We start from the raw sequence: 56700 nt of genomic DNA, 5'->3' as shown, positions 1-56700 counted from the left end.
CGTGGTGGCCGACAGCTGCAGTCGCTCGCCCGCGACCATGAAGGGCTCGGCAAAGACGCCACTGACAGTCGCGGGGCAGACTTTGTCATGCTCACCCAGCACGCCGAAGGTGTCGGCGCCGACGCGGGCCATCGCCGTGTTCAGGCCCAGCATCGCGCTCATGCGGTGCACGACGGCCTGCAGCACCTGGTCGCCGAAGTGGTGGCCGAAGGCGTCGTTGATGTCGGAGAAGTCGTCGATGTCGATCAGCGCCAGCGTGACACCGGCCGGGTCCTTCAAATTCTTGTCGAGCAGCTCGACGAAGCGGTTGCGATTGGGCAGGCGCAGCAACGGGTCGTTGTAGGCCTGGTCCAGCAGCTGGCTGTAGAGCACGACGTTCTCGAAGCCGACGGCGATGTTGGAGCAGAAGGCGCGCAGCAGTTGCTGGTCGAGCTCGTCGAGCTCGCGGCCAACGTCGACCAGCGCAGCCATCGCGCGGCCCTGGCCCATGCCAAAGTACAGCACCGTGCCATCGTCGTAGAGGTTGCGTTCTTCCCGAAGGCAGCGTTCCAGGCGCTCGCGCACGTTGGCGATCTTGACCTGGGCCAGCGGCCGGTCGATGAGGCCGCTGTACTGGCCCGCGGCCGCAACGATGCGCACCTCGTCGCCGGTCTCGCCGCTGACCTGGGCGCAGACCAGGCCCTCGGGCAGGATGCCAAGCAGGGCGCACAGCTGGGTGACCACGCCCTCGGCAAAGCGCGACAGCCCGCGCATGCGCGATAGCGAGGTGCTGCTCTCGACGATCATCTCCAGGCCGCGGCGGTTGGCCTCCAGCGCGCAGATCTGGCAGTAGGAACGCACGGCTGCGGTGAGCACGGTGTACAGGCGCGTGCGTGTCAGCTCGGACTTGGTCTTGTAGTCGTTGATGTCATAGGCCTGCACCGTCTCGATCTCGGGGGCATAGCCGGGCTGGCCGGTGCGCAGCACGATGCGCAAGGCGTTCAGCCGCAGCTCGTCACGGATATGGCGCACCAGCTGCAGGCCTGCGTCTTCACTCTCCATGACGACGTCGAGCAATACGACGGCGAGGTCTTCCTCGCTGGCCAGCAACTGACGGGCTTGTGCGGCCGAACTGGCGTGCAGGAAGACCAGGGGCTGGCCTTCGACGGTCAGGCCTTGCATGGCCAGCTCGGTGGCCTTGTGGACGTCGCCGTCGTCGTCGACGATCAGGATGCGCCAGGGGCGATCCTGCGGGCGGTGCTCGCCATCAGCGTGCTCAGGCTCGTCGAGCAATTCGAGCAGATCGTCGTCTGCGGCAGGCGTTTCTTGCATGGGGGCGAGGACTCCGGGCACGGGCGCCAGCCAGAGCAGCAGCAGCCTCGTCGGTCAAGAGCCGCAAGCGTAGTGCATACGCACAGGGGCCGCCACGAAAAGCGCGGGCAAATGTCCCGCAGTTCGCGTCAACGTCTACCGGGTTTGCCCGGACGTCCGGCGGGCACGCGCTGGCCTCCCGTGACACGCGGCGGCAGGCCGGTATGGGCCGTCAAGAGCTGACCCTTGCGCGGCGCCGATGCGGGCGCGGCGGCCGGCTTGACGACGGTGGAATTCTTGCGGCGCGCGCTGTCGTAACTGCCATCGGTCAGCGGCTGGTAGCTCGGGATCAGGTGGTGCTTGCCGTTGCCGATCAGGTCGGCGCGGCCCATGCTCTTGAGCGCCTCGCGCAGCAACGGCCAGTTGTTGGCATCGTGGTAGCGCAGGAAGGCCTTGTGCAGCCGGCGGCGACGCTCGCCGCGCACGATGTCGACGCTCTCGCCGCGCGTTTCATCGCGGCTGATGCCCTTCAGCGGGTTCTTGCCCGAGTGGTACATCGCCGTGGCCGTGGCCATCGGGCTGGGGTAGAAGGTCTGCACCTGGTCGGCGCGGAAACCGTTCTTCTTCAGCCAGACGGCGAGGTTCATCATGTCCTCGTCGCTGGTGCCGGGGTGGGCGGCGATGAAGTACGGGATCAGGTATTGCTTCTTGCCGGCCGCCGCGCTGGCCGCTTCGAACATCTGCTTGAAGCGGTCGTAGCTGCCGATGCCCGGCTTCATCATCTTGGACAGCGGGCCGCCCTCGGTGTGCTCGGGCGCGATCTTCAGGTAGCCGCCGACGTGGTGCGTCACCAGCTCCTTGACGTACTCGGGCGACTGCACGGCCAGGTCGTAGCGCAGGCCGGAGCCGATCAGGATCTTCTTGACGCCCGGCAACGCGCGGGCGCGGCGATACATCTTGATGAGCGGATCGTGGCTGGTGTTCAGGTTCGGGCAGATGCCGGGGTAGACGCAGCTGGGCTTGCGGCAGGCCGCCTCGATCTCGGGGCTCTTGCAGCCGATGCGGTACATGTTGGCCGTCGGGCCGCCCAGGTCCGAGACGATGCCGGTGAAGCCTTTGACCTTGTCGCGCATCTCCTCGATCTCGCGGATCACGGAGTCTTCCGAGCGGCTCTGGATGATGCGGCCCTCGTGCTCGGTGATCGAGCAGAAGGTGCAGCCGCCGAAGCAGCCGCGCATGATGTTGACGCTGAAGCGGATCATTTCCCAGGCCGGGATCTTGGTCGCGCCGTCATGACCGCCAGCCTCGTCCGCGTAGCTCGGGTGCGGAGCGCGCGCATAGGGCAGGTCGAACACATGGTCCATCTCGGCGGTCGTCAGCGGGATGGGCGGCGGGTTGATCCACAAGTCCCGTTCACCGTGGCGCTGCACCAGCGCGCGGGCGTTGCCGGGGTTGGTTTCCAGGTGCAGCACGCGGTTGGCGTGGGCGTAGAGCACCGGGTCGCTCTTCACCTGCTCATACGCCGGCAGGCGCACGACGGTGTGCTCGCGCGGCGGCATCTTGATGCGGCCGATCTTGTGGATGGTGATGGGCTTGGGCGCGTCAGGCTCTTCCGTCTTGCAGGTCTTGTCGTCGACGATCTGGTAGGGGCTGATGAGGTCGTCGATGCGGCCCGGACGGTCGACCTCGGTCGAGTCCAGCTCGAACCAGCCCTCGGCCGTCGGGTCGTCGGTGCGGCGCATGAAGGCCGTGCCGCGCACGTCCGTCAGGCTCTCGATCGGCTCGCGGCGCGCCAGGCGGTGGGCGATCTCGATGATGGCGCGCTCGGCATTGCCGTAGACCAGCAGGTCGGCCTTGGCGTCCACCAGCACGGAGCGACGCACCTTGTCCTGCCAGTAGTCGTAGTGGGCGATGCGGCGCAACGAGGCCTCGATGCCGCCGATGACGATGGGCACGTCCTTGAAGGCCTCCTGGCAGCGCTGCGTGTAGACCAGCGTGGCGCGGTCGGGGCGCTTGCCGCCCTGGCCGCCCGGCGTGTAGGCGTCGTCGCTGCGGATCTTTCGATCAGCCGTGTAGCGGTTGATCATCGAATCCATGTTGCCGGCCGCGACGCCGAAGAACAGGTTGGGCTTGCCCAGCGCCTTGAAGGGCCCGGCGCTCTGCCAGTCCGGCTGGGCAATGATGCCGACGCGAAAGCCCTGCGCCTCCAGCGTGCGGCCGATGACGGCCATGCCGAAACTGGGATGGTCGACGTAGGCGTCGCCCGTGACGATGATGATGTCGCAGGAATCCCAGCCGAGCTGCTCCATCTCCGCCCGGGTCATGGGCAGAAAGGGCGCGGGGCCGAAACGCTTGGCCCAGAACGGGCGGTAAGCGGTCAGCGCCTTGGGCGGTTGGGGTAAGGCAGACATGGCAGCGATTGTCGTTGGGCGGGCCCAGAAAGCACAAAGCCCGCGCAAGGCGCGGGCTTGACTCAACGGCCGAAGCCGTGAGGATTACAGCGAACGGATGTTCGCGGCTTGCAGGCCCTTGGGGCCCTGCTTCACTTCGAATTCGACCTGGGCGCCTTCGGCCAGGGTGCGGAAGCCGCCGTTGTTCTTGATTTCGCTGTGGTGGGCGAACAAGTCCTTGCTGCCGTCGGCCGGCGTGATGAAGCCGAAGCCCTTGCCGTCGTCAAACCATTTGACAGTGCCGGTTTGGAGGGTGCTCATGGAATTTCCTTACTGTTGTCGTGCTGCGTGGCCCGCCCCGGAGCGGCCGCGGAATTCACAACGACGTTCAGGAAACAAGACCAACAAAAAGGCGCCGGATGTCGGCGCCTGGGTGCATTCTAGTTCAGGCTGACAGCAACGGCTGGATCGTTACAGCCATACCGCGATTTCGCGATCCGCCGCCTTTGACGCGGCTCTCCTCGAAGACCGCGCAGGCGCAGTCGCGGCAGGCACCGCAAGCCGTCGCCACAAGCAGGTCGTCCTGCAGGGCCTCGAAATTCGGACAACCGCTGGACGCGGCAATCGCGATGTCTCGGTCGGAGACGCGGTGGCAGACGCAAACAATCATGGATGCGGAGTCTAATGCGAATCTGTCTCATTTGCAAAAAGAGCGGTTTCGCTGAAGGGCATCCGCTGGGGATACTGCCAACCAATTTCACGTTTCGGAGCCCGTCATGCAAGGCGACCCTCAAGTCATCGTCCACCTGAACCAGCAACTCAAGCTGGAGCTGACCGCCATCAACCAGTACTTCCTGCATGCCCGCATGCTGAAGAACTGGGGGCTGCTGAAGATGGCCAAGCACGAATACGAAGAGTCCATCGAGGAGATGAAGCACGCCGACAAGCTCATCGAGCGCGTGTTGACCCTGGACGGCCTGCCCAACCTGCAGGACCTGGGCAAGCTCTACATCGGCGAGAACGCCGTCGAGACGATGCGTTGCGACCTCATCATTGAGAAAGCCTCGCACGTGCATCTGAAGGAGGCCGTGGCCTACTGCGAGAGCGTGCGCGACTACGTGTCGCGCGAGCTCTTCGTGCAGATCCTGGACGACACCGAAGAGCACATCGACCACCTCGAAACCCAGCTGGAGCTGGTCAACGCCGTTGGCGAGCAGAACTACCTGCAGTCGCAGATGGCGTCCTGAAGCCCCTCGCCCAGTCCCGCGCCGGCTGAACGCCGGCAGTCCTGGTCGCCCCCCAGGGGACGGCGCTGCTTGCGGCGTTGAGCCGCGGCTCGGAGCGACCCAGCGCTCGGCCCGCAATACCCGGCTCAGCGCCAGCCGCTCCTCAAAGAAAGCGTTCCAGCAGCTTCTTGGACTGCTTGTCCAGCGCCCAGCGGTCAGGCACCTGCATCTGCACGCCATGGCTGGAAGTGATCAGCAGCCGGCCCTCGTCCAGGCGGCGGATGTCTTCCTCGCTCTTCAGCACGAAGTCGACCTCGCCGCGGTCCGTCTCGACGCGCCAGGTGCTTGGCGTGGCAAAGGTGTTCACGGAGATCAGGCGCTTGAGCGTCGGGTGGAACTCGCGTGCGGCCAGCTCGGCTTCGAGCAACCGGCGCGGGCCGTCCGGCAGCGCCGACAGGCGCCTCACCCAGGCCAGCTCATGGCCGTGCACGCCGACCAGGCTCAAGCCCTCGTCGGGCGCGGAAATCGGGTGGGCGCGCACGGGCGTCACGCCCACATGGGCGACGCCGTCAAGATCGATCAGCACCAGCTTGCCGAAGGCGTCCAGCACCAGGTCGCGGAAAGGCAGGTCGGTCATGCGTTCTCCGTGTGCGCGCTGGGGTTGGGGGCCAGCTCGTGTTCTTCCAGGTCTTCCTGGTCGACGCGGCGGGCCTGCGCTTCCCACAGCCGCCAGTAGTGGCCCTGCATGGCGATCAGCTCGTCATGCGGCCCCAGCTCGACGATCTCGCCGCGATCCATGACGACCAGGCGGTCGGCCTTGCGCAGCGTCGACAGCCGGTGGGCGATGGCAATCGTCGTGCGGCCCTTCACCAGGTTGTCCAGCGCCTTCTGGATCTCCTTCTCGGTCTCGGTGTCGACGGCGCTCGTCGCCTCGTCGAGGATGAGGACGGCCGGGTTGATCAGCAGCGCGCGGGCGATGGAAATGCGCTGACGCTCGCCCCCCGACAGCCCCTGGCCGCGCTCGCCGACCAAGCTGTCATAGCCATGCGGCAGGCGCAGGATGAACTCGTGCGCATGGGCGGCGCGGGCCGCCGCGACGATCTCCTCGCGCGTCGCCTCGGGCTTGCCGTAGGCGATGTTCTCGGCGATGCTGCCGAAGAACAGAAAGGGCTCCTGCAGCACCAGCCCGATGTGGCGGCGGTAATCAGTCACCTTGATGCGTCGCAGGTCCACGCCGTCAACCTTGATGCTGCCTTCGGTCACGTCGTAGAAGCGGCAGATCAGGTTGACCAGCGTGCTCTTGCCCGAGCCGCTGTGGCCCACCAGGCCGACCATCTCGCCCGGCCGGATGTCCAGGTTCAGCGACCGGATCACCGAGCGCGAGCCATAGCGGAAGTTCACGCCCTGCAGGGAGATGGCACCGGTCACGTTCTCGAAGCGCTGCGGGTTGACCGGGTCGGGCACGTTGGAGACATGGTCGAGGATGTCGAAGATGCGCTTGGCCCCGGCCGCCGCCTTCTGCGTGACCGAGACGATGCGGCTCATCGAATCCAGCCGGCCGTAGAAGCGCCCGATATAGGCCAGGAAAGCCGTCAAGGTGCCGACGGTGATGCTCTGGTGCGAGATCAGCCAGATGCCCACGCCCCAGACCACCAACAGGCCCATCTCCGTCAGCAGTGCCACGCTGGGCGTGAACAGGCTCCAGGTCTTGTTGAGCCTGTCGTTGACCTGCAGGTTCTTCTGGTTGGCGTCGCGGAAACGCGCCGCCTCACGCCGCTCCTGTGCGAACGCCTTGACCACGCGGATGCCGGGGATGGTATCGGCCAGGATGTTGGTGACCTCGCCCCAGACCCGGTCGATCTTCTCGAAGCCCGTGCGCAGCCGGTCGCGCACCAGGTGGATCAGCCAGGCGATGAAGGGCAGCGGCACCAGCGTGGCCAGAGCCAGGCCGGGGTGGATGCTGAACAGGATGATGGAGGTCATCGCGAGCATCAGCACGTCGGTGATGAAGTCCAGCGCATGCAGGCTCAGAAAGACCGAGATGCGGTCCGTCTCGGAGCCGATGCGCGCCATCAGGTCGCCCGTGCGCTTGTTGCCGAAGTACTCCAGCGACAGCCCCAGCAAATGCTCGAAGGTGGCCGTGCGCAGGTCGGCCGCGATGCGCTCGGACACCAGCGACAGCAGATAGGTCTTGGCCCAGCCCAGGCCCCAGGACAGCAGCGCGGCGCCGAACAGGCCACTCAGCAGCAGGCCGACCAGGCCGGGGTCGATCTGCTGGCCGTTCTGGAAGGGGATCAGCACCCGATCCATCAGCGGCATCGTCAGATAGGGTGACACCAGCGTCGCACCGGTGGCGCCCAGCATCAGCGCAAAGCCCAGCAAGAGCTGGCCCTGGTAGGGCCGGGCAAAGCGCCACAGGCGCAGCAGCACCCAGGTGCTGGACGGCTTGCTGGCCTCGCCGAAATCGAAGGACGAGTCCTCGCCCTCGGCGTCGTCCACCGGAACGGCATGGCCGGCCAGCCGCTGCACCTCGCGCTCGAAGGCGTCAACCAGGCGCACCGCCGCCGGGTTGCAGGCAAGGGTGAAGCGCCAGCGGGCCAGCCGTCCCCCGGCGTCGAACAGCTCCATGAAAGCCAGGCCGCCGTGGTCGCTGAGCTTGAGGCTCTGGCCCGGGGCCAGCGGGTGCTCGGCCCAGTTCCCGGCGGCCGGATCAAAGGCCAGCAGGCGTGAATTCGTCAGTGCAACCAGACCCTGGCCGAAGCGGCCTTGCGTGTCCAGGTCAACCTCCAGCGTCGCCACCACGTTCTCGCCAGCCACGAGCCGCCCTTGAAGGGCGGCTGTTTGCGGATGGGGCGTTGCGATGGGAAGGTCTTGCATGTTCTTGTTGGCTCCAGCAGGCGGCAGCAATTCTCCGCCATGACTTCAGCGCACAATTCCCAGCGCCCGCGGCGCCTACCCTTGATCTCATGAGCAAAAAACAAGACATCCGCGAAGACATCAAGCTCTTGCGCATCAACTACCTGCGCGGCCCCAACATGTGGACCTACCGGCCCGTGCTGGAGGTCTGGCTGGACCTGGGCGAGCTGGAGGACCACCCCAGCCACCTGCTGCCCGGCTTCAACGACCGGTTGACGGCCGCCCTGCCCAACCTGATCGAGCACCATTGCGGCGTCGGCGAGCGCGGCGGCTTCATCGAGCGCCTGCGCGGCGGCACCTGGATGGGCCATGTGCTGGAGCACATCGTCATCGAGCTGCTCAACCTTTCCGGCATGCCCACCGGCTTTGGCCAGACGCGCTCGACCTCCCAGCGCGGCGTCTACCGCATGGTCTTCCGCGCCCGCGACGAGCAGGTGGCGCGTGCGGCACTGGCCGAGGGCCACGCCCTCATCATGGCCATGATCAACGACCAGCCCTTCGACGTACCGGCCGCCGTGACGCGCGTGCGCGAGAAGCTGGACGACTGCTACCTGGGGCCCTCCACGGCGGCCATCGTCGCGGCGGCCACCGACCGGCGAATTCCTCACATCCGCCTGAACGACGGCAACCTCGTGCAGCTCGGCCACGGCGCGCGCCAGCGCCGCATCTGGACGGCCGAGACCGACATGACCAGCGCCATCGCCGAAGGCATCGCTGGCGACAAGGACCTGACCAAGACCTTGCTCAAGGCTGTCGGCGTGCCGGTGCCGGCCGGCGAGGAAGTCAAGAGCGCCGCCGAAGCCTGGCGCGCCGCTCAGGACCTGGGCCTGCCTGTCGTCATCAAGCCCAGCGACGGCAACCACGGCCGCGGCGTCACGCTGGACATCGCCAACGAAGCCGACTGCGAGGCCGCCTTCAAGCTGGCCGACGCCGAAGGCTCGTCCGTGCTGGTGGAGCGCTACATCCGCGGCAACGAGCACCGCGTGCTGGTCGTCGGCGGCCAGGTGGTGGCTGCGGCGCGCGGCGAGGCGGCGTGGGTGCATGGCGACGGCGTGCACACGGTCGCCGAACTCATCGACCTGCAGATCAACACCGACCCGCGCCGCGGCCTGACCGAGGACTTCCCGCTCAACCGCATTACCCTCGGCGAAGATCCCGTCGTGCTGCTGGACCTGAAGCGCCAGGGCGTTGCGGCCGAGACCGTACCGCGGGCCGGCAAGTCGGTGCTGATCCAGCGCAACGGCAATGTCGCCATCGACTGCACGCCCGAGGTCCACCCAGAGGTCGCGCATGCGGTGTCGCTGGCGGCGCGCACCATCGGCCTGGACATCGCCGGTGTCGACCTCGTCACCGAGGACATCTCCAAGCCGCTCGCCGAGACCGGCGGCGCCGTCGTCGAGGTGAATGCCGGCCCGGGCCTGCTGATGCACCTCAAGCCCGCCGGCGGCTCGCCCCAGCCGGTGGGCCAGGCCATCATCGACCACCTCTTCGCCGAGGACGAGAGCGGCCGCATCCCCATCGTCGGCGTGGCCGGCTCGCGCGGCGGCGCGCAGATCTCGCGCCTGGTCGCCTGGCTGCTGCACCTCAACGGCCGCCATGTCGGCCTGGCCTGCCGCGACGGCCTCTTCCTCGGCACGCGCCGCGTCGAGAAGAAGGACAGCGCCCGCTGGGACGCCGCCCACCGCCTGCTGATGAACCGCGGCGTCAATGCCGTGGTCATCGAGAACGACCCCGCCTCGGTGCTGCGCGACGGCCTCGCCTACGACCGTTGCCAGGTCGGCGTGGTCACCGACATGGACGGCATCGCCGCGCTGGCCGAGTTCGACGTGCAGGACGAGAACCAGCTCTACAAGGTGCTGCGCACCCAGATCGACGTGGTGCTCAGCGAAGGCGCCAGCGTGCTGCATGCCGCGCATCCGCGCCTGGTCGACATGGCCGAGCTGAGTGATGGCGAGGTCGTCTTCTATGCCGAGGACGGCCGGCTGGACGCCATCCAGCATCACCGTGACCGGGGCGGCCGCGCCGTCTTCCTGCGCGGCGGCGCCGCCGTGCTGGCCCAGGGCCCGGCGGAGACGCCCGGGGCCAACATCGAGGCCCTGCTGCGCCGCTTCGGCGCCCAGGCCGCCGACGCGCCCACCCTGCTTGCCGCCGTTGCGGCTGCCTGGGCGCTGGGCATCTCGCCCGAACTGATCGCCGCCGGCCTCGACACCTTCGTGCCCGAACTCCACCTCGCCTAACTCCAAAAACCCATGGACGTTTCACGCACCCGCGCGCTGCGCGGCCCCAATATGTGGAGCCGCCACACCGCCATCGAGGCCGTCGTGCATTGCACCGAGTCCGAGCGTTCGCTCGAACGCCTGCCCGGCTTCGAGTCGCGCCTGCGCCAGCTCTTCCCGACCATCGGCGAGCTGCGCACCGACGCCTCGCTGGCCCAGGTGCTGGAGCAGGCCACGCTGGCGCTGCAGGCCCAGGCCGGCTGCCCGGTCACCTTCAGCCAGACGCACGTCACGCCGGAGGCCGGCACCTACCAGATCGTCGTCGAGTACAGCGAGGAAGACGTCGGCCGCCTGGCCTTCGAGCATGCGATCAAGCTGGTCAACGCGGCGCTGGACGGCAGCGAATTCGATGCCGACGCCGTGCTGGCGCAATTGCGCGAGCTCGACGAGGACATCCGCCTGGGCCCATCGACCGGCTCCATCGTCGACGCAGCGCTGGCGCGCGGCATCCCCTACCGCCGTCTGACGCAGGGCAGCCTGGTGCAGTTCGGCTGGGGCGCCAAGCAGCGTCGCATCTGGGCCGCCGAGGTCGACGCGACCAGCGCCGTCAGCGAATCCATCGCCCAGGACAAGGACCTCTGCAAGCGCCTGCTGCAGGCCGCCGGCGTGCCGGTGCCCATCGGCCGCCCGGTCGAGTCGGCGGACGACGCCTGGGAAGTGGCTCAGGAGATCGGTCTGCCCGTCGTCGTCAAGCCGCAGGACGGCAACCAGGGCAAGGGCGTGACCGTCAACGTGACGACGCGCGAAGGCATCGCGGCGGCCTACAAGGCGGCCGACGAGATCGGCACCGTCATGGTCGAGAAGTTCTTGCCCGGTTCGGACTACCGCCTGCTCGTCATCGGCGACAAGCTCATCGCCGCCGCGCGCCGCGACCCTCCGCATGTCATCGGTGACGGCATTCACACCGTCAAGCAGCTGGTCGACAAGGTCAATGCCGACCCCAAGCGCGGTGACGGCCATGCCACGTCGCTGACCAAGATCCGCTTCGACGACATCGCCGTTGCACGCCTGACTCAGCAAGACCTGACCCCCGAGTCCGTCCCCGAGAAGGGCCAACGCGTCATCCTGCGCAACAACGCCAACCTGTCCACCGGCGGCACCGCCACCGACGTGACGGACGACGTGCATCCGGAAGTCGCCGCCCGCGCCATCGCGGCTGCCCAGGTTGTGGGACTGCATGTCTGCGGCGTCGATGTCGTTGCCGAGACAGTGCTGCGCCCGCTGGAGGAGATCAGCGGCGGCATCGTCGAAGTGAACGCTGCGCCGGGCCTGCGCATGCACCTGAGCCCGAGCTACGGCAAGGGCCGCAACGTCGGCGAGGCCATCGTCGGCCACTTGTTCGGCATGGGGCATAAATCCGGCGGCATGGCCGAGGACGGCCGCATCCCGGTCGTCGCCGTCACGGGCACCAATGGCAAGACGACGGTCACGCGGCTGATCGCCCACATGTTCGCCAGCTGCGGCCTCAAGGTCGGCATGACCAACACCGACGGCGTCTATGTCGATGGCCGCCAGATCGACAGCGGCGACTGCTCCGGCCCCAAGAGCGCGCGCAACGTGTTGATGCACCCGGACGTCGAAGCCGCCGTGCTGGAGACCGCGCGGGGCGGCATCCTGCGCGAGGGCCTGGGCTTCGACCGCTGCCAGGTCGCCGTCGTCACCAATGTCGGGGCGGGCGACCACCTGGGCATGAACTTCCTGAACACGGCCGAAGACCTCATCCTGGTCAAGCGCGTCATCGTGCAGAACGTCGCGCCCGGCGGCTATGCCGTGCTGAACGCCGCGGACCCGCTGACGGCAGGCATGTCCGCCGTCTGCCCCGGCCAGGTCATCTACTTCGCGGCCGACCGTCACCACCCGGTGATGGCCACGCACCGCGCCCAGGGCAAGCGCTGTGTCTATGTCGACGGCGACCAGCTCGTCGCCGCGCAGGGCGTGTGGCGGGAGAGCATCCCGCTGCGCGACATCCCGATCACGCGCGGCGGCCTGATCGGCTTCCAGGTCGAGAACGCGATGGCCTCGGTCGCTGCCGCCTGGGCCGTGGGGCTGGACTGGGACACCATCCGCCGCGGCGTCGGCAGCTTCTCCAACGATGCCGATAACGCGCCTGGCCGATTCAATGTCATGGACTACCGCGGCGCCACCGTCATCGCCGACTACGGCCACAACGGTGATGCGATGAAGGCCCTGGTCGGCGCCGTGGCGGCGCTGCCGGCCAAGACGCGCAGCGTCGTCATCAGCGGCGCGGGCGACCGGCGCGACGAGGACATCCGCGTGCAGACCGAGATCCTTGGCGCCGCCTTCGACGAGGTCATCCTCTACGAAGACGCCTGCCAGCGCGGCCGCGCCGCCGGCGAGGTCGTCGCGCTGCTGCGCGCCGGACTGCAAGGCGCATCACGCACCCGGCATGTCGAGGAAATCATCGGCGAGTTCACGGCCATCGATCGGGCGCTCTCGCGCCTGCAGCCCGGTGACCTGTGCCTGGTGCTGGTGGACCAGGTGGAAGAAGCGCTGGCCCATCTGGCCAAGCGCATCGCGCAAGGCTGAGGCCTAACAGCCCAGGTCTGTGCGCCAGGCCAGTGCCTGCGGCGGCAGTGACCGCAACGGCGCGGCGCGTGCCCAGGCCGCGCAGGCAGCGCGCCTGTCGGCCAGCATGAAGGCGGCTTCGGCGGCGGCCAGCGCGTTGTCGACGCTGCGGATCTCGGCGTCCGACAGCGCCTGCAGCGCGACAGCCGCGGCCTTCATCGCTTTCGCATCGCCACGCAGGCCGGCCAGCCTCAGCTCGCTCAAGGCCAGCGATCGTCGGTTGCGCGCAGTGCCGGCCTTGGCCGTCTCGGCCGCCCAGTAGGCGCGCGTCCGCTCCAGCCAGGGTGTCGCTTCGGCGGCGGCGCCGGTCAACGCCAGCGCGGTGCCCAGCGTCAAGGCACGCGCATCCCGGTCGCCGGGCCATCGCGGGTTGTCGGCGTCCTTTTCCAGCAGGCGCAGCGTCCAGTCCATGCTCTCGCGCATCGCGGCCAGCGCCTCGGCCGGACGGTCCAGCTGCAGCGCCAGGCCCGCCTGCAGGAACAGCGTGGACGCCAGGCTGGCCCAGAACTGCTGCTGCTCGGGGTGCATGGGCTGCACGCGCCGCAGGTGCTCGAGGTTCTCGCGGCGCGCCTCGGCCGAGCCGGCGTAGTCACCCCGACGCTGCAGGGACGACGCCATGGCGCCGGCGATGACGGCCTGCGTCTGCCCCAGCTCGGCCTCCAGCCGCGTCTCCTCCGGCCGCAAGCCTGCGTTGACGGCAGCGATCTCCGCCGTCATGCCCAGTTGCGCCAGCGCGCCCGCCTTCGCCGCTCCGTAGGCCGCCATGGCCTCGGCCGGCCGGTCCAGGCCCTGGCCGTTGTCGTCCAGCAGCAGGCCGAGGTTGAACTGCGACGCGGTGATGGCGCCAAGCAAGCGCAGCCGGTCCACGCCGGGCGGTGCCAGCGCAAAACCCTCCTCGGCCAGCTTCAGGCCCTGCCGCGTGAGCTTGACGGCTTCCTCCAGCCGGCCCGCCTCCTGCTCGGCCGAAGCCATCACGTTGTAGGCGCGCGAGGCATAGGTCGCGAACAGCGCGTTGCCCTTCTGCGTCGGCCAGGCCCGTGTGGCGAGGCTCATCGCGGCCTCGGCGTGGTGGCGCGCGTCATTCGGTTTTTCCAGCGAGCCCGGGTAGCCGGGCATCAGGGCCTCCGCCATGCGCACCTGGACCTGCGCCATGTCGGCCACGACCGCCGTGTCGCCGCCCAGCGTGGGCAGCAGGCGTTCCAGCGCGGCGTGCGTGTCGCGCAGCAAGTCGAGCTTGATCTTCTGGCCACCCGGCAGGTATTCCACGCTGTCGCCAAAGCCAAAGACGAGGTCGTGCGTGACACGCCTGACCTCGGCCAGACGCTGCTCCGCCAGCGCCTGCGCGCGGCGCGCCTCGCGCGCCTGCCAGGTCGTCGCGGCCATGCCGCCCACCAGGGCCAGCACACTGACCAGCGCCAGCCCGCTGGCGAGCCGGTTGCGCGACAGCAGCTTGGCGGTGCGGTAGCACCAGGTCGGCGCGCGCGCGCTGACGGGATAGCCGCCGAGGTAGGCGCGCAGGTCGGCGGCCAGCGCGTCAACGCTGGCGTAGCGGCGCTCGGGCTGCTTCTCCAGCGCCTTCAGCACGATGTTGTCGAGGTCGCCCTGCAGCGTGCGCGCCTGCGCCAGCCACTGCGGGTCGCCGACGTCGTCGGGGCTCAGGCGGCTAGGGCGGGTCGGCTCGTCCTCCAACACGCTGCGCGCGGCCTCCTGCGGCGTGGTCGCATCCCGGCCGGTCGGGCGCACGCCGGTCAGCAGCAGGTAGAGCAGCACGCCCAGGCTGTAGATGTCGGTGGCGGTGCCCACCGTTTCGCCGCGCACCTGCTCGGGGCTGGCGTAGTTGGGCGTCATCGCGCTGGCCTGCGTAGCGTCCAGCCCGGCGCCGTCGGGGGCGATGGCCTTGGCGATGCCGAAGTCCAGCAGCTTGACGCGGCGATGCGCGTCAACCAACACGTTGCCGGGCTTGAGGTCGCGGTGCACGAGCAGCTGGCGGTGTGCGAAGGCTACGGCGTCGCACAGCTGCAGCATCAGCGCGATGCGGTCCGCCACCGGCAGGCCGCGCGCGGCCTCGTCCAGCGGCCGGCCGTCGACGAACTCCATGACGAAGTAGGGCTGGCCCTCGGGCGTCATGCCGGCGTCCATCAGCTGGGCGATGTGCGGGTGGTTGACGCGCGCCAGCAGCCGGCGCTCCTGCTCGAAGCGCGCCAGCCAGCCGGCGCCGCGGCCACCTTGCAGCAGCTTGATGGCCGCGCGGCCTTCGTAGCTGCCATCGGCCCGCTCCGCCTCGTAGACCTCGCCCATGCCGCCCGCGCCCACCTGCCGCACCAGCAGCCAGGGACCCAGGCGGCGGCCGGTCCAGCCGTCGCCCTGCATGGCCGCGGCCTCGGCGAGGAAGCCGACGGTGGCGTCGTCATGGTGCTGCAGCAGGCTGCGCAGCTCGGCCAGCAGTTCGGGCGGCAGGGCGGCCTCGGCGATGACCGCGTCGCGCTCGGCCGGCGGCAGCTCGGTCACCGCATCGAACACCGCCTTCACGCGGCACCAGGACTCTTCGGGCTTGCTCATGCCCCAGTGTCCCGGCCTCAATGCTCGCTAACCATGCGGGCAATCAGCATCGCGTGCGTTTGCGCCAGGTTGGCGGCGATGCGCTCGCGGTAGCGCTGCGGCTCGGCGACGACCTCGTACTTCTCGCTGGAGCTGCTGTCCTTGGAGCCGATGGCCATGCGCAGCAGGCCCACGGCCACCGCGCCGGCGATCTCGCCGGTGGTCGCGGCCTCCTTGCGCACCTCGGTGAAGGCGGCCGGGTCCAGCAGCAGCGGCGCCTTGGTGCTGAGCGTCGAGCCCTCCGACCCCGACATGACGGTCATGCGCGCATGCGTCAGGATGGGGTGCAGTCTGGCGCTGACGGCAGCCGTGTTGCTGAGCCCGCTGAGGAAGCCGCGGTTCTCGTTCTTCAGCTGCGCGAAGTGCAGCTTCATCGACACCTCCACCAGAGCGGCGCCGTCCAGCTCCTTTTGCAGGGTGACGTTCTCGACCGACTCCGAGATGCCAGTGACGGCCGCACCGAAGCCCGCCAGCGCGGCCAGCGTGCCCTTCTTGCTGGTGTTGGCCAGCATGCGATGGGTGCCGTACAGGGCCATGCCGGGCGGTGCGACGGTGATCGAGCTTTCGCCGCGCAGCGGCACCTGCACGCCGCCGGCCGTCAGCCTGGCCCAGGTGGGCGACGCGGCCAGTTGCTGCGGCGTCAGCACCTCCAGGCCCTGCGCCTGCAGTGCCTGCACGAAGCTGGCGTAGAGCTGCTCGGTCAGCGCCTGGAATTCCGGCTCGGCCACGCCGGTCAGCCGGTAATGGCCGCTGACGCTGGCGCGGCCGGCAGCGGCGAAGCCCGAAGTCTCGGAGCTGACGCTGTCCTGCGTGACGAACTCGATGCTGAACTGCGGCACCGCGACGCGCCGGCTGCCCTTGAGGTCCTTGAGCGCCTTCACGCCCGACACCTCGACCAGGCTGGCCGCCGCCGAGGCGGCGTCGAAAGGGCCGGGCAGCGGCAGCGCCGCCGGGTTCTTGGCGAGGGCGGGCTGCAGCAGGCTGCCGCACAGCACGGCGACAACGGCGAGGGAACGGGGCGACATGGAAGCTCCTGGTGTGGGCGAGCCCGGCACATGCCGGGCCTCATTCCCTACACGCAGCGGACCGCAGCCAAAAGGACCACCCCGGACCCATGCATGCAAGAATTTCCGCATGCCCCAACCCGCTGCCCCGTCCGACGCGCTGAACCAGAGCCTGTATGACGAGCTGCACCGCTGCGCCGCCGCGCAGATGCGCAAGGAGCACGCCGGCCACACGCTCAGCGCGACGGCGCTCACGCACGAGGCCTGGCTCAGGATGGCTGAACAGACGCGCACCGCGTGGCAGAGCCGCAGCCATTTCCTGGGTGTGGCGGCGCTGATGATGCGGCGCATCCTCGTCAACCACGCACTGGCCAAGCAGGCCGCCAAGCGCGAAGCCATGCTGGTGCCGCTGACGCTGACCGAGGCCCGGCAGGTGGCCGGCGGCGTGGATGCCGACGTGCTGCGCGTGCACGAGGCGCTGCTGGCCTTCGAGCAGCAGGACGCGCGCGCGGCCAAGGTCGTCGAGCTGAAGTTTTTTGGCGGGCTGGAGCTGGGGGAGATCGCCGAGGCGCTCGACCTGAGCCGCACGACCGTCAAGCGCGACTGGGCGCTGGCTCGCGCCTGGCTTCACCGCGAGCTGACCGGCTAGCGGCAGCTAGCGGTAACGCGCCATCAGCCGCGCCAGCTCACCCTCGTTGACCAGGCCCTGGATGGCGGTGTTCAAGGCCGCCAGCCCGACCGAGCTGCTCAGCGACAACGCGCATTGCGCCAGCACTTCGGAGACCACCAGCGGCGGGTGCAGCGCCAGCTTGAAGTGGCCCACGCGCTGCTGGTACTCCAGCACGCGCCGGCCCGTCAGCGCATGGCTCACGCGGCCGCGCGCCAGCTTCTCAAGGTTGGTCACCGTGTCGGGCGCATCGTCACGCAGGAAGCCGGCACGCAGCATGTCGGCCATTTCGGGGTAGACGTAGCCACGCACCGTGCCCACCGGCTGGCCACTCACCGCCACCAGCCCTTTCGGTGCAGGCACCGCGGCGGCGCTGATGAGCAAGGCCTGGTCGGCAATGAAAGGACGGCTCCACGCGAAGGCGCCCGGCAGCCAGTCGCTCTGGTAGTCACACAGCAGGTCGCCCTCGCCACGCTGCAGGGCCTCGGCCAGGCGCTTGCGCGGCACCGGCTTGGCCACCAGCTCGCGCCCCAGGCGCCGGCTCAGCGCCAGGCCGATGTCCAGGTTCAGACCCTCCACCACCTGGTCGCCGTCGACGCGGGCATGGGGCATCAGGGCGCTGCTCTCAACCAGCAGCACCAGCGGCGGCCGGCCCGGATCGGCACTGGCGGGCGCGCACAGCCACAGGACGGCCACGCCCACCCATGCCTGCCCTGTCCAGCGACGCGCTGCCCTTTTCATGGCGGCATCATGCCGCGCAGAAATGGCCTGTGGATGCCCAGGGCTGATCGCCAACGTGCGCAGCGCACGGAAACCGGCGCCGGGCGCCGGGCCGGCCTCAGGCTGCCGCGCGGATCTCCGCCCGCGCCTGCCGCAACACGTCGCGCGATGAATGCAGGGCCAGGCTGGCCATGACGACGGCCACCACCAGGTCCGGCCAGGCCTGACCGGTCAGCGCAACGGCACCGGCCGCAGCCACCACGGCCACGTTGCCGAGCGCATCGTTGCGGCTGCACAGCCAGACAGCGCGCATGTTGGCGTCGCCCTCGCGCCAGGCGTAAAGCATCACCGCCACGCCCACATTGGCCAGCAGGGCCAGCGTGCCGACGATGCCCATCGTCGCGGCCTGCGGCGGCTCGCCGTGCAGCGCCGCCCAGGCCGCTCGCGCCAGCACGCCGACGCCGAAAATCGCCATCGCCGAGCCCTTGAGCCAGGCCAGCCGGGCCCGCCACAGCAGGCCGGCGGACAGCACGGCCAGCGAGGCGCCGTAGTTGGCCGCGTCACCGACGAAGTCCAGCGCGTCGGCCCACAGCGCCAGCGAGCCGGCGCGCCAGCCGGCGCTGATCTCTATGACGGCCATCGCAGCATTGATGACGAGCGCCGCCCACAGCACGCGGCGGTAGGCCGGCGTGTTGCCGGGGCTGGGTTGGTGATGGTGGTGATGACAGGCGTGGCTCACGAGAAGTCCTTGGACGACACAGGCCCGCATTGCAAACCCTGGAGCCACTCCAGAGTCAAGCTCACAATCGGTGCATGCGTATTGGAGAGCTCAGCCGCCTGACCGGCACGCCGGTCGACACCATCCGCCACTACGAGCGCGAGGGCCTGCTGGCGCCGCCACCGCGCACGCAAGCGGGCTACCGCGTCTACGGCCCGCCCGACGCCGAGCGCCTGCACTTCATCCGCCGCTGCCGGTCACTGGATATGAACCTGGCCGAGGTGAGCGCCCTGCTCGCCCTGAAGGGCGGAGGTCATGATGGCGAGGCCCACGCCCTGCTGGACGCGCACATCGGCCATGTCAGCGCGCGCATCAAGGCCTTGCAGGAACTGGAAAAGGAGCTGCGGGCACTGCGCGCCCGCTGCCAGGGCGACGAACCGGCCTGTGCCATCCTCGAAGGCCTGGCCGAGCCGGGGGCGGAGCTGCCCTTGAAGAGCCATGTCGGCCACAGTCATTGAGGCGCCGCTTTGCGGCAGGTGCCTCGGGGGTGGTCAACCGACTCTGCAGACCTTCAACATGTTGGTGCCGCCGGGATAGCCCATCGGCTCGCCGCAGGTGATGGCATAGGTGTCGCCCGGCATGAGCACGCCGCGCTCGACGAGGATCTTTTCCGCCGCGGCCAGGGCCGTGTCGCGGTCCTCGAACTTGGGCATCAGCAACGGCAGCACATTGCGGTACAGCGCCATCTTGCGCTGGCTGATCGGCTGGGTCGTCAGGCCGAAGATGGGCACCTGGATGCGATGGCGGCTCATCCACAGCGCCGTGGAGCCGGACTCCGTCAGCGCCAGGATGGCCTTGCAGCCGAGGTGATAGGCCGTGAACAGCGCGCCCATGGCGATGGACTGGTCGATGCGGCCGAACTGGCGACCAGCGAAATCGGTGTCCAGGCTGACGAACTCGGCGCGCTCGGCCTCCAGCGCGATATTGGCCATCTGCTCGACCGTCTCGATGGGGTATTTGCCGGCGGCAGTCTCGGCGGACAGCATGACGGCGTCGGTCCCGTCCAACACGGCGTTGGCCACATCCGACACCTCGGCACGCGTGGGCACCGGGTTGACGATCATGGACTCCATCATCTGCGTGGCCGTGATGGAGACCTTGTCCAGCTCGCGGGCCATCTTGATCATGCGCTTCTGCAACGCCGGCACGGCCGCGTTGCCGACTTCAACGGCCAGGTCACCGCGCGCCACCATGATGCCGTCGCTGGCCTTGAGGATGGCTTCGAGGTGGGGGATGGCCTCGTAGCGCTCGATCTTGGCGATCATGGCCGGCTTGTGCCGGTAGGGCTCGCCGGCCACGTTGGCCAGCTGGCGCGCCATCTCCATGTCGGTGGCGTTCTTGGGGAAGCTCACGGCCAGGTATTCGCACTGGAAGGACATCGCGGTCTTGATGTCCTCCATGTCCTTGCCGGTCAGCGCCGGCGCCGTCAGGCCGCCGCCCTGCTTGTTGATGCCCTTGTTGTTGGACAGCTCGCCGCCGAGCTTGACGACGGTGTGCACCTGGGCGCCGCGCACGGCCTCGACGGTCAGCACCAGCAGGCCGTCGTTGAGCAGCAGTGTGTCGCCGGGCTTCACGTCGCGCGGCAGCTCCTTGTAGTCCAGGCTGGCGATGTCCTGGTTGCCGAGCTCGGTGCGGTCGGCGTCGAGGATGAAGGGCGCGCCGGGAACCAGCTCGATCTTGCCGCCCTCGAACTTGCCGACGCGGATCTTGGGGCCCTGCAGGTCGGCCATGATGGCCACCGACTTGCCGACCCGCTCGGCGGCCGCGCGGACCATGGTGGCGCGGTCGATGTGGTCCTGCGCCTTGCCGTGGGAGAAGTTCAGCCGCACGACGTCGACACCGGCGCGCAGCATCTTTTCCAAGACCTCCGGCGTGTTGGAAGCGGGGCCGAGGGTGGCGACGATCTTGGTGGCGCGGGTCATGGCTGTCTCGATTCTTGGAAGGCGCGGAATTATGGTCCGCCGCGCCCCGCGCGAGTTTCTTCGTGTTTCACATCTGCGCGGGCGTCAGCACCTTTTCGAAGAAGGCACTGAGCGGGTCGCGCGCGTAGTCGCCGAAGGGCCCGCGTTCGCTGTAGCCCAGCCGCCGGTACAGCGCCAGCGCTTCGGGCTGGTGGATGCCGGTCTCCAGCCGCGCCAGCCTCACGCCGCGCGCGGTCAGCTCGGCCTCCAGCCGTGCCATCAACTGCCTGGCGACGCCGCGGCCGCGGGCGCTGTCGAGCACGAACAGGCGCTTGATCTCGCCGTAGGCAGGCTCGCCCGCGGGGGCGCGGTGCCTGACGCCGCCGCAGCCGACCAGTCGGGCGTCCACCCACGCGCCCCAGAAGGCGCCCAGCGGCGGCCGCAGGTTGGCGGCCGGCTCGAAATGATTGCTTTCGCTGGGGTAGAGCGCCGTCATCAGCGCTTCGGATTGGGTGATCAGCGCCTGGGCATCGGGGCTGGTCGGGTCGAGTGGCGCAAGCTGCATGGCGGTTACAGGCTGGGAACGGTCATCGCGAGCAGGTAGCGCGCGGGCTCGATGCCGGGGTTGGCGAAGACGGAACGGCCGGTGACACGGAAGCTGATCGAGTCGCCTGCGGTCAAGGTGTAGACCTGACCCTGCAGCGTCAGGCTGACGCCGCCTTGCAGCAGACAAAGGTGGTGCTCCAGCCGCGCCACGGTCGGTTCCTCGTAAGCCAGCTCAGCGCCGGGCGCGAGTCGCGCCTCGATCACCTCGGTGGCAAAGCCGGCCAGCGGCGGGCAGCGCATCAGCCGCTCGAAGCCGCTCCGCTGGTCGTGCCAGCGCGGCTGGTCGGCAGCGCGCAGCAGCCGCACCGGCAGGGCCTCGGCGTCCGCCAGCAGCCGGCTCAGGGGCAAGCCGTGCGCGCGGGCCAGGCGCGACAGCAGCGTGGCGGTCGGGCTGGTCTCGGCGCGCTCAAGCCGGGAGAGCGTCGCCCGGCTGACCCCGCTGCGCGTGGCCAGTTCGTCCAGCGACCAGCCGGCGGCCAGGCGCAGCGTCGCGAGGCGCTCGGCAAGCTGCAGTTCGAAATGCCCCTCGTCGCTCGATTCAGAGAAATTTTCTCTCATACGGGAATATGCTAGCCGATATGAGAGATCGCCACACCGCCCCGCTGATCGCCGCGCTGGCGGTCGTGCTGACCTGGGGCGTCAATTTCCCGCTGTCCAAAGCCCTGTTCACGCAGCTCGGCCCGGAGGGCTTCCTGGGTCTGCGCTATCTGCTCGTGCCGTTGTGCGCAGTGGCGCTGCTGTGCTGGCGTTTCGGCACCGCCTGGCCGCGGCTGGACCGCAGCGAGGTGGGCCCGCTGGTGCGCCTGACCTTGATCGGCCAGGGGCTGCACCTGCTGCTGGCGGCTTACGGCATGCAGGGCTCCACGGCCTTCAGCGCCAGCGTGCTGCTGGCCTGCGGGCCCGTCTTCACGCTGCTGATCCTGCGTGCCAGCGGCGTGGAGCGACTGTCGCGCGGCCAGGTCGCCGGCGTGGCGATGGCGGCCAGCGGGGCGCTGCTGTTCACGTCCGACAAGCTGCTGGCGGCCGACTGGCATGCCGGCATCGGCGACCTGACCCTGCTGGCCGCCGCTGCCCTGTTCAGCTACTACACGGTCGCCAGCAAGCCGCTGATCCTGCATCACGGCGGCGTGACGGTGCTGGGCTACGGCAGCCTGGTCTGCACCCTGCCGATGCTGCTGTGGTGCGCGCCCGAGCTGGCGGCGCTCGACTGGCAGGCCCAGCCCGGCTGGGTGTGGAGCGGCACCGTCTGGCAGGTCGCCGGCGGCGGCTTCATCGGCTGGCTGGCCTGGGGCTGGGCCAACGAGAAGCGCGGCGTGGCCCGCACCGCACCCTTGATCTACCTGATGCCGCTCGTGGCCGGCCTGATCGCATGGCTGTGGGGCGGCGAGCAGTTCAGCGTGCCCAAGCTGCTGGGCGCCGGCGTCATCCTTGCCGGCGTGGCGCTGGCGCAGTTCAGTCCTTCACGGCCTGGGCTTCCCGCACGTCCGCCACCGCCAGAGCCGTCATGTTGATGATGCGGCGCACCGTCGCCGACGGCGTCAGGATGTGCACCGGTGCCGCCGCACCCAGCAAGATGGGCCCGACCGTCACGCCGTGACTGGCGCTGATCTTCAGCACATTGAAGAGGATGTTGGCCGCGTCCAGCGTCGGCAGCACCAGCAGGTTGGCGGCGCCCTTGAGCTTGCTGTCGGGCAGGAAGGCCAGGCGCACGCTTTCGGACAACGCCGCGTCGCCATGCATCTCGCCATCACACTCGACCTCGGGATGCGCCGCCGCGAACAGCTCGTGGGCGCGGCGCATCTTCACGGCCGACGGGCGCGTCGATGAGCCGAACATGGAGTGGCTGACGAAGGCCAGCTTGGGCGGCAGGCCGAAGCGTCTCACCTCTTCGGCGGCCATGGCCGCGATATCGGCCAACTCTTCGGCAGTCGGGTCGTCGTTGACAAAGGTGTCGGTGATGAACAGCGTCATCTGCTCCAGGATCAGTGCGTTCATTGCTGCGAACTGGCGGGCGCCCTGGCGCAGGCCGACCAGCTCGCGCACCTGCTCCAGATGACGGTCGAAACGGCCGACCAGCCCGCAGATCATCGCGTCGGCGTCACCCAGCTCGATGGCCAGCGCGCCGATGACCGTGTTGGAGCGGCGTACGGCCGACTTGGCCATCTCGGGCGTGACGCCATTGCGCTTCATGCGGGCGTGGTAGGCCTCCCAGTAGAGGCGAAAGCGCGGGTCGTCCTCCGGGTCGATGACGGCGACGTCCTCGCCCAGCTTCAGGCGCAGGCCGGCGCGCTGGATGCGCGCGGCCAACACGCCGGGGCGGCCGATCAGCGTCGGCTTGCACAGGCCTTCGTCCAGCGCCACCTGGACCGCGCGCAGCACGCGCTCGTCCTCGCCTTCGGCGTAGATCACGCGCGCGGGCGCGGCCTTGGCGGCCGAGAAGACCGGGCGCATGAACATGCCGGTCTGGTAGACGAAGCGCTCCAGCGACTGGCGGTAGGCGACCAGGTCGGCGATGGGCCGCGTGGCCACGCCGTCGGCGGCCGCCGCCGCCGCCACGGCCGGCGCGATGCGCAGGATCAGGCGGGCATCAAACGGCTTGGGGATGAGGTACTCCGGCCCGAACGCCAGCTCCTGGCCGGCGTAGGCCGCCGCCACTTCATCCGACGTCTCCGCCTTGGCCAGCGCCGCGATCTCGCGCACGCAGGCCAGCTTCATGCCCTCGGTGATCTTGCTCGCGCCGCAGTCCAGCGCGCCGCGGAAGATGTAGGGGAAGCAGAGCACGTTGTTGACCTGGTTCGGGTAGTCGCTGCGTCCGGTGGCCATGATGCAGTCCGGCCGCACGGCCTTGGCCAGCTCGGGGCGGATCTCGGGCTCCGGGTTCGCCAGCGCCAGGATGATGGGCTGCGTGCCCATGGTCTTGACCATGTCCGCCGTCAGCACGCCGGCCGCCGAGCAGCCGAGGAAGACATCGGCGCCGTCGACGACATCGGCCAGCGTGCGCGCCGTCGTGATCTGGCAATAGCGCTGCTTGGATTCATCGAGCTTGCCGGCCTTGGTGTCCTCACGCTCGCTCTGGATGACGCCGCGCGAGTCGCAGACGAACACGTTCTCGCGCCGCACGCCCAGGCCCACCATCACATCCAGGCAGGCAATGGCCGCTGCACCGGCGCCGGACACGGCCACCTTGACCTTGCCGATGTCCTTGCCCACCAGTTCCAGCCCGTTGAGCAGCGCGGCCGACGAGATGATGGCCGTGCCGTGCTGGTCGTCATGGAACACCGGGATGTTCATGCGCTTGGACAGCTCGCGCTCGATGTAGAAGCACTCGGGCGCCTTGATGTCCTCCAGGTTGATGCCGCCCAGCGTCGGCTCCATCGCCGCAATGATGTCGATGAGCTTGTCCGGGTCGCGCTCGGCCAGTTCGATGTCGAACACGTCGATGCCGGCGAACTTCTTGAACAGGCAGCCCTTGCCTTCCATCACCGGCTTGGCCGCCAGCGGGCCGATGTCGCCCAGGCCGAGCACGGCGGTGCCGTTGGTGATGACGCCCACCAGATTGCCGCGCGACGTGTACTCGGCTGCCAGCGACGGGTCGCGCTCGATGTCCAGGCAGGGATAGGCGACGCCGGGCGAGTAGGCCAGCGACAGGTCGCGCTGGTTGGAAAGCGCCTTGGTCGGCGTGACGGAAACCTTTCCGCGTGTCGGCGCACGGTGATAGTCGAGGGCGGCGTCGCGCAGCGCGGCCTCGGCCGGCGACAGGGGGGCGTTGTTCTTTTCCATGAGGGCGTGTCTCCAGGAGGAATCCTGAAGATTACGTCGCGATTGAGCGCCTGCCGATGCCGGTTCTTTGGCGATCTATGCCGAAGCCGATATCACCCGGTCGCGGCCTGCCTGCTTGGCGCGGTACATGGCCTGGTCGGCCTCGCGCAGCGCGGCTTCAACATCGGCAGCCCCCACGGCCTGGGCCACGCCCCAGCTCGCCGTCACCCGCAGGCCGGCCGGCCATTCGGTGTGGGCAAGGACCTGGCGCAGGCGCTCGGCGACCGCCACGGCCTCGGCGGCAGGCGTCTGCGGCATGACGATGACGAACTCCTCACCTCCCCAGCGCGCCAGCAAGTCGTCGCGCGGCAGGTTGGCGCGCAGCGTGTGTGCCAGCAGTACCAGCACCTGGTCACCGGTCTCGTGCCCATGCCCGTCGTTGACGCGCTTGAAATGGTCCACGTCGACGAAGACGACCGACAGCGGAAAGCCCGTGTCGCCCTGCACCTGCAGCAGCAGCTCCAGTGCGCGGTCCAGGCCGTCACGGTTGGCCACGCGGGTCAGCGAGTCGCGCAGCGCCATCTGCTCCAGCACCCGCGAGCGCTTCATCGAGTGCCGCAGGCGGCCACGCACCGTCCAGCTCTCCCATGCCAGATAGCCCAGCAGGCTGAACATCCACAGCCCGACGAGACCGAGGCGGAAGGTCTCGGGCGCCACCCAGTCGCCGACGAGCTCGGCAGCCTCCACGCGAATCAGGTGCTGCCCCACCGTCGTCTGGCCGCTGGTGCTGAAGCTGATGATGCGCACGCGGTCCAGTTCGGGGCCGACGATGGCCAATGGCAGCGCATGGCCTTGCGACCACCAAGAGCTGACCATGAATTGCGACAGCCTCAGCTCCACCGGCTGGGGCTGGGCGCCGGGCGCGAAGATCAGCTCATGCGGTTTGAGGTCAACCGCATCCCCCCGGCCCGAATAGGCCGGGTTGAAATTGCGCAGGAAGACGCGCACCTGCACAGGTTCCTTGCCCTCGTTCGGCCCCTCGGCATGCAGCGAGAGCCGGAGATGGCTGAAGCGCTGCAGGTCCAGGTCCCGCTCCTGCATGACGATTTGCAGCTCACAGAAAGGCCATTCATAGCCGGGCCGGATCGCGCAGCGCATCGCCAACGGCTGCTGGACCGATGCATCCCGCACGGCCTCGCTCGCCCCGCCAACGCCGCGGTCGTCGACGATCTCCACATGCTGGCCCGGGCTGCGCCCGTCCAGCACCAGACGGCGCGTCATCCAATGCTCATTGGCGTAGAGGCCCAGCACCGTCGCCAGGACGAGCAGAGCAAGCAGCCAGCGCAGAACCATGCGGGCATTCTGGCGGCCCGGCCCCCGACACGGTGCATGGCGGCCGCCGGCAAGCGTGAAATGAGCCCGCCCGACACTTACAAAGTTGTAACGACCGCCCGCTTCGGGGCGGCCTCGTCGTCAGCCCGCCGCGCGCCGGGCGAGGATCTCGAAAGCCGGCAAGGTCTTGCCCTCCAGCACTTCGAGGAACGCACCGCCGCCGGTGGAGATGTAGCCGACGTCCTTCTCGATGCCGTACTTGGCAATCGCGGCCAGGGTGTCGCCGCCGCCGGCGATGCTGAAGGCCACGCTCTCGGCAATCGCGCGGGCGATGGCCTCGGTGCCATGGGCAAAGGCGTCGAACTCGAAGACACCGACCGGGCCGTTCCACACGATGGTGCCGGCCGCTTTCAATTGCTCGGCGAGCTTGGCCGCGGTCTTGGGGCCGATGTCGAGGATGAGGTCGTCGTCGTCCACGTCGGTGGCCGCCTTGACGGCCGCCGTGGCGCCGGCGGCAAAGGTCTTGGCCGTGACGACATCCTCCGGAATGGGCACCGCGGCACCACGCGCGGCCATCGCCTCGATGACGGCCTTGGCTTCGCCCACCAGGTCCGGCTCGGCCAGCGACTTGCCGATCTTCAAACCGGCAGCCAGCATGAAGGTGTTGGCAATGCCGCCGCCGACGATGAGGCCGTCGACCTTGGCCGACAGCGCCTTCAGGATGGTCAGCTTGGTCGAGACCTTGGAGCCGGCAACGATGGCCACCAGCGGCCGTCGCGGGTTGGCCAGCGCCTTGGTGATGGCATCGATCTCGGCCGCCAGCAGCGGGCCGGCGCAGGCGATGGGCGCGTACTGCGCGATACCGTAAGTGGTGCCCTCGGCCCGGTGGGCGGTGCCAAAAGCATCGTTGACGAAGATGTCGCAGAGCCCGGCCATCTTGCGGGCCAGCTCCTCGTTGTTCTTCTTCTCACCCTTGTTCAGGCGGCAGTTCTCCAGCATGACGAGCTGGCCCGGCGCGACACTGACGCCACCCACCCAGTTGGCGACCACGGGGATCTCGCGGCCCATCAGCTCGCCCATCCGCTTGGCCACGGGGCGCAGCGAATCCTCCGGCTTGAACTCGCCCTCGGTGGGGCGGCCCAGATGGGAGGTGACCATGACGGCGGCACCCGCCTTCAGCGCGGCCTCGATGGCCGGGATGGACGCGCGGATGCGCGTGTCCTCGGTGATGTTGCCGGCGTCGTCCTGCGGCACGTTGAGGTCGGCGCGGATGAAGACGCGTTGGCCGGAGACCTTGCCGGCGGCGATCAGGTCGGAGAAGCGGAGGACGTTCATGGTGGGGCGATGCGAAAGTTGGGAGATCGAGACTGCCGCGATTCTCTCCGCCCCGCGTTCCAGCCGGTTACCAACCCAAGACCAGCTTTAACGGCAGCATCACGGCCATGCCGCTGATGATGGTGCCGAGGATGTCGCGGCGCCAGAAGAAATAACCGCTGGCGACCACCGCGGCCGGCCAGCGCGCGTCCTGCCAGGTGGTGATGACCTGGCCCTGCGTCATGAAGATCTCGGGCGCGACGACGGCCACCAGCGCGGCCAGCGGCGCGACCTTGAGCAGCTCGCGCAGCCAGTCGGGGATCGGCAGTTGCCGGTCGCCGATCATGAAGAAGCCGCGCGTCACCACCGTGATGGCGCCCAGGCCGAACAGCGCAATCCATATCAGCCACTCAGCCATTGCGCGCCTTCCGGCTGTCCAGCCACCAGCCCACGGCGCCGGCAGCGACGATGGCGCACAGGATGTTGAGCTTCAGGGGCAGCGAATAGGTCGCGATCGACACGGCAGCCGCGGTCACGGCCACCCACCACAACATCCTCTCCGTCAGCAGCGAATAGGACAGGCCGAGCAAGGCCAGCACGCCGGCAAATCCGATGCCCCAGTGCGTCGGGATGCGGTCGGCCAGCAGGATGCCCACCAGGGCGGTCAGTTGCCACGTCGGCCAGTTCACGGCGACGCCGCCCCAGAAATAGCGCTGCTGGCTGCGCGCCGGTACGGGGTCGGGGTAGCGCTTGACGAAGTAGACGAAGTTCAGGTCGGCCGCGAAATAGGTCGTCATCAGCCGGCGCCAGCGCGGCAGATGGCCGAAGTAGTGGCGCCACTGTGCGCTGAAGATGACGAAGCGCAGGTTGACGCAGAACGCCGTGGCCAGCAGCACCCACAGCGGTGCGCCGGAGGCGATCAACGGCAGCGCCGTCAGCTGCGCGCTGCCGGCGAACACCAGCAGCGACATGGCAAAGGCCAGCGGGATGCTCAGCCCGCTCTTGATCATCGTCATGCCGGTCACCAGGCCCCAGGCTGCCAGGCCCAGGGAAGGCGACGCCATGTCACGCGCGCCGGCTCGGAAATCAGGATCGGCCGCGAGCGCGCGCAGCCTGATGGTCAAACTCATGCCGCCATTCTCGACGGCATGGGGCCTTGATCACTTGTCGAGGCGACGGACTTTGCCGCTGCCAGCGATGGACGAGCTGATCTCCGGCGAGCCGGCGTACTTCACGTCGCCGCTGCCGGCGATGGAGACATTGAGCTTCTTGGTGGCGTTGACCTGGGCGTCGCCGCTGCCGGCAATGCTGACCTTGACTTCGTCGCTGACCAGTTCGGCAGCCCTGACGTCACCGCTGCCGGCAATCGAGACGGTCGCGCTGCCGCAGCGGCCGGCCGCGACGATGTCGCCACTGCCGCTGACCTTCATCGCCAGGCGTTCGGCATCCAGGCCGGCAAAGCGGATGTCGCCCGAGCCGGCGATGGAGGCATCGACGACGCCGGTCTTCATGGCCTCGACCTTGATCGTGCCGGAGCCGGCCACCGCGACGGCGCGCATGGACGGCATCTCGATCGTGAAGCTGGGGTTGGTGGACGAAGAGACGCTGTAGCCCTTCTTGGGGCCGATCTCCAGCGTGCGGCCCTTGCTGCCGTCGACGACGCGGGTCTCGATGTAGGCCAGCAGGTTGCGGTCGGCCTTGACCTCCACCTTGTTGCCGCTGCCTTGGCGGATGACGACGTTGAAGCCGCCACTGAGCGCCACCGCGTCAAAGGCGCCGGTGTCGCGCGCTTCGGTGGCGATGTCGCCATTGCCGGCGATGCGCTCGCCCTTGTTCCAGCTCCAGGCCTGGGCGGCTCCGCTGAAGGCTGCAGCGGCGCTGACGAGGCCGACGGCACCGAGACGAGCGAAATGGCGGCGAGTGGTGTTCATGTCGGGCTCCATCAGGGTTGTGATGGCTCGCATCTTGCCGGTGCCCCGCCCGGGCGGGAAAGGCGGCGCGACGATGCGCAGGATAGGAGGCCCGAAATGCAATTTCGGCGGCTGGGCGCTGGCCCAGCCTCCGATCACGGCGCCTTGGCCTTGTCGCGCGACGGCTCTGCCGGCCTGGCTTCGGCCTCCTCGGCCACCTGGGCGGGCCGGGCGCCCGGGCGCGGGACCACGGGCGCGACGCCTTCGAGCTTGTTCTCGCGCATGTACTCGTCCATCTCGCGCCAGCCGGTGTAGACGGCCGCCTTCTGCGCCTTGGGGTTGAGCACGTAGCAGTCCTCGATGGCGCGCATCGCATGGCGGCAGGCGCTGCCAATGGCCCTGCCTTCGGCCTCCTTGTTGGCGGCCACCTTGGCTGGGTCGTCGATGCCCAACTGCTCGCAGGCCGACAGGGCTGCGAGCACGGGCAGGGCAAGAAGGATGCGCTTCATCTGCTCAGGTATCGGCCTCGCCACCAGGAACTTGAATCAGCGCCTGACCATCGCGAGAAGGCGCGCGACGCGCTCTTCGGTCGCCGGATGGGTGGAGAACAGCCCACGCAGGCCGCCGCCAGACAGCGGGTTCATGATCATCATCTGCGCCGTCTCCGGGTGCGCCTCGGCGGGCGCCAGCGGGATGCCCTGGGCGTAGCGGTGGATCTTGTCGAGCGCCGAGGCGAGCGCCTGGGGGTCGCCCGAGATCTCGGCCCCGGCCCGGTCGGCCTCGAACTCGCGCGCGCGGCTGATGGCCATCTGGATCAGGCTGGCCGCGAGCGGCGCGAGGATGGCGACGGCGATACCGGCAATCGGGTTGCTGGGCCGACCGTTCTCATCCCGGCCGCCGAAGAAGGCGGCGAAATTAGCCAGCATCGAGATCGCACCGGCCATGGTCGCGCTGATGGTGCTGATCAGGATGTCACGATGCATGACGTGGGCCAGCTCGTGCGCCATGACGCCGCGCAGCTCGCGCTCGGACAGCACGCGCAGGATGCCGGTCGTCGCGGCAACGGCGGCATTCTCGGGGTTGCGGCCGGTTGCGAAGGCATTGGGCGCCGTCTCATCGATCAGGTAGACCTTGGGCATGGGCAAGTTGGCGCGCGCGCTGAGCTCGCGCACCATGCCGTAGAACTGCGGTGCCGAGCTCGCGTCGACCTCGCGGGCGTTGTACATCTTCAGCACCAGCTTGTCGGAGAACCAGTAGCTGTAGAAATTCATGCCGACCGCGACGACGAGCGCGATCAACATGCCGGTCTGGCCGCCGATCATGGCGCCCACGCCCATGAACAGCGCCGTGATGGCGGCCATCAGGACGGCGGTCTTGACCAGGTTGAACATCTCAGGGTGCTCCTGCAGTGAGGGATGGCTTCGCAGATGGTGCCATGCGCGCCGGATTTCAAGCGCTGAAGCGTTCGCCGACCGCAATGGGCCGGGCCTGCAGGAAGGCCGCCGCCGGCCCGCGTTTGCCGCCGGCGCGTTGCAGCTCAGTGAGCTTCAAGGCGCCCTGGCCGCAGGCAACGACCGGCCCGGGGGCGATGACCTCACCCGGTGCGCCGCCGCCTTCGGCCAGCTCGGCGCGCCAGACCTTGACCGCCTCGCCGGCCAGCATGGCGAGCCCGCCGGGGAAGGGGTCGAAGGCGCGCAGACGGCGCTCGATCTCGCTGGCCGGCTGGCGCCAGTCGATCGCGCTTTCGGCCTTCTCTATCTTGTGGGCGTAGCTGACGCCATCGGCGGGCTGCGGCGTGCGCGTCAGGCGGGCAGCCTGCAGCGCCTCGACGATCAGACGGGCACCCAGCGCGGCAAGGCGGTCATGCAGCGTCGCCGTCGTGTCGTCGGCGCGAATGGCCTCGCGGCCGATGAGCAGCATGTCGCCGGTGTCCAGGCCGGCATCCATCTGCATGATGGTGATGCCGGTCTCGGCGTCGCCTGCTTCCACGGCACGGTGGATGGGCGCCGCGCCGCGCCAGCGGGGCAGCAGCGAGGCGTGGATGTTGAGGCAGCCGCGCAAGCCGCTCGACGGGCCGCCCGCTAGGGCGGCTTGATCCCCTCGGGGGATCGGCGACGTACTCGTCGGCGAGGGGCGCCGAGAACCGGGCAGGTCAAGCACCCACTGCGGCAGGATGAGGCCATAGGCGGCAACGACCATGACATCAGCCTGTGCGGCCAGCAGCGACTGGTGCGCCGCTTCGGCGTCGGCGGCGTACTTGCCATCCAGCTTCAGGCCCTGCGGCTGAGCGAGCGGAATGCCCGCCGCGACGGCGCGCTGCTTCACGGCGGACTGCTGCAGCTTCATGCCGCGGCCGGCCGGGCGGTCGGGCTGGGTCAGCACCAGCGGCACCGTGAAGCCGGCCTGCAGCAGCGCATCCAGCGCGATGGCGGCGAACTCCGGCGTGCCGGCAAAGACAACTCTCATGACATGGCCCGCATCAGAACCTCTGATTGCGCTTCTTGGCCTCGATCTCTTCCTCGCGCGCCTTCTTGATCATCTTGGTCTTGATGCGGTCGCGCTTGAGCGGGCTCAGGTATTCGACGAAGACCTTGCCCGCGAGGTGGTCCATCTCATGTTGGACGCAGACGGCCAGCAGGCCATCGGCTTCAAGCTCATAGACCTGGCCGTCGCGGCCGGTGGCGCGCACGGTCACTTCGGCATGGCGGGGCACCTTGTCGTAGATCTGCGGCACGGACAGGCAGCCCTCCTCGCCGTCAACCATGCGTTCGCTGGCCTTCACGAGCTCGGGGTTGATCAGCACGCGCGGCGTGTCGCGGTCCTGCGAGGTGTCGATGACGATGACGCGCTCGTGCACATCCACCTGGGTCGCAGCCAGGCCGACGCCATCGGCGGCATACATGGTTTCCAGCATGTCGTCGACGAGCTGGCGGATGCGCTCATCGACGGCGACCACCGGCTTGGCGACGGTGTGCAGGCGTGGATCGGGATAGCGGAGGATGTCGAGTTGGGCCATGGCGCCTTGTAAGCACTCGCAAACGAGCGCTAGCGGTTGTTGGTTGCCCTGTGTGAATGCGGGCAGAATCACCCGGATTTTCGCCGATCCGGCAATCCCTTCGGAGACCGCGCCTGATGCCCGCTGCCCGCCCCGCCCATTTTTCCGTCCTTGCGGCCTGCCTGACCCTCGCGACGACTGCGGCCTGGGCCCAGACCAGCACGCTGCCCATCACGCAGGAGCAACGCCGCGTGGCCGATCAGGTCGCCAGCGCCGGCGTGCCGCTGTCCGAGCTTGCACCCAACGCGCCCGACCAGCACACGGTGCAGCCGGGCGATACCCTGTGGGACATCTCGGGGCTGTTCCTGAAAAGCCCCTGGCGCTGGCCGGAGCTCTGGGGCATGAACCGCGAGCAGATCCGCAACCCGCACCTGATCTACCCCGGCCAGGTGCTGCTGCTGGTCAAGGTGGACGGCCATGCGCGGCTGCAGCTGGCCCAGGGACGCAGTGGCAGCGGCGCGGGCGACACGGTCAAGCTGCGACCGCAGATGCGCGTGTCGGCGACGGACACCAGCCCCATCGCCGCGATCCCGCTGCACCTGATACAGCCCTTCCTGACCGACGCCATCGTCTTCGATACCGATGTGCTGGCCACGGCACCGCGAGTGGTCGCGACCCAGGAAGGCCGCGTGCTGGTCGGCAGGGGCGAACTGGCCTATGCCCGTGGCGACTTTGGCAACGGCACGGATTTCCGTGTCTTCCGCACTGCTCGCACGTTGCGCGACCCGACCACCAGGGAGATTCTTGGCTACGAGGCGCCCTACGTTGGCACCGCGGAGCTGGTCCGCACCGGCGAAAACCGCACCGGTGCCGATGGCAAGCCCGAGATCGTGCCGGCGACGGTGCAGATCAGGCTGGCCAAGCAGGAAGTCGGCGTGGGTGACCGCCTGGCCCCCGCGCCACAGCGCAATCTCGAGCGCTATGTGCCGCACGCACCCGACAAGCCCATGGCGGGTCAAATCGCGGCCATCTACGGCGACGCGCTGAATGCAGGCCAGAACCAGATCGTCGCGCTGAACCGCGGCCGGCGCGACGGCATGGAGCGCGGCCACGTGCTGGCGCTCTGGCGTGACGGCGAAACCGCTGTGGACAAGACGCAGCAGAAGGCCCAGGTCATCAAGCTGCCCGACGAGCGCCATGGCGTGCTCTTCGTGTTCGAGGTCTATGAGCGGGTTTCCTACGCGCTGATCATCTCGGTCAACGAACCGGTCAAGCCGGGCGATCGTTTCACCCAGCCCTGAGCGCATGCTCGACCCGGCCGAACTGGCCGCCTGGCTGCGGCTGACCGAAAGTCTTGGCGCCGGTTCGGTGCGGCGTCTGCTGGCCATGGCCGGCAGCCCTCAGGCTGCTTTCCGGCTTCCCGCTGCAGCACTCGACCAGGCGCTGACGCACAAGCAACGTGAAGCCTTCAACCGGCCGCCCGAGCATCTGGACGAGCTGATCACCAAGGCCGTGGCCTGGCTGGCCGAGCCCGGCCACGATCTGTTGGCGCTCGGCGACCCTGACTACCCGCCGCGCCTGCTGGCCACCGCCGACCCACCGCTGCTGCTGTGGCTGCAAGGACGGCGCGAGCTGCTCGGCACGCCATCTGTCGCCATCGTGGGCAGCCGCAACCCGACCGCCCAGGGCGGCGACAACGCCCGCGCCTTTGGCAGGGCACTGGCCGATGCCGGCTACACCGTCATCTCGGGCCTCGCCCTGGGCGTGGATGCCGCAGCGCATGAGGGGGCCCTCGACGCAGGCGGTCCAACCATCGCCGTCGTCGGCACGGGCCTGGACCAGGTCTACCCGCGTCGCAACGCCGGTCTTGCTGCCCGGCTCCTCGCAGGTGGCGGCCTCATCGTCAGCGAGTACTCGCTGGGCACGCCCATCACGCAGGCCAACTTCCCCCAGCGCAACCGCATCATTGCCGGCCTGGCCGAGGGTTGCCTCGTCGTCGAGGCCGCCGTGCAGTCGGGCTCGCTCATCACGGCACGGCTGGCGGTCGAGGCCGGGCGCGAAGTGTTTGCCATCCCCGGCTCGATTCACTCGCCGCAGGCACGTGGCTGCCACGCGTTGATCCGTCAGGGCGCCAAGCTGGTCGAATCGGCGCAGGACGTGCTGGAGGAACTGCGTCCGCTCGGGACCGCGCGCGAGGCCGCGCCGGAAACGCCTGAAACACCTCATGAACAGCAGGCACTGCTGGACGCCATGGGGTTCGATCCGGTCAGCCTGGATGCGCTGATGGCCCGCAGCGGCTGGCCGGCGGCCGAACTCAGCGGGGCGCTGCTGGAGCTGGAGCTGGACGGCCGGGTCGCCCGGTTGGCGGGGCAACTGTTCCAGCGCAGGGGCCAGGGCTGACCAGCCTGACCCCGGATATCAGAGCCCTATCCCCGGGGTTATTCGCGTCAGGGGGCCGCCGGGCCGTGGGCTATCATCCCCTCACAATGTTCGATGTCCTGGTTTATCTCTACGAGACGTATTGGCGCCCGGACGCCTGCCCCGATCACGCGCAGCTCGCGCGCAAGCTGACGGCGGTAGGGTTCGAGAACGACGAAATCCAGGAGGCCCTGTGCTGGCTTGACGGCCTCGCTGCAGCTGGCGAGTCCTACCAGGGTGAGCAGAGCGAGAATGCGATGCGCGTCTACTCGCCCGTCGAGATCGAGCACCTGGGTGAAGCCTCGGTCGGCTTCGTCAGCTTCCTCGAATCCGCTGGCGTGCTGCCCGGCCCGATGCGCGAGATGGTCATCGATCGCGCGATGGCCATCCCCGGCGCGCCCATGGACCTTGAGGATCTGAAGATCATCGTGCTGATGGTGTTCTGGAGCCTGGGCGAAGAACCCGATGCGCTGATCCTCGACGAACTCTTCGTCGCCCCCGAGGACCGGCTGATCCACTGAGATTGCCAGCCCGATCGAACAAAACGGCGCCCTCGGCGCCGTTGGTCATTTCAGCAGTTGCTCAGGGTCGGCATCCAGCTTGGCCAGTGCCTTGCGCGTGGCCTGCACGGTCAGCGCTTCATCCTGCGCCGGCAGCAGCAGGCCGGCCTGCAGGAAGGCAGCCATGCGGTTCAGCGAGAACAGCACGCCACGGCCCTTGGGCGTGACGAACAGCGCCAGCTGCTTGCGCAAGCCGCGCCACGCCAGTTGCACCTGCTCGTTGCGGCCACGGTAATCCAGCATGAACCAGCCGCCGACCTGCAGCTCGCGCGCCCAGGCCACCATGGCCGGCGTCGGTGCGGAGCCGCCCTCGGCCACGACTTCCATGCCGTCGGATTCGTGGCCGGACAGGTCGCGCACCAGCATCTCGTCGACATGGGTGTCGCCATCGACGTTCTCGGGCAGCATGGCCTCCAGCGTTTCGAGCTGGTCCATCAGTTCGTCCAGGCGCTCGCGCGGGATGGCCGCGGTCTTGGCCGTGAAGGCCGCGGCCAGCGCATTGTTGAGCTGGCGCACATGCTCGTCCTGCTTGTCGATCGGGATGCCGGCGTGGCTCATGCCGTCGCGCAGCGTCTTCAGCAGCGGCGGCAGACGGCGGATGACGTCCGCGCGCTCCTCGCGCGAGGCCTTGGAACTGGCGCTCCAGATCAGGTCGGCTGCGGCGCGCTTCATGACCTTGGTGACCTCGGACTGAGCGCCGGCACGCACGGCCGTGACGGCCAGCACATCGGCCCAGACATGGAAGAGGAAGTCACGCACGCCGTCCTGCACCGGCACCTCGGACAGCATCTTGCGCAACTCGATGGTGTACTGGATGGCCAGCGTCTCGCGCTGCTCAACCTGCTGGGCCAGCGATACGCCGCGCTTGGAGGCCTGGTTCTCGTTCTCGAAGTAGTGGTCGAGGAACTTCTCGAACTCGGTCAGCACGGTTGCGAAGACGCGCCGGCCGGTGTCGGGGTAGGCCTCGACCACCTGCACGACGCGCTTGATCTCGCGCTCCAGCGCATCGTTGCTGGCGCGCTCGGCGCCAGGGCCGCTGTTGTGGGCCGTGTTGAAGCCCATCACGCAGGCGCCCATGCGGTCGATGAGGCGACGCGCCGGGTGGTCGGCGGCGGCGAAGAAGTCGGGCTCGCTGACAGCCACACGCAGCACCGGCATCTGCAGCCGCGCGAACCAGACCCGCACCGTCGCCGGGATGCGCTCTTCGGTCAGGATGCTCTGGAACATCATCGCGACGATCTCGATGGTCGCGCGCTCGGCCGGCGTGTTGGCCGCCTGCTTGAGGACCTGCTTGAAGGCCTGGTTGCGCGCGCCGATCTCCTCCAGCGCACGCGGTGTGCTGACGGCGCCACCACCGGTGTCGCCGGTACCGGCGGGGCGGCGCTGCAGCGATTCCTGCGCATGCTTGATGGCGCCCATCAACCGCGGCGAGGCGGGGACCGACGGCGCGTCGGCCAGCGCGGGTCTGGCAGCGTCGGCGGCGGCGCGCGCCGCGCCGCCACTCAGCGCACCCGGGTGGCTGGGCGTCACGTCGGCAAGGCTGGGCTTGCCGCCACCCGGGCGGGCCGGCACCTGGCTCTTGGTGACCGGAAAGCCCGGCACATGCCGGGCCAGCACGCGTTGCAGCTGGGCCATGACTTCATCGGCCTGGCTGCTGGCCTTGCTGCGCACGGACGGCAGCGGAGCCATGGGGCCCGGGCCCGACGTGGGGCCGAGGCCAGGGCCCGGCGAAACCGGTGGCAGCGGTGGAAAGGGGGGGAACGGTGGCGCGGGCGCAGCTGGCGGGCTGGCAGCGACGCCGGCCGCGGCGGCCGTCGCCGTCACCGCAGCCTGGGCCGTGCGCCGGATGAAGGGGCGCAGATCGACATCGGGCAACACCTTCTGCGCGATCAGCCAGCGGTTGGTCTCGTGATAGGCCTCGCTGATGAGCTGGGCGAACTCCTCGTGCAGCTCGTTGTGCAGCAACTGCCAGACGTTGGCGTCCAGGCCGACGCGGGTCCAGGCATCCAAGGCAACCCGAGCGACGACATGGGCACGCAGCAGGTCCAGCGGTTCAAGGTCGTCATGCGCCTCAAGCACCTGCATGCGGGTGCGCAGGTCAGTGAACTCCCAGGTGGCTCGATCCATCATGACCAACGCCAGCCGCGAGCTGATGATCTCGCGCTCGATGGTCGAGTCGTCGACCAGGCTCATCTTCTGCGACTGGGCCGGCGCGGCGGATTCAGGCTCGCGCGCGTTGTCAGAGACGCCGTGCACGGCCGCGTGGCGCAGCGCACCGACGACCGCCATCTGCCAACTGGGACCGAGCTTCTGCCAGGCCTGCACCGCGTCGCGTCGCGCCATCATGACAGCGTGCGGCGCGCCCTGCGCCAGCAGCTGCCCAGCGCCCTGGCCGACCGCGGCCACCAGGGGCGTCAAGCCGCGCACCAGCGCTTCGAGATAGACGCGCCGTGCCTGCGTGGCCAGGGCCTGGTTGCGGGCGGCGGTCATGGAACGAGAGCGGCGACTCGGCTGGTTGGCGGGGTTCGCTTCACTCTACACGACGGCCCCGGAGTTCGGGTCGCTGGGGTCGTCGCGATTGACGGGCACTTTCACGAGGTCTTCGCGCTTGACGCCCAGCCACATCGCGAGGGCCGCCGCGACGAAGACCGAGGAGTAGATGCCGAACAGGATGCCGATGGTCAGCGCAACCGCGAAGTAATGCAGTGTCGGGCCGCCGAACAGCAGCATCGACACCACCATCAGCTGCGTCGAGCCGTGGGTGATGATGGTGCGGCTCATCGTCGACGTGATCGCGTGGTCGATGACCTCGTGCGTCGTCATCTTGCGGAACTTGCGGAAGGCCTCGCGTACCCGGTCGAAGATGACGACGGACTCGTTGACCGAGTAGCCCAGCACCGCCAGGATGGCCGCCAGCACCGCCAGTGAGAACTCCCACTGGAAGAAGGCGAAGAAGCCCAGGATGATGATCACGTCGTGCAGGTTGGCGATGATGCCGGCGACCGCGAACTTCCACTCGAACCGGATGGCCAGGTAGATCATGATGCCGATGACCGTCACGGCCAACGCCTTGGCGGCGTCCTGCGCCAGTTCGGCACCGATGGCCGGCCCGACGACCTCGGAGCGCGACAGCGTGATCGGCTCGCTTCCATCGGCCTGTTTGCAGATCTGCTTGCTGACCTGTTCACCCTGCGGCGTCACGGTCTGGTGCGCACTGATCACACCGGCCTCGGCCTTGCAAAGCTCGCCGAAGACCATGTCGACCAGCTCGGTCTGCTTGATGTCTTCGCGCACGGGAAGGCGGATCATCACGTCGCGGGATGAGCCGAAGTTCTGCACCTGGACTTCGCCGAAGCCCATCTTCTCGACGGTCTGGCGGGTTCTCTCGATCTCGGCCGCCTGTGGATAGGCCACCTCGATGACGGTGCCGCCCGTGAATTCGATGGAGAAATGCAGGCCGCGCGTGACCAGGAAGAACACGGCGGCGGCAAAGGTGAGGAATGAGATGACGTTGAAGATCAACGCATGCTTCATCAGCGGCAGGTCGCGCTTGATGCGAAAGAGTTCCATCTTGAATCCTTAAGCCTTGGCGGCCACGTCGGTCGCGTCGGTCGTCCCTGCAACGGCCTTGTCGGCGTCCGGCCTCCAGATCTGACCGATGGACACGCTTTTGAGCTTCTTCTTGCGGCCGTACCAGAGGTTCACGAGGCCGCGCGAGAACACGACGGACGAGAACATTGAGGTCAGGATGCCGAGGCAATGCACAACGGCAAAGCCCTTGATCGGGCCGGAGCCGAAGACCAGCAGGGCCACGCCAGCGATCAGCGTCGTCACGTTGGAATCGAAGATGGTCGCCCAGGCGCGTTCGTAACCGAGGTGGATGGCCTGCTGTGGCGTCGCACCGCCGCGCAGTTCTTCGCGCACGCGTTCGTTGATCAGCACGTTGGAGTCGATGGCCATGCCCAGCACCAGCGCGATGGCCGCGATACCCGGCAGGCTGAGCGTGGCCTGCATCATCGACAGGGCCGCGACCAGCAGCAGCAGGTTGAAGCCCAGAGCCAGCGACGAAAACACGCCGAACAGCATGTAGTAGAGGCACATGAAGACGGCCACCGCGACGAAGCCCCAGCTGACGCTGGCGATGCCCTTCTCGATGTTTTCCTTGCCCAGGCTCGGACCGATGGTGCGCTCTTCGATGATCTCCATCGGCGCGGCCAGCGAGCCCGCGCGCAGCAGCAGGGCCGTGTCCGCAGCTTCCTGCGTCGTCATGGCGCCGGAGATGCTGAAGCGATTGCCGAGCTCGTCGTTGATCTTGGGTGCCGTGACGACTTCGCCCTTGCCCTTCTCGAAGATCAGGATGGCCATGCGCTTGCCGATGTTCTCGCGTGAGACCTCCTTCATGATCCGGGCGCCCTTGGCGTCGACGGTCAGGTGCACGGCCGGCTGCTGGTTCTGGTCGAAGCCGGGCTGGGCATCATTCAGGCTGTCGCCGGTCAGCAGCACCTGGCGCTTGACGATGATGGGGCCGAAGCCGCGGTCGATGAAGCGCTCCGTGCCGAAGGGCACGGGGCCATTGCCCTGCAGCGCCTCCATGGCTTCGGCACTGTCGTCGACCATGCGCAGCTCAAGCGTGGCCGTGCGGCCGATGATGTCCTTGGCCTTGGCGGTGTCCTGCACGCCGGGCAACTGCACGACGACCCGGTCCAGGCCCTGCTGCTGGATGACGGGCTCTGCCACGCCCAGCTCGTTGACGCGGTTGTGCAGCGTCGTGATGTTCTGCTTGAGCGCCGCCTCCTGCACGGCCACCTGGGCCTGGGGCGCCAGGCTACCGACCAGGCGCAGCTCACCGCCGTTGCCCTGGGGCGTCCAGACCACGTCGGGCAATTGAGTCTTCAGCAGCTCGGTGGCACTGGTGCGCTGCGCGTCGTCGCGGAAGGCGATCTGCACGGTATTGCCGTCACGGCTGATGCCGGCGTGGCGAATGCTCTTCTCGCGCAGCATCAGGCGCACGTCGCCGGTCAGCGCCTCGGCCTTCTTGGTCAATGCGGCCTTCATGTCGACCTGCATCAGGAAGTGCACGCCGCCGCGCAGGTCCAGGCCCAGATACATCGGGAAGGCGCCCATGCGGCTCAGCCACTGCGGTGAGCGCGACAGCAGGTTGAGCGCGACGATGTAGGTGGGGTCGGCCGGATCGGGGTTCAGCGCCTTGCTGATCGTGTCCTTGGCCTTGATCTGGGTGTCGGTGTCGCCGAACCGGGCCTTGATCGAGGTGCCTTCCATCTGGACGAAGTCCGCCTGAATGCTGGCAGCCTTGAGCGCTGCCTCGATGCGCTCCTGGACCGAGGTGTCGATCTTGACGGTGACTTTGGCGCTGGAGACCTGCACCGCGGGCGCTTCGCCGAACAGGTTGGGCAGGGTGTACAGGGTGCCGATCAGCAGCGCGACCAGCAGGATCACGTACTTCCAGAGCGGATAGCGGTTCATGGAAACTTCCTTGTCAGCGCCTAGACGGCTGCGGACGGAGATGGGCGCGGGGCCGGTTACTTCAAGCTGCCCTTAGGGAGAACCTGGGTGATGGCGCTGCGCTGGACCTGAAGCTCCACGCCATTGCTGACTTCCAGATGGATGAAGTTGTCGCCCAGCTTGCTGATCTTGCCGAGGACACCGCCGGCGGTAACGACCTCGTCACCCTTCTGCACCGCCTCGATCATGGCCTTGTGCTCCTTCTGGCGCTTCATCTGCGGCCGGATCATGACGAAATACAGCACCACGAACATCAGCACCAGCGGCAGCATGCCGAGGAGACCGGAATCGGAACTGGCGGCCGCCGGGGCGGCCTGGGCATAGGCGTTGGAGATGAACACGTTGAATTCCTTGAATGAGCGGCCGCGAAAAACTGCAAAGCAACCTTGAATTCTAGTGCGGCGCCGTGCTCGCCTCGACCGGCGTTGTCGGTGAGCTGCGCGGGCGCTTGCCGGCCTGCTAATCTGCAACGGCCACCCACCGCTGCGGAACCCTTCCTTGCCGATCAGGAGATTCACTGACCGCCTGAGCCTGCGCCGCCTGCTGACGCTGCCCTACGTCGTGCTGGTGCTGGCGCTAGTGCTGTTGATGGGCTCGCTGTCCTGGCGGGCCGGGAGCGACACGGTGGACACCCTGTCCAGCCAGCTGCTTGCTGAGGCGGTCGGCCGCATCGCGGCGGCGCTGGAGCGGCATGTCGGCGGCGCCGATGCCGTGCTCGAAGCGGCGGCACCCACCGGCCTGTCCGCGCCCGAGGACATAGCGCGCGAGCTGCACAGCTTGCGCAGCCGCTTCTGGCTGGCCACATCGGTGCGTCGCGATCCCAACAACTACGTCTATTACGGCAACCGGCACGGTCATTTCATGGGCCTGTGGCGTTTCTCGGAGCAGGAAGCCGAGCTGCGCCTGCGCGTCTCGGGTGATGGCCCGCGCACCCTCTACCGGCTCAGCGGCATCACGGGCGAGATGCGTTCTCCGGTGGTTGAAGACAAGGTGTTCGAGCCGCGCGAGCGCCCCTGGTATCAGGCGGCCCTGGCCAGCCCCGCGCCCCTGAGCTGGACACCGGTCTACATCGACTTCAAGACGCTGGACCTGGTCGCCACGCGCACCAAGCGCGTCGGCAACGACGTCGGCGAGCCCGAAGGCGTGGCGGCGACCGACCTGCCGCTCAAGCAGGTCAACGCCCTGCTGCAGCGCACCGCGCTGACCGAGAACGCAGTCGCCATGGTCGTCGAGGCCGATGGCCAGCTCATCGGGGTGTCGCGGGGCGCGCACATGCAGACCCTGGCCGTCGGCCGGCACGAGCGCCTGAACGCGGCCCAGAGCCCCGACCCGCTCGTCGCCGCCGCCTTCGACACCGTGCGCCGACTTGGCGCCACCGGCGGTGACGCGACCGGCACGGTGCCGCGCACGACCAGCTTCAGCGACGCCGACGGCCGTGTCGTGCAGCTCGGCCATGCCCGGCTCGACCCGGCGCTGGGACTGGACTGGCGCGTCATCGTCGCCGTCCCGCGGGCCGACTTCCTGGCCGGCGTGCAGCGCAACTTCGTGCAGGCCGCCGTGCTGGCGGGTCTGGGCGTGGTCGTTGCACTCGGCCTCGGCTGGGCGGTGCTGGGCATCGTCACGCGCGAACTGCGCGAGCTGGCCGAAGCGGCACGGCGCGTCGGCGACGGCGTGCTGGACGAGCCCCCCGAGGTGCACCGCAGCGACGAGCTCGGCGAGCTTGCGCGCAGCTTTGCCGACATGCAACGACGGCTGCTGACCGACCAGTTGACAGGCCTGTCCAACCGCAGCGCCATCATGCGCCGCATCGAGGACCGCATCCTGCAGCAGCGCCGCCGCGGCGACAGCTGGCCGTTCGCGGTGATGTTCATCGACTTCGACCGCTTCAGGGACATCGACAGGCGCTTCGGCCATGGCGTCGGCGACGCGGTGCTGAAGGAGACCGCCCAGCGCCTGCGCGCCGGCGTGCGCATCGGCGACATCGTGGCGCGACATGCCGGCGACGAGTTCGTGCTGCTGCTCGACTCGGTCGAGAACCGCGCCGATGCCGAGGCTGCGCGCAACCACCTGGAGGCCGCGGTGCGCGCGCCGCTGCAAAGCCTGGCAGGAATAGCGCCTGCCGAGTTCCAGCTCGGCGCCAGCTTCGGCATCGCCCTCTATCCCGACGATGGCCAGGACACCGAGGGCCTGCTGCGGCATGCCGACGCCGACATGTATGCCCGCAAGCAGCACCTCCCGCCCAACGATGCCGCCCAGCCCTGACCCTCGCCTCGACCTCGCGGCGCTGCGCCGCCATGCCGTCGCGCGCAGTCTGTTCACGCCGACGACGCTGCTCAAGGCCGTCGAAAAGCTCGGCGGCTTCGTGCAGGCCGACCCGCTGCGAGCGCCGGCGCGCGCGCAAGACCTGACGCTGCGCCACCGCGTCAAGAACTACCGCGCCGGCGACCTGGAGCGGCGCTACCCGCGCCTGTCGCTGCAGGAAGACTTCTTCATCAACTACGGCTTCGTCACGCCGGAACTGCGTGCACTGATGCACCCGCGCACGGCACGCCGCATCTGGGACGAGCCGCGGTGGGCGCTGGCCCGTGCGGTGCTGGCCGAGGTCGAGCGCCTGGGTGAGGCCCACCCGGCCGAGGTGGACGCGGCACTCGGCCACGGCCCGGTGAAGAACTGGTTCGGCGGCAACAGCCGGCTGTCGACGGAGTTGCTCGACGGCCTGCACTACCGCGGCCATCTCGACGTCGTCCGGCGTGACAGCGGCACCCGCGTCTATCGGTTGGCGCAGGCCTGGCAAGCGCCCGCCGACCCGCAGGCTGCCATGGATGCCATGGCCGACGCGCTGGTGCGCAAGTACGCGCCGTTGCCGGCGGGCAGCCTGTCGACGCTGATCAGCATGCTCTTCAATGCCGCCCACCAGTGGCAGGACCTGCGAAGGTCGACCTTCACGCGGGCCAAGGAGAGGCTGGCCCATGCCAGGGTGGACGGCACCGACTGGTATTGGCCCGCCGACGAAGACCCTGCGCGCAGCCGGCGCATCCCGGCCCAGGTGCGCTTGCTCGCGCCCTTCGATCCGGTCGTCTGGGACCGCCGCCGTTTCGAGCTGCTGTGGGGCTGGGCCTACCGCTTCGAGGCCTATACACCGGCGGCCAAGCGGGTGCGCGGCCACTACGCGCTGCCGCTGCTTTGGCGTGACCAGGTCATCGGCTGGGCCAACGCGGGCGTGCGCGGCGGCCATCTGCAGGTGGACTGCGGCTATGTCAGCGGCCGGCCGCCGCGCGATGCCGGCTACAAGGCGGCGCTGGATGAAGAAGTCCAGCGCCTGTCGGGTTTCCTCGGCCTATAGGCGCCCGCTCCAGGCGCGGACTTCAGGCGTTCAACGTCGGCATCTGTGCCGCCGGATAGCGCGTGCCGGCAACGGCGTGAGCGGCCAGCAAGGCCTCGATACGCTCGCGGCGTGCGCCGTCAAGCTGGATGCGTGCGGCCAGCGCGTTCTCTTCCAGCCGGGCCATGCTGCGCGTGCCAGGGATGGGGATGATGTCCGGGCCCTGGTCGAGCAGCCAGGCCAGCGCGAGCTGGGCAGGCGTGTAGCTCCATTCGGTGGCCAGGGCCGACAGCGCATCCGCGAGCGCGAGGTTGTGGTCCAGGTTCGCGCCCTGGAAGCGCGGATGGATGCGGCGGCGGTCGTCTGCGGCCAGCTGGTCGGCGGAACGGATGGCCCCGGTCAGGAAGCCGCGGCCCAGCGGGCTGTAGGGCACCAGCGCAATGCCCAGCTCGCGGCAGGCCGGGAGCACCTCGACTTCAACATCACGGCTCCACAGCGAATACTCGGTCTGCACGGCGGCAATCGGGTGCACGGCATGGGCGCGGCGGATGGTCGCCGCGCTGGCCTCGGACAGGCCGAGATGCTTCACCTTGCCCGCCTTGACCAGCTCCGCCATCGCCCCCACCGTCTCCTCGATGGGCACGCGCTTGTCAACGCGGTGCTGGTAGTAGAGGTCGATGTGGTCGACGCCCAGGCGTTGCAGGCTCGTATCGCAGGCCTCGCGCACATAGGCCGCGCTGCCGTCGATGCGCACGACCGTACCGTCCGGTGCGCGCACATGGCCGAACTTGGTCGCGACGACAACCTCGTCGCGGCGCTCGGCAAGCAGCCGGGACAGCAGGCGCTCGTTGGCACCGATGCCGTACATGTCGGCCGTATCGAGGAAGTTGATGCCGATGTCCAGCGCGTGGTGCAACACGGCCAGCGACTGCGCATCATCGGCCGGGCCATAGAAGTCGGACATGCCCATGCAGCCCAGGCCGAGGGCCGAGACGTCGGGGCCGGCGGCGCCCAGGCGGCGCGGCGGGATTTGTGCGGAAACGGCATTTGTCATCGCTTGACTCCTTGGGGTCATCATCGCCCGAGCAGCAAAAGCCCCGCGGGGCGGCCTAGAATGCGCGGCTTCCGAGGAGCGTTGCAACCTCAGCACCCATTGAGGCCAGGCTCGGAAATATCCACTGCAACCGCGCTCACCCGCTGGCCGACCGTGCCTGGGTGAGTTTGAACTTCCCGACGACGGCCAGCGGCTTCATTCGCTTGAAGGAGCCCTGCATGAGCAAACCGAATCACATCGTCAAGGACCTGTCGCTGGCCGACTGGGGTCGCAAAGAGATCAAGATCGCCGAGCACGAGATGCCGGCGCTGATGGCCATTCGCAAGGAATACGCCGCCACGCAGCCGCTCAAGGGCGCGCGCGTCACCGGCTCGCTGCACATGACCATCCAGACGGCCGTGCTGGTCGAGACGCTACAGGCGCTCGGCGCCGAAGTGCGCTGGGCCTCCTGCAACATCTTCTCGACGCAGGACCACGCCGCCGCCGCGCTGGCCGCCGTCGGCACGCCGGTGTTTGCCTACAAGGGCGAGACGCTGGAAGACTACTGGGACTACACCCACCGCATCTTCGAATTCGCCGGCAAGGGCGAGCCGGGCGAAGGCCCCAACATGATCCTGGACGACGGCGGCGACGCGACGCTGCTGATGCACCTGGGCCAGAAGGCCGAGAAGGACCTGTCCGTGCTGGCCAACCCGGGCAGCGAGGAAGAGCGCATCCTGTTCGCGGCCATCAAGAAGAAGGTGGCCGAGGACGGCAGCTGGTACACCCGCAAGGCGGCCGAGATCATCGGCGTGACCGAGGAAACCACCACCGGCGTGCTGCGCCTGAACGAAATGGCCGCCAAGGGCGCGCTGCAGTTCCGCGCGATCAACGTCAACGACAGCGTCACCAAGAGCAAGTTCGACAACCTCTACGGCTGCCGCGAAAGCCTGGTGGACGCCAACAAGCGCGCCACCGACGTGATGGTGGCCGGCAAGATCGCCGTCGTGGCCGGCTACGGCGACGTGGGCAAGGGCTCGGCCCAGGCGCTGCGCGCGCTGTCGGCCCAGGTCTGGGTGACCGAGATCGACCCCATCTGCGCGCTGCAGGCCGCGATGGAAGGCTACCGCGTCGTGACGATGGAATACGCCGCCGACAAGGCCGACATCTTCGTCACCGCCACCGGCAACAAGAACGTCATCCGCCGCGAGCACATGGTCGCGATGAAGAACAACGCCATCGTCTGCAACATCGGCCACTTCGACAACGAGATCGACGTCGCGTCCATCGAGGACTGCGGCTGGGACGAGATCAAGCCGCAGGTCGACCATGTCAGCTTCCCCGACGGCAAGAAGATCATCCTGCTGGCCAAGGGCCGCCTGGTGAACCTGGGCTGCGGCACGGGCCACCCGAGCTATGTCATGTCCAGCTCGTTCGCCAACCAGACCATCGCCCAGATCGAGCTGTTCGCGCACAAGGACCGTTATGAGGCCGGCAAGGTCTATGTGCTGCCCAAGCACCTGGACGAGAAGGTCGCGCTGCTGCAGCTGACCACGCTGAACGCACAGCTGTCGCAGCTGACTGAAGAGCAGGCGGCCTACATCGGCGTCAACAAGAACGGGCCCTTCAAGGCCGACACCTACCGATATTGAAGAGAGTCGATGCAAGCCCCCACGCTCACTTCGTTCGCTGCCCCCGAGGGGGCGCGTCAGCGCCTTCGGGCAGCCGGGCGCCGCTGACGATGCGCGCTGACCAGCTCCTCGTCGCCCAGGGCCTGGCGCCCACGCGCTCGGCCGCGCAGCGCCTGATCGGCAACGGCGCGGCCGAATGGGCCTCGCCCACCGGCTGGGCCCCCGTGAAGAAGGCGGGCGAAGACCTGCCCGAGACGGCGCAACTTCGCGTCACCGACGACGCCGAGCTGCGCTATGTGTCGCGCGGCGGGCTCAAGCTGGAAGGCGCCATTGCCCGCACGCAGGCCGACATCAAGGGCGTCACCGCACTCGACATCGGGCAGAGCACCGGCGGCTTCACCGACTGCCTGCTGGCCCATGGCGCCAACCATGTCGTCGGCGTGGACGTGGGCCACGGCCAGCTGCATGCCCGCCTGCATGGCGACCCACGTGTGACGGCACTGGAGGGCACGCATGTGCGCGAGCTGGACGTGCTGCGGGCGCACTCGCCCACCGGCGGCTTTCCGCTCATCGTCGGCGACCTGAGCTTCATCTCCATGGTCGGCAGCCTGCCCGAGCTGCTGCCCTGGCTGGAGGTGCATGGCCATCTGCTGGTGCTGATCAAGCCGCAGTTCGAGCTCGGGCCGCAGGCCTTGGGCAAGGGCGGCCTCGTCAAGGACCCGGCCGATTACGCCCGCCTCGAAGGCCGCGTGCGCCTGGCCTGCACCGCCCTGGGCCTGCGCGTGCTCGACTACTTCGACAGCCCCATCACCGGCGGTGATGGCAATCGTGAATTCTTCCTGTGGGCCACTCGATGAGCACCGCTGTTTCCTTTGAATTTTTTCCGCCCAACACGCCAGTCGGCGTCGACAAGCTCAAGACCGTCGTGCAGGAGCTGGGCGCGCTCGCACCCCAGTACTTCAGCGTCACCTACGGCGCTGGCGGCGCCACGCGCGACAAGACCCTGGGCGCGGTGATGGACATCGCCGCGGCCGGCTTCGAGGCCGCGCCTCATCTCAGCTGCGTGGGCTCGACACGCCTGGGGCTGGCAGAGATCCTGACGACCTACAAGGCCCAGAACATCCACCGCGTCGTCGCCCTGCGCGGCGACCTGCCCAGCGGCACGGCCACCGCCGGTGAATTCCGTTATGCGTCCGAGCTGGTCAGCTTCATCCGCGAGACCCAGGGCCAGGACTGGCATATCGAAGTCGCGGCCTATCCCGAGGTGCACCCCCAACAGCGCTATGCCGCCAAGGACCTGCAGCACTTCGCCGACAAGATGCGCGCCGGCGCCGATGGCGCAATCACCCAGTTCTTCTTCAACGCCGACGCCTACTTCCACTTCGTCGACGAGGCCCGCAGACTTGGCGTGACCCAGCCCATCGTGCCGGGCATCATGCCCTTCCACAACTACGGCCGCATCGCGCAGTTCGCGCAGCGCGACGGCATCGAGATCCCGCGCTGGGTGCAGATGAAGATGGAAGGCTTCATGGACGACGCGGCCAGCATCCGCGCCTTCGGCCTGGACGTGGTGGCCAGGCTCTGCGAGCGTCTCATCGCCGGCGGCGCGCCGGGCCTTCACTTCTACACGCTCAACCAGTCGGCATTGACACTGGAACTGTGCAGGCGCCTGGGCGTGGGCAGCAAGGCTTAAGGCGGCAGGCCCCGCGCCGGCGGCCCACTGCGACCCGGGCACGCCGTTTGCCAGGGTGAGCATTTCGCGCCCCCGGTTCGTTGGGCCTCCGCACACCGCCTTCCTTGAACGCCGTCAACACACCCCCTCCGGCCCGCATCCTCGTCGTGGATGACGTCGAGGACGCCTTGGCGTCCACGCAGGCATTGCTGGAGCGACCCGGTGTCATCGTGTTGACCGCCTCATGCGCCGATCAGGCGCTGGCACTGTTGGAGCAGCACGAAGTGGCGCTGGCGCTGCTTGACGTCGAGATGCCCCTGGTGAGTGGCTTCACGCTGGCCGCGCGCATGCGCGGCAATGCCAGCACGCGCAACACCCCCATCATCTTCCTGACCGGCAACACGGACGGTCCATCGCGCACCTTCCGCGGCTACGAGGCCGGTGCCGTCGACTTCCTGATCAAGCCCGTCGCTCCGCATGTGCTGGAGAGCAAGGTGGGCGTGTTCGTCGAGCTCTACCACCAGCGCCGCGAGCTGCATGCGCGCAACGCCGAGCTCGAGCAGTTGCTCAGCCGCAACGAGGCCCTGGCCGAGGAGCTGCGCCTGGCCCACGGCAAGGCGGTCCACGAGGCCCTCACCGACGCCCTGACCCGCGTGCCCAACCGGCGCCACATCCTGCAGCTGGGCGCCGCCATGCTGGCGGACCGGCGCCGGCAGTGGCAGCCCGTCAGCCTGGCCCTGCTGGACCTCGACCACTTCAAGGGCATCAACGACATGCACGGCCACGCGGCCGGCGACGCGGTGCTGCGTGCCTTCTGCGTGCATGTCGGCGCCCGCATGCGCACCTCCCACATGCTGGGCCGGCTGGGGGGTGAGGAGTTCCTGCTGCTGATGCCCGGCACCTCCATCGAGGAGGCCGAGGTGGTCATCGAGCGGGTTCGCTGCACGCTGCAGCCGTACGCGGGCGTCGCCTACAAGTTCTCGGCCGGGCTGGTGCAGGCTGCCTCGGGCGAAGCGCTGGAGGCCGCCATCGAACGCGCCGACGACGCGCTCTATGAGGCCAAACGCAACGGGCGCGATCGCAGCGTCACCCGGCCCGCGCCGCTGTAGCAAGCCACGCGAGGGTTCAAGGCGCCGGCCGGGGCAGCCGGACCGTGAACACCGTGCCGCCGGCCTGGGTGGATGCCACGTCGATCCTTCCCTGGTGGCCGCGGACGATCTCGCGCACGATGAACAGCCCCAGCCCGATGCTGTGGTCGGCCGCCGCCCGCGGGCCCTGGACCAGCGGATCGAAGATGGTTGGCAACAGCTCCTGGGGAATGGGCTGACCCGTATTTCTGACGGAAAGAACTACTTCATCTGCGCCGCCCCGCGCCGTCAACGACACCAGCCCCCCCGGCGCGCCATGCTGCGCGGCATTGGCCAGCAGGTTGCCAAGCATTTGCTCGACCCGGTTGCCGTCCACCGCCATGGTGAGGTCCCCCGCCAGGTCGGCCACAAAACGCTGCCGGGGGCAGGCCGCCCGGGTGGCGTCGATCACGTCCTCGCAGGTCTTGCGCAGATCACAGCTCGCCCGGGTCACTGTCAAGCCGTGGCCCGAGCGCGCCTGCGTGTAGTCAAGCAGGCTGGTGATCAGGCTGCGCATGCGCCAAGAGGCGCGCCGCACCCGTTCCACGGCTTGCTGCCTGGCAAACAACGACAGGTCAGGCCTGTCGAGCACGGCGGCCGAGTTGTCGATGATGCCGAGCGGGTTGCGCAGGTCGTGACCGAGCACGCCCAGGAACAGGTCGCGCGACCGCGCCACGTCCAGGGTGTAGTGGTGGACGGACTCTCGGCAATGGCCTGGTCGATGGCCTCGTTGAACCGGGCGATCTCCTCGACCGCTTCCCTGCGGTCTTGCACGCCGTCGCCGGCATCACGCCAATGCTTGAGGACACACGCCCGCAGGGCGCGGTACTCGGCCACCATGTCGTCGAGGTCGAACCCGTCCAGCAGCCGGACCGCGCCGTGTGCGCCCGCGGCCGTCCGCCCTGGCCTGTCATGGGAGGCCGCATGCCCCCTGGCCTTGGCCTGGCGTGCCGGTTCGCCCTGCGCGGTGTCCATGTCCTCTGCGATGGTGCTCAGAATCTCACGACTGTGATCAGCCAGCGCCGACTCCGACAACGCAGGCCCTGCCTGCGACAGCTGCCGCGCGAACGCCACCCATTCATCCACGATGGTGTCGAGGTGGGTCAGGATGAAGGTGCTCAGACGCATGGCGGTTCCGACGGGTGTGGCGCGGCGAGGCCCCGGCAGCAATGGTTGGGCCGTCAGCGGGCGCCACATTCAGCGTCGCAACCCGTGCCCGACACACCGCGTTCGCCCAGGGTACCCCAGTCACCCGGCGTGCCGCTGCACCTGGAACCCAAGTCGGCGACAAGGGCAATGATCGCGCCAGGCGCCCCCGGCTTGGTGATATGCACGTCGAACCCTGCCTCTGCAGCGAGCGATGCGTCCGCGGAGGTGCCCCGGCCGGTCAAGGCGATCAAGCCGAGAGCCGCCGGTGATGCCGAGCGACGAAACCTCTGTGCCACTTCGTACCCATTGAGGCCGGGCATGTCGATGTCCAGGATGGCGACATCGGGCACGAAGTCGAGCGCGGCGGCCACGGCTTCGATGCCGTCATAGGCCACGCGCGTCTGGCAGCCGGCGAAGTCGAGCAGCATGGCAAGGCTGTCCGCCGCATCGCGGTTGTCGTCTGCCAGCAGTACCCGGTAGGGGCGTGGTGCGCCGCGGGCGTTGGTCGAGGATGGATGAGGTGCGCACATGGCTTGAGGCTGCAATGGTCGGGGATGGCGGCAACTCTAGGCAAGGCGCGGCCCACCGCATGGCGCCATATACGCCACACCCCACAGTGATTGGCCTACACCGTCGACGCCCAGGCGCGTCGATTGCCCAGCAACCTACGTTCGTACTGTCGGGCATTGCAAAGGGCATTAGATGTTGAAGCTACCGGGCCCCGCCGCGGCGGATCGGAGTTAGCCGCCGTGCCTCTCACCCCCGAAGCCACAGCGCGCGTTCTCGTTGTCGACGACGACGGCGTGGAGTTGCGCGCGCTCTGCGAGAGCCTGCGCGACGAGGGCTTCGCAACCAGTTGCCACGACGAGCCGGAGCGAGCCCTGGCCGCGCTGGGCGAACAAAACTTCGACCTCCTGCTGACCGACCTGCGGATGCCTGGGATGGACGGCATCACCATGCTGCGCAAAGCCCGGGAGATCGACCCCGACCTGGGCGTCATCGTGCTGACCGGCTACGCCACCGTACCCACCGCCGTGCAGTCCCTGCATTCGGGGGCGGTCGACTACGTGCAAAAGCCCATCTCGCTCGCCGCCCTGCTGCCGGTGTTGCGGCGCTCGCTGCAGCTGCGGGCCGTGTCGCGCGAGAAGCGCGCCCTCGAAGAGCGGGACCGCCTGCGCGCGGCCCAGCTGGAGGCGGCCAACCGGGACCTGGAACTCTTCAGCGCCCGGGTGGCGCATGACCTGCGCGAGCCGGTGACCATCGTGCGCGGCTTTGCCCGCATGCTGGCCGACCGACTGCCGCCCGATGCCTCGCCGGACCTGACGATGTTTGCCAACCACATCATCATGGCCGCCGACCGCGCCGACCGGCTGGTGCGCGATCTCTTCGCCTTCGCCCGCCTGGGAGAGCGGCCGCTGACTCGCACCAGGGTCGACCTCAACGGAGTCGTGCAGCGCGCGCGCGAGATGGTGCAGCTCAGCAACCCGGGCCGCGCCGCTGACTGGTCGGTCGACCCCATGCCCACGGTGTTCGGGGACGCCTCGTTGCTGGAACAGGTCTTCGTCAACCTGTTCGCCAACGCATTGAAGTACAGCGCCATCCGCGACCCCGCCCGCATCCAGGTAGCGCACCGGATCGAGCCCGAGGTGGGGCATGTGCTGTCGGTGCGCGACAACGGCGTGGGGTTCAACCCGGCCCAGGCCGATCGCCTCTTCATCCCGTTCCAGCGGCTGCACAGCGCCAAACAGTTCGATGGCAACGGCATGGGCCTGGCCAACGTCAAGCGCATCGTCGAGCGGCATGGCGGCGCCGTCCGCGCACAGGCCCTGCCGGCCGGCGGGGCGGAGTTCAGCGTGGTCCTGCCCGTGGACGGCGATGTCCAACCCTGAGCGCCCCGGCAGCGCCGGCGTGATCATCGCGGACGACCATTTCGCCATCCGCGCGGGCCTGCGCCTGCTGCTGGAGCAGATGCCCGAGGTCAGCGTGCTGCATGAGGCGACTGACGGCGACGACCTGCTGGAAGCCGCCGCGCGGCTGAAGCCGGACCTCGTGACGACCGACATCACCATGCCCGGGACCGACGGCTTCGCGGCCCTGACCGAGCTTCGCCGGACGCAGCCTGGCATACGGCTGCTGGTCATGAGCCTGCACGATGCGCCGCACATGGTGCGGCGCGCGGTCCAGTGCGGCGCCAACGGCTACTTGCTCAAGGGCGGGTCGACCATGGAGTTCGAACACGCGGTGCGCTCACTGCTGGCCGGCCGTGGCTATTTCTGCCCCGAGGTGACGGTGCGCCTGCTGGCGCCGCCCGAGGTGGATGCGCGAGAGGTGCTGACGGCGCGGCAAATCGACATCTGCGTGCTGCTCGCCAGCGGCCTGACGAGCAAGGAGATCGCCTATCGCCTCGGCCTGAGCTCCAAGACGGTGGATGCCCACCGCGCGCGGATCCTGGAGCGGCTTCACATCGGCGACCTCGCCACGCTGGCGCTGTACTGCGCCCGGCAGGGTCTGGTCGACCCGCACCGGCCCCTCACCTAGCCCGCTCATGGCAACCACCCTGCGCCGCCCGGGGCCCTGGCGGCCCAATGTTCAACAGCTGTTGGCCGCGTCGATCCTGCTCGCCCTGGTGCCCCTGTTCATCGTGGTCGTGGCCGGCTGGCGCGTCGAACGGGCGCGCTTGATCAGCGCGGCGGAGGACCAGATCGAATCCACCGTGGCGCTGGTGGCGATGCTGGAGCGCAGGCGCTACGACGGTGCCCGCCAGGTGCTGGAAGCCATCTCCGCGGCCCCGGTCGTCAGCACCGCCGACCGCGACAAGTGCAACCCCTTCCTGGCCGGCGTGCAGCGTGCCTTCCCGCAATACACCAACCTGGGTCTGGCCGACCTCGACGGCCGCATCGTGTGCTCGGCCGTCACGCCGGCGACCCATGTCGTCGTGAACGACCGGGCTTACTTCAAGCAGGCCCTGAGAAGCTCGGGGGTGAGTGCGGAATACGTGATCGGCCGCGTGACCAAGCTGCGTGCGCTGACCTTCGCGGCGCGGCTCGAACGCGTGGAGGGTGCCGGCCCGAGCGGGGTCGTCTTTGCTGCGCTGGACCTCGACCGGGCGGCGGCTCGACTGCGCAGTCTGAAGCTGCCGGACTTCATGCAGGTCGACATCACGACCGGGGACGGCATCGTGCTGGCGTCGACGCACTCGGACGCGAGCGTCCTCGGCGGCCCGGTGGCCGACGACGCGCTGCTGCAGCGCATCCGGCGCGCCGGACTGCGGCAAACGCTGGCGCCGCAGGCCGGCCGCTTCGAATCCGTCCGCCTCATCGGTGACTTTCACCCCACCGCCATCGTGGTGGCCACACGGCTGGACACCGCCAAGCTGCTGGCCCCCGTGACCCGGCGTCTGCTGAACCAGATCGCGGCCCTGCTGATGGCGGCCGCGCTCGGCGCCGCACTGGCCTGGCGCCTGGGCCGGCGCGGCATCGCCATGCCCATTGCCGGGCTGCTGTCGCGCATGCGGCAGTTCGCGGCGGGCCAGCCCGATGAGGCGGCGCCGCAGCGGCCGCAGGCGCTGGAGCTCACCGCCCTGCATGATGAATTCACCCGGCTGCAACAGACCCTTCAGGAACGCGCGAGTGAACGCGAGAACCTGCTCGATGAACTCAAGATCCTGCAGGCCAAGGTCGTGGCCTCGCAGCGCATCAGCCGCATCGGCTACTGGGAGATCGACCTGCGCACCGGGCGGCTCGGTGGCACCTCGCATCTCGCGGGTCTGCTGGGCACGGCCATTCCGCAAACCCTGGATGCATGGCTGGCGCGGCTGGCCGAGGCCGACCGCGAGCCACTGCAAGCGGCCCTCCAGGCAGCCTGGGCGGGCTCGGGCGCCCTCGACATCGAGTACCCCATGCGCCTTGCCGGGGCGGCGCAGGTCTGGGTGCGGATGCGCGGCGAACTGCGCACGGCGCCCGACGGCAAGCCGGTGCAACTCCGGGGCTCGGTGCAGGACATCACCGAGCGCAAGGAGGCCGAGATGCGCCTGGCCGCGCAGATGGGCAGGCTGCAGCTGCTGCACAGGATCACCCGCGCCATCGCCGACCGGCAGTCCATCGCCGACATCCTGCGCGTCGTGGTGGCTCAGCTGGAAGAGCAAATGCCGCTGGGCTTCTGCGCAGCGGCGCCCTTCGATCCGCGCGCCAAGGTCATCACCATCGAACAGCTGGGCGCCCGCAGCGTGGAAAAAGCCGGCCGCATGAGCCTGGCCGTGGGCGACACCATCGCGACCGACGGCGACGGGCTGTCGCGTGCCGTGGGCGGCGAGTTGGTGTACGAGCCCGCCACCGCCGTTTCGCCGCACGAGCTGCCGCAGCGCCTGGCCAGCATCGGCCTGCAGGCCATGGTGCTGGTGCCCTTGAGCTCCCAGGGCGGCGTGTTCGGCGTCATCCTGGCCGCGCGCGCAACCGGCGATTCGTTCTCCAGCACGGACTGCGAGTTCCTGCGCCAGCTTGGCGAGCAGGTGGCCCTGGCCCTGCACCAGGCAGAGCTCTACACCGCGCTGCGCAAGGCCTATGACACCCTGGAGCAATCGCAGACGGCCGCACTCAAGCAAGAACGCCTGCGCGCCCTCGGTGAGATGGCCAGCGGCATCGCGCACGACATCAACAATGCCGTGTCGCCGCTGGTGCTGTATATCGAATCCCTGCTCAAGCATGAAGCCGGCCTGTCCGCGGCGGGCCGCCAGAAGCTGGCGACCATGCAGCTGGCGGCGGAAGGCATCGCAAGCACCGTCGAGCGGATGCGCGAATTCCACCCAACCCACGACATCGCTGCGGACACCCGCCATGCCTCGGTGAACGCGGCCATTCGACAAGTCATCGAGCTGACCCAGGCCAGATGGCGCGATGCGGCACTGCGGGGCGGCGCGAAGATCGACACCGAGACGGACCTTGGGCCGGACATCCCTGAAGTGCAGATCAACGCAGGCGACCTGCGCGACGCCTTCACCAACCTCGTCTTCAACGCGGTTGACGCCATGCCCAACGGCGGCGTACTCAGCTTCCGCACCCGATGCCTGACGGAGCACGACAACCTACCCATGGTGGAGGTGTGCATTGCAGACACCGGCGTCGGCATGAGTGCCCAGACGCGGCGGCAATGTCTGGAGCCCTTCTTCACCACCAAGGCCGGGCGGGGGACGGGGTTGGGCCTGGCGATGGTCTACGCGATGGTCCAGCGCAACCACGGCCGGCTGGACATCGACACCGCGCCTGGCAAGGGCACCACGGTGCGCATGCAGCTGCCGGTGCAGGCACTGCTGCCCGAGCCGGCCACCGGCCCCGCCGCGGGTGCCGTCGACGCGGCGCCCTTGCGGCTGCTGCTGGTCGACGACGATCCCTTCGTGCTCTACCCGCTCGGCGACGCCATGCGCGACGACGGTCACGACGTGAGCCTGGTCGAAAGCGGGCGCGAGGCGATCGAGCTGTTTCGCGGCGAGCTGACGCGGGGCCGGGCCTTCGACGTCGTGATCACCGACCTGGGCATGCCCTATGTCGACGGTTCGCATGTCGCCCGCGAGGTCAAGGCGCTGCGCCCGGCGACCCGGGTCGTCATGTTGACCGGCTGGGGCCGCCGAATGGCCAATGACAGCGGCCACACGCCGTTCGTGGACTGCCTGCTGTGCAAGCCGCCTCGGCTTGACGAGGTACGCGCAGCCCTGCGGCCGGCGGTGACGGCACCGCCGCCCGGTGCACCCGTGTCTTGAAGCGCCGTGCTCGCAGTTCAACACAATCCCATTGCCGAACGGCGACGGGCCTGGGCTGGACTGGCGCTTGTGATCATGTAAATGAGCGCTTTACACGGCGGGCGAGGCCTGCGCGCGTCGAGAATCGCGGCCGTCATGAGCCGCCCACTCCTCGCGCTGGCCGGGTTTTGCGTCAGCGCCGTCGGCACGGCCCAGACTGCGCCCGGCCCCCCCCCCCCCCCCCCCCCCCCCCCCCCCCCCGCGGG

49 protein-coding genes and 1 riboswitch (1 of these 50 only partly in view) are annotated in these 56700 nt (G+C 68.7%); of the genes, 18 read left to right on the top strand and 31 right to left on the bottom strand.

Going from position 1 to position 56700, the window contains the following annotated elements; all coding sequences use genetic code 11:
- From ACT6S0_RS03710 to ACT6S0_RS03695, 4 genes are all read right to left on the bottom strand, one after another.
- Positions 1 to 1311, bottom strand: the 5' portion of a protein-coding gene (locus tag ACT6S0_RS03710; RefSeq protein WP_444762572.1) for a putative bifunctional diguanylate cyclase/phosphodiesterase. 906 nt of this gene lie to the left of the window's left edge; the window shows 1311 of its 2217 coding nt (coding positions 1-1311); it begins with the start codon at positions 1309 to 1311; its stop codon lies beyond the left edge, outside the window.
- 128 nt (positions 1312 to 1439) lie between these two features.
- The gene (locus tag ACT6S0_RS03705; RefSeq protein ID WP_444762571.1) at positions 1440 to 3701 is read right to left on the bottom strand and encodes a YgiQ family radical SAM protein; all 2262 of its coding nucleotides are present in this window, start codon (positions 3699 to 3701) and stop codon (positions 1440 to 1442) included.
- Between the two features lie 84 nt (positions 3702 to 3785).
- Complete coding sequence (locus tag ACT6S0_RS03700; protein WP_056205145.1) at positions 3786 to 4001, bottom strand: cold-shock protein; 216 nt, start codon at positions 3999 to 4001, stop codon at positions 3786 to 3788.
- 124 nt (positions 4002 to 4125) lie between these two features.
- Positions 4126 to 4350 carry a (2Fe-2S)-binding protein gene (locus tag ACT6S0_RS03695; RefSeq protein WP_444762570.1) on the bottom strand — a complete coding sequence of 75 codons (225 nt, stop codon included), beginning with the start codon at positions 4348 to 4350 and terminating at the stop codon, positions 4126 to 4128.
- 106 nt (positions 4351 to 4456) lie between these two features.
- Between ACT6S0_RS03695 and bfr the strand changes: the two genes are divergently transcribed.
- A complete protein-coding gene (gene bfr, locus ACT6S0_RS03690) occupies positions 4457 to 4927 on the top strand; it encodes a bacterioferritin (protein WP_444762569.1) in 471 nt (156 codons plus the stop codon).
- Positions 4928 to 5069: 142 nt separating this feature from the next.
- Here the strand turns inward: bfr and ACT6S0_RS03685 are convergent, their stop codons facing one another.
- Together ACT6S0_RS03685 and ACT6S0_RS03680 are read right to left on the bottom strand one after the other, a co-directional pair.
- Positions 5070 to 5543, bottom strand: coding sequence for a cyanophycin metabolism-associated DUF1854 family protein (locus ACT6S0_RS03685; RefSeq protein ID WP_444762568.1), 474 nt, complete (start codon positions 5541 to 5543; stop codon positions 5070 to 5072).
- Positions 5540 to 7783: a cyanophycin metabolism-associated ABC transporter gene (locus tag ACT6S0_RS03680; protein WP_444762567.1), complete on the bottom strand. Its 2244-nt coding sequence runs from the start codon at positions 7781 to 7783 to the stop codon at positions 5540 to 5542. Before ACT6S0_RS03680 ends, ACT6S0_RS03685 begins: the two co-directional genes overlap by 4 nt.
- Before the next feature lie 89 nt (positions 7784 to 7872).
- Here ACT6S0_RS03680 and ACT6S0_RS03675 point away from each other — a divergent pair, with 89 nt between their 5' ends.
- Together ACT6S0_RS03675 and cphA are read left to right on the top strand one after the other, a co-directional pair.
- The gene (locus tag ACT6S0_RS03675) at positions 7873 to 10059 is read left to right on the top strand and encodes a cyanophycin synthetase (protein WP_444762566.1); all 2187 of its coding nucleotides are present in this window, start codon (positions 7873 to 7875) and stop codon (positions 10057 to 10059) included.
- A gap of 12 nt (positions 10060 to 10071) precedes the next feature.
- A complete protein-coding gene (gene cphA, locus ACT6S0_RS03670; RefSeq protein ID WP_444762565.1) occupies positions 10072 to 12645 on the top strand; it encodes a cyanophycin synthetase in 2574 nt (857 codons plus the stop codon).
- 3 nt (positions 12646 to 12648) lie between these two features.
- Here the strand turns inward: cphA and ACT6S0_RS03665 are convergent, their stop codons facing one another.
- Entirely contained in the window at positions 12649 to 15243 is a 2595-nt protein-coding gene (locus ACT6S0_RS03665; RefSeq protein ID WP_444762564.1) for a serine/threonine-protein kinase, read from the bottom strand.
- Positions 15244 to 15260: 17 nt separating this feature from the next.
- Positions 15261 to 16307, bottom strand: a complete 1047-nt coding sequence (locus ACT6S0_RS03660; protein ID WP_444762563.1) for a hypothetical protein — start codon at positions 16305 to 16307, stop codon at positions 15261 to 15263.
- Between the two features lie 109 nt (positions 16308 to 16416).
- Here ACT6S0_RS03660 and ACT6S0_RS03655 point away from each other — a divergent pair, with 109 nt between their 5' ends.
- On the top strand, positions 16417 to 16935 hold the full coding sequence (locus ACT6S0_RS03655; RefSeq protein WP_444762562.1) for an ECF-type sigma factor: 519 nt from the start codon (positions 16417 to 16419) through the stop codon (positions 16933 to 16935).
- A gap of 6 nt (positions 16936 to 16941) precedes the next feature.
- Here the strand turns inward: ACT6S0_RS03655 and ACT6S0_RS03650 are convergent, their stop codons facing one another.
- Together ACT6S0_RS03650 and ACT6S0_RS03645 are read right to left on the bottom strand one after the other, a co-directional pair.
- Positions 16942 to 17694, bottom strand: a complete 753-nt coding sequence (locus tag ACT6S0_RS03650) for a substrate-binding periplasmic protein (protein WP_444762561.1) — start codon at positions 17692 to 17694, stop codon at positions 16942 to 16944.
- Positions 17695 to 17791: 97 nt separating this feature from the next.
- Positions 17792 to 18412 (bottom strand): cation transporter, encoded by a 621-nt coding sequence (locus tag ACT6S0_RS03645; RefSeq protein WP_444762560.1) that lies wholly within the window; start codon positions 18410 to 18412, stop codon positions 17792 to 17794.
- Positions 18413 to 18486: 74 nt separating this feature from the next.
- Between ACT6S0_RS03645 and ACT6S0_RS03640 the strand changes: the two genes are divergently transcribed.
- Positions 18487 to 18909 (top strand): Cd(II)/Pb(II)-responsive transcriptional regulator, encoded by a 423-nt coding sequence (locus ACT6S0_RS03640; protein WP_444762559.1) that lies wholly within the window; start codon positions 18487 to 18489, stop codon positions 18907 to 18909.
- Between the two features lie 33 nt (positions 18910 to 18942).
- On the opposite strand, the gene pyk is transcribed toward ACT6S0_RS03640, so the two are convergent.
- From pyk to ACT6S0_RS03625, 3 genes are all read right to left on the bottom strand, one after another.
- A complete protein-coding gene (pyk, locus tag ACT6S0_RS03635) occupies positions 18943 to 20373 on the bottom strand; it encodes a pyruvate kinase (RefSeq protein WP_444762558.1) in 1431 nt (476 codons plus the stop codon).
- A gap of 67 nt (positions 20374 to 20440) precedes the next feature.
- Positions 20441 to 20917, bottom strand: coding sequence for a GNAT family N-acetyltransferase (locus ACT6S0_RS03630; protein ID WP_444762557.1), 477 nt, complete (start codon positions 20915 to 20917; stop codon positions 20441 to 20443).
- Between the two features lie 5 nt (positions 20918 to 20922).
- Complete coding sequence (locus ACT6S0_RS03625; RefSeq protein ID WP_444762556.1) at positions 20923 to 21516, bottom strand: helix-turn-helix domain-containing protein; 594 nt, start codon at positions 21514 to 21516, stop codon at positions 20923 to 20925.
- 20 nt (positions 21517 to 21536) lie between these two features.
- On the opposite strand from ACT6S0_RS03625, the gene ACT6S0_RS03620 reads away from it, so the two are divergent.
- Positions 21537 to 22469: a DMT family transporter gene (locus ACT6S0_RS03620; protein ID WP_444762555.1), complete on the top strand. Its 933-nt coding sequence runs from the start codon at positions 21537 to 21539 to the stop codon at positions 22467 to 22469.
- Here ACT6S0_RS03620 and ACT6S0_RS03615 read toward each other — a convergent pair.
- The 10 genes from ACT6S0_RS03615 to def form a co-directional block, all read right to left on the bottom strand.
- A complete protein-coding gene (locus ACT6S0_RS03615; RefSeq protein ID WP_444762554.1) occupies positions 22411 to 24738 on the bottom strand; it encodes an NADP-dependent malic enzyme in 2328 nt (775 codons plus the stop codon). The two genes, ACT6S0_RS03620 and ACT6S0_RS03615, sit on opposite strands and share 59 nt — an antisense overlap.
- Before the next feature lie 75 nt (positions 24739 to 24813).
- Complete coding sequence (locus ACT6S0_RS03610) at positions 24814 to 26070, bottom strand: GGDEF domain-containing protein (RefSeq protein WP_444762553.1); 1257 nt, start codon at positions 26068 to 26070, stop codon at positions 24814 to 24816.
- Positions 26071 to 26190: 120 nt separating this feature from the next.
- Positions 26191 to 27384, bottom strand: coding sequence for a phosphoglycerate kinase (locus ACT6S0_RS03605; protein WP_444762552.1), 1194 nt, complete (start codon positions 27382 to 27384; stop codon positions 26191 to 26193).
- 67 nt (positions 27385 to 27451) lie between these two features.
- Complete coding sequence (locus tag ACT6S0_RS03600; protein WP_444762551.1) at positions 27452 to 27781, bottom strand: AzlD domain-containing protein; 330 nt, start codon at positions 27779 to 27781, stop codon at positions 27452 to 27454.
- Positions 27774 to 28493 (bottom strand): AzlC family ABC transporter permease, encoded by a 720-nt coding sequence (locus ACT6S0_RS03595; RefSeq protein WP_444762550.1) that lies wholly within the window; start codon positions 28491 to 28493, stop codon positions 27774 to 27776. Before ACT6S0_RS03595 ends, ACT6S0_RS03600 begins: the two co-directional genes overlap by 8 nt.
- A gap of 30 nt (positions 28494 to 28523) precedes the next feature.
- On the bottom strand, positions 28524 to 29294 hold the full coding sequence (locus ACT6S0_RS03590; RefSeq protein ID WP_444762549.1) for a head GIN domain-containing protein: 771 nt from the start codon (positions 29292 to 29294) through the stop codon (positions 28524 to 28526).
- Between the two features lie 134 nt (positions 29295 to 29428).
- Positions 29429 to 29782 (bottom strand): hypothetical protein, encoded by a 354-nt coding sequence (locus tag ACT6S0_RS03585; RefSeq protein WP_444762548.1) that lies wholly within the window; start codon positions 29780 to 29782, stop codon positions 29429 to 29431.
- Between the two features lie 36 nt (positions 29783 to 29818).
- Complete coding sequence (gene htpX / locus ACT6S0_RS03580) at positions 29819 to 30664, bottom strand: zinc metalloprotease HtpX (RefSeq protein WP_444762547.1); 846 nt, start codon at positions 30662 to 30664, stop codon at positions 29819 to 29821.
- 58 nt (positions 30665 to 30722) lie between these two features.
- Entirely contained in the window at positions 30723 to 31739 is a 1017-nt protein-coding gene (locus ACT6S0_RS03575) for a methionyl-tRNA formyltransferase (RefSeq protein ID WP_444762546.1), read from the bottom strand.
- Positions 31740 to 31752: 13 nt separating this feature from the next.
- Positions 31753 to 32289 (bottom strand): peptide deformylase, encoded by a 537-nt coding sequence (def, locus tag ACT6S0_RS03570; RefSeq protein WP_444762545.1) that lies wholly within the window; start codon positions 32287 to 32289, stop codon positions 31753 to 31755.
- Between the two features lie 116 nt (positions 32290 to 32405).
- On the opposite strand from def, the gene ACT6S0_RS03565 reads away from it, so the two are divergent.
- From ACT6S0_RS03565 to ACT6S0_RS03555, 3 genes are all read left to right on the top strand, one after another.
- The gene (locus ACT6S0_RS03565; RefSeq protein WP_444762544.1) at positions 32406 to 33569 is read left to right on the top strand and encodes a LysM peptidoglycan-binding domain-containing protein; all 1164 of its coding nucleotides are present in this window, start codon (positions 32406 to 32408) and stop codon (positions 33567 to 33569) included.
- A 4-nt stretch (positions 33570 to 33573) separates the two neighbouring features.
- Complete coding sequence (gene dprA / locus ACT6S0_RS03560) at positions 33574 to 34668, top strand: DNA-processing protein DprA (RefSeq protein ID WP_444762543.1); 1095 nt, start codon at positions 33574 to 33576, stop codon at positions 34666 to 34668.
- Between the two features lie 86 nt (positions 34669 to 34754).
- Complete coding sequence (locus tag ACT6S0_RS03555) at positions 34755 to 35207, top strand: DUF494 family protein (RefSeq protein WP_444762542.1); 453 nt, start codon at positions 34755 to 34757, stop codon at positions 35205 to 35207.
- Positions 35208 to 35252: 45 nt separating this feature from the next.
- Here the strand turns inward: ACT6S0_RS03555 and ACT6S0_RS03550 are convergent, their stop codons facing one another.
- The 4 genes from ACT6S0_RS03550 to yajC are packed head-to-tail and all read right to left on the bottom strand — an operon-like array spanning position 35253 to position 41110.
- Entirely contained in the window at positions 35253 to 37736 is a 2484-nt protein-coding gene (locus tag ACT6S0_RS03550) for a DUF1631 family protein (protein ID WP_444762541.1), read from the bottom strand.
- A gap of 45 nt (positions 37737 to 37781) precedes the next feature.
- The gene (gene secF, locus ACT6S0_RS03545; protein ID WP_444762540.1) at positions 37782 to 38816 is read right to left on the bottom strand and encodes a protein translocase subunit SecF; all 1035 of its coding nucleotides are present in this window, start codon (positions 38814 to 38816) and stop codon (positions 37782 to 37784) included.
- 9 nt (positions 38817 to 38825) lie between these two features.
- A complete protein-coding gene (gene secD, locus ACT6S0_RS03540) occupies positions 38826 to 40730 on the bottom strand; it encodes a protein translocase subunit SecD (RefSeq protein WP_444762539.1) in 1905 nt (634 codons plus the stop codon).
- A 56-nt stretch (positions 40731 to 40786) separates the two neighbouring features.
- Positions 40787 to 41110, bottom strand: coding sequence for a preprotein translocase subunit YajC (gene yajC, locus ACT6S0_RS03535; RefSeq protein WP_444762538.1), 324 nt, complete (start codon positions 41108 to 41110; stop codon positions 40787 to 40789).
- Positions 41111 to 41267: 157 nt separating this feature from the next.
- On the opposite strand from yajC, the gene ACT6S0_RS03530 reads away from it, so the two are divergent.
- Both ACT6S0_RS03530 and ACT6S0_RS03525 read left to right on the top strand, forming a co-directional pair.
- Positions 41268 to 43031: a diguanylate cyclase domain-containing protein gene (locus ACT6S0_RS03530; protein ID WP_444762537.1), complete on the top strand. Its 1764-nt coding sequence runs from the start codon at positions 41268 to 41270 to the stop codon at positions 43029 to 43031.
- Positions 43015 to 44112 (top strand): DNA glycosylase AlkZ-like family protein, encoded by a 1098-nt coding sequence (locus ACT6S0_RS03525; protein WP_444762536.1) that lies wholly within the window; start codon positions 43015 to 43017, stop codon positions 44110 to 44112. Before ACT6S0_RS03530 ends, ACT6S0_RS03525 begins: the two co-directional genes overlap by 17 nt.
- Positions 44113 to 44134: 22 nt before the next feature.
- Here ACT6S0_RS03525 and ACT6S0_RS03520 read toward each other — a convergent pair whose 3' ends face one another.
- Positions 44135 to 45145 (bottom strand): aldo/keto reductase, encoded by a 1011-nt coding sequence (locus ACT6S0_RS03520; protein ID WP_444762535.1) that lies wholly within the window; start codon positions 45143 to 45145, stop codon positions 44135 to 44137.
- Positions 45146 to 45212: 67 nt separating this feature from the next.
- Positions 45213 to 45290, top strand: a riboswitch (S-adenosyl-L-homocysteine riboswitch).
- A 73-nt stretch (positions 45291 to 45363) separates the two neighbouring features.
- Between ACT6S0_RS03520 and ahcY the strand changes: the two genes are divergently transcribed.
- The 4 genes from ahcY (at position 45364) to ACT6S0_RS03500 (ending at position 49536) form a co-directional block, all read left to right on the top strand.
- A complete protein-coding gene (gene ahcY / locus ACT6S0_RS03515; RefSeq protein WP_444762534.1) occupies positions 45364 to 46776 on the top strand; it encodes an adenosylhomocysteinase in 1413 nt (470 codons plus the stop codon).
- Positions 46777 to 46865: 89 nt separating this feature from the next.
- Positions 46866 to 47612, top strand: coding sequence for a TlyA family RNA methyltransferase (locus ACT6S0_RS03510; protein WP_444762533.1), 747 nt, complete (start codon positions 46866 to 46868; stop codon positions 47610 to 47612).
- The gene (gene metF / locus ACT6S0_RS03505; RefSeq protein WP_444762532.1) at positions 47609 to 48448 is read left to right on the top strand and encodes a methylenetetrahydrofolate reductase [NAD(P)H]; all 840 of its coding nucleotides are present in this window, start codon (positions 47609 to 47611) and stop codon (positions 48446 to 48448) included. The genes ACT6S0_RS03510 and metF overlap by 4 nt, the downstream gene beginning before the upstream one ends.
- Before the next feature lie 104 nt (positions 48449 to 48552).
- Entirely contained in the window at positions 48553 to 49536 is a 984-nt protein-coding gene (locus ACT6S0_RS03500; protein ID WP_444762531.1) for a diguanylate cyclase, read from the top strand.
- 16 nt (positions 49537 to 49552) lie between these two features.
- On the opposite strand, the gene ACT6S0_RS03495 is transcribed toward ACT6S0_RS03500, so the two are convergent.
- From ACT6S0_RS03495 to ACT6S0_RS03485, 3 genes are read right to left on the bottom strand one after another with little or no spacing between them, the layout of a single operon-like run.
- Entirely contained in the window at positions 49553 to 50164 is a 612-nt protein-coding gene (locus ACT6S0_RS03495; RefSeq protein ID WP_444762597.1) for a sensor histidine kinase, read from the bottom strand.
- The gene (locus ACT6S0_RS03490; RefSeq protein ID WP_444762530.1) at positions 50059 to 50682 is read right to left on the bottom strand and encodes an RsbRD N-terminal domain-containing protein; all 624 of its coding nucleotides are present in this window, start codon (positions 50680 to 50682) and stop codon (positions 50059 to 50061) included. Before ACT6S0_RS03490 ends, ACT6S0_RS03495 begins: the two co-directional genes overlap by 106 nt.
- Positions 50683 to 50735: 53 nt before the next feature.
- A complete protein-coding gene (locus tag ACT6S0_RS03485) occupies positions 50736 to 51233 on the bottom strand; it encodes a response regulator (protein ID WP_444762529.1) in 498 nt (165 codons plus the stop codon).
- Positions 51234 to 51452: 219 nt separating this feature from the next.
- Between ACT6S0_RS03485 and ACT6S0_RS03480 the strand changes: the two genes are divergently transcribed.
- From ACT6S0_RS03480 to ACT6S0_RS03470, 3 genes are read left to right on the top strand one after another with little or no spacing between them, the layout of a single operon-like run.
- Positions 51453 to 52592 (top strand): sensor histidine kinase, encoded by a 1140-nt coding sequence (locus ACT6S0_RS03480; RefSeq protein ID WP_444762528.1) that lies wholly within the window; start codon positions 51453 to 51455, stop codon positions 52590 to 52592.
- Entirely contained in the window at positions 52579 to 53241 is a 663-nt protein-coding gene (locus tag ACT6S0_RS03475) for a response regulator (RefSeq protein ID WP_444762527.1), read from the top strand. Before ACT6S0_RS03480 ends, ACT6S0_RS03475 begins: the two co-directional genes overlap by 14 nt.
- Positions 53242 to 53248: 7 nt before the next feature.
- Positions 53249 to 56455, top strand: a complete 3207-nt coding sequence (locus tag ACT6S0_RS03470) for an ATP-binding protein (RefSeq protein ID WP_444762526.1) — start codon at positions 53249 to 53251, stop codon at positions 56453 to 56455.
- Positions 56456 to 56700: the final 245 nt, after the last annotated feature.

Source organism: Roseateles sp., assembly GCF_052436255.1.
GTDB lineage: Bacteria > Pseudomonadota > Gammaproteobacteria > Burkholderiales > Burkholderiaceae_C > Pelomonas.
This window is presented reverse-complemented; position numbering and strand designations above follow the sequence as displayed.

Coding starts and splice junctions, on each gene's coding strand:
- ACT6S0_RS03705 (WP_444762571.1), bottom strand. CDS start 3,701: ATGTCTGCCTTACCCCAACCGCCCAAGGCGCTGACCGCTTACCGCCCG.
- ACT6S0_RS03700 (WP_056205145.1), bottom strand. CDS start 4,001: ATGAGCACCCTCCAAACCGGCACTGTCAAATGGTTTGACGACGGCAAG.
- ACT6S0_RS03695 (WP_444762570.1), bottom strand. CDS start 4,350: ATGATTGTTTGCGTCTGCCACCGCGTCTCCGACCGAGACATCGCGATT.
- bfr (WP_444762569.1), top strand. CDS start 4,457: ATGCAAGGCGACCCTCAAGTCATCGTCCACCTGAACCAGCAACTCAAG.
- ACT6S0_RS03685 (WP_444762568.1), bottom strand. CDS start 5,543: ATGACCGACCTGCCTTTCCGCGACCTGGTGCTGGACGCCTTCGGCAAG.
- ACT6S0_RS03680 (WP_444762567.1), bottom strand. CDS start 7,783: ATGCAAGACCTTCCCATCGCAACGCCCCATCCGCAAACAGCCGCCCTT.
- ACT6S0_RS03675 (WP_444762566.1), top strand. CDS start 7,873: ATGAGCAAAAAACAAGACATCCGCGAAGACATCAAGCTCTTGCGCATC.
- cphA (WP_444762565.1), top strand. CDS start 10,072: ATGGACGTTTCACGCACCCGCGCGCTGCGCGGCCCCAATATGTGGAGC.
- ACT6S0_RS03665 (WP_444762564.1), bottom strand. CDS start 15,243: ATGAGCAAGCCCGAAGAGTCCTGGTGCCGCGTGAAGGCGGTGTTCGAT.
- ACT6S0_RS03660 (WP_444762563.1), bottom strand. CDS start 16,307: ATGTCGCCCCGTTCCCTCGCCGTTGTCGCCGTGCTGTGCGGCAGCCTG.
- ACT6S0_RS03655 (WP_444762562.1), top strand. CDS start 16,417: ATGCCCCAACCCGCTGCCCCGTCCGACGCGCTGAACCAGAGCCTGTAT.
- ACT6S0_RS03650 (WP_444762561.1), bottom strand. CDS start 17,694: ATGAAAAGGGCAGCGCGTCGCTGGACAGGGCAGGCATGGGTGGGCGTG.
- ACT6S0_RS03640 (WP_444762559.1), top strand. CDS start 18,487: ATGCGTATTGGAGAGCTCAGCCGCCTGACCGGCACGCCGGTCGACACC.
- pyk (WP_444762558.1), bottom strand. CDS start 20,373: ATGACCCGCGCCACCAAGATCGTCGCCACCCTCGGCCCCGCTTCCAAC.
- ACT6S0_RS03630 (WP_444762557.1), bottom strand. CDS start 20,917: ATGCAGCTTGCGCCACTCGACCCGACCAGCCCCGATGCCCAGGCGCTG.
- ACT6S0_RS03625 (WP_444762556.1), bottom strand. CDS start 21,516: ATGAGAGAAAATTTCTCTGAATCGAGCGACGAGGGGCATTTCGAACTG.
- ACT6S0_RS03620 (WP_444762555.1), top strand. CDS start 21,537: ATGAGAGATCGCCACACCGCCCCGCTGATCGCCGCGCTGGCGGTCGTG.
- ACT6S0_RS03615 (WP_444762554.1), bottom strand. CDS start 24,738: ATGGAAAAGAACAACGCCCCCCTGTCGCCGGCCGAGGCCGCGCTGCGC.
- ACT6S0_RS03610 (WP_444762553.1), bottom strand. CDS start 26,070: ATGGTTCTGCGCTGGCTGCTTGCTCTGCTCGTCCTGGCGACGGTGCTG.
- ACT6S0_RS03605 (WP_444762552.1), bottom strand. CDS start 27,384: ATGAACGTCCTCCGCTTCTCCGACCTGATCGCCGCCGGCAAGGTCTCC.
- ACT6S0_RS03600 (WP_444762551.1), bottom strand. CDS start 27,781: ATGGCTGAGTGGCTGATATGGATTGCGCTGTTCGGCCTGGGCGCCATC.
- ACT6S0_RS03595 (WP_444762550.1), bottom strand. CDS start 28,493: ATGAGTTTGACCATCAGGCTGCGCGCGCTCGCGGCCGATCCTGATTTC.
- ACT6S0_RS03590 (WP_444762549.1), bottom strand. CDS start 29,294: ATGAACACCACTCGCCGCCATTTCGCTCGTCTCGGTGCCGTCGGCCTC.
- ACT6S0_RS03585 (WP_444762548.1), bottom strand. CDS start 29,782: ATGAAGCGCATCCTTCTTGCCCTGCCCGTGCTCGCAGCCCTGTCGGCC.
- htpX (WP_444762547.1), bottom strand. CDS start 30,664: ATGTTCAACCTGGTCAAGACCGCCGTCCTGATGGCCGCCATCACGGCG.
- ACT6S0_RS03575 (WP_444762546.1), bottom strand. CDS start 31,739: ATGAGAGTTGTCTTTGCCGGCACGCCGGAGTTCGCCGCCATCGCGCTG.
- def (WP_444762545.1), bottom strand. CDS start 32,289: ATGGCCCAACTCGACATCCTCCGCTATCCCGATCCACGCCTGCACACC.
- ACT6S0_RS03565 (WP_444762544.1), top strand. CDS start 32,406: ATGCCCGCTGCCCGCCCCGCCCATTTTTCCGTCCTTGCGGCCTGCCTG.
- dprA (WP_444762543.1), top strand. CDS start 33,574: ATGCTCGACCCGGCCGAACTGGCCGCCTGGCTGCGGCTGACCGAAAGT.
- ACT6S0_RS03555 (WP_444762542.1), top strand. CDS start 34,755: ATGTTCGATGTCCTGGTTTATCTCTACGAGACGTATTGGCGCCCGGAC.
- ACT6S0_RS03550 (WP_444762541.1), bottom strand. CDS start 37,736: ATGACCGCCGCCCGCAACCAGGCCCTGGCCACGCAGGCACGGCGCGTC.
- secF (WP_444762540.1), bottom strand. CDS start 38,816: ATGGAACTCTTTCGCATCAAGCGCGACCTGCCGCTGATGAAGCATGCG.
- secD (WP_444762539.1), bottom strand. CDS start 40,730: ATGAACCGCTATCCGCTCTGGAAGTACGTGATCCTGCTGGTCGCGCTG.
- ACT6S0_RS03525 (WP_444762536.1), top strand. CDS start 43,015: ATGCCGCCCAGCCCTGACCCTCGCCTCGACCTCGCGGCGCTGCGCCGC.
- ACT6S0_RS03520 (WP_444762535.1), bottom strand. CDS start 45,145: ATGACAAATGCCGTTTCCGCACAAATCCCGCCGCGCCGCCTGGGCGCC.
- ahcY (WP_444762534.1), top strand. CDS start 45,364: ATGAGCAAACCGAATCACATCGTCAAGGACCTGTCGCTGGCCGACTGG.
- ACT6S0_RS03510 (WP_444762533.1), top strand. CDS start 46,866: ATGCGCGCTGACCAGCTCCTCGTCGCCCAGGGCCTGGCGCCCACGCGC.
- metF (WP_444762532.1), top strand. CDS start 47,609: ATGAGCACCGCTGTTTCCTTTGAATTTTTTCCGCCCAACACGCCAGTC.
- ACT6S0_RS03490 (WP_444762530.1), bottom strand. CDS start 50,682: ATGCGTCTGAGCACCTTCATCCTGACCCACCTCGACACCATCGTGGAT.
- ACT6S0_RS03485 (WP_444762529.1), bottom strand. CDS start 51,233: ATGTGCGCACCTCATCCATCCTCGACCAACGCCCGCGGCGCACCACGC.
- ACT6S0_RS03475 (WP_444762527.1), top strand. CDS start 52,579: ATGTCCAACCCTGAGCGCCCCGGCAGCGCCGGCGTGATCATCGCGGAC.
- ACT6S0_RS03470 (WP_444762526.1), top strand. CDS start 53,249: ATGGCAACCACCCTGCGCCGCCCGGGGCCCTGGCGGCCCAATGTTCAA.